This window comes from Colwellia sp. M166 (genome assembly GCF_024585285.1).
Classification (GTDB): domain Bacteria; phylum Pseudomonadota; class Gammaproteobacteria; order Enterobacterales; family Alteromonadaceae; genus Cognaticolwellia.
The window spans coordinates 4,613,716-4,671,386 of the sequence record NZ_CP040755.1 but is presented as its reverse complement, the minus strand read 5'-3'; the positions used below and the strand labels follow the sequence as shown (position 1 = coordinate 4,671,386).

The 57,671-nt window shown below is 39.0% G+C and carries 47 protein-coding genes, 1 tRNA gene and 2 pseudogenes (2 of these 50 only partly in view); 20 read left to right on the top strand and 30 right to left on the bottom strand.

Translation table 11 applies throughout. The features are described 5' to 3' along the window. From FGD67_RS20975 to rlmE, 11 genes are all read right to left on the bottom strand, one after another. Positions 1–2,631, bottom strand: the 5' portion of a protein-coding gene (locus tag FGD67_RS20975) for a type I restriction endonuclease subunit R (protein ID WP_257172956.1). Its footprint begins 594 nt before the window's first position; only the first 2,631 of its 3,225 coding nucleotides appear in the window; its start codon is at positions 2,629–2,631; its stop codon lies beyond the left edge, outside the window. Between the two features lie 8 nt (positions 2,632–2,639). After that, entirely contained in the window at positions 2,640–3,704 is a 1,065-nt protein-coding gene (locus FGD67_RS20970) for a virulence RhuM family protein (protein ID WP_257172955.1), read from the bottom strand. Then, positions 3,697–4,998: a restriction endonuclease subunit S gene (locus FGD67_RS20965; RefSeq protein WP_257172954.1), complete on the bottom strand. Its 1,302-nt coding sequence runs from the start codon at positions 4,996–4,998 to the stop codon at positions 3,697–3,699. The genes FGD67_RS20970 and FGD67_RS20965 overlap by 8 nt, the downstream gene beginning before the upstream one ends. Then, entirely contained in the window at positions 4,998–7,082 is a 2,085-nt protein-coding gene (locus tag FGD67_RS20960; protein WP_257172953.1) for a class I SAM-dependent DNA methyltransferase, read from the bottom strand. The genes FGD67_RS20965 and FGD67_RS20960 overlap by 1 nt, the downstream gene beginning before the upstream one ends. Positions 7,083–7,853: 771 nt before the next feature. Next, a tRNA-Leu gene (locus FGD67_RS20955) sits at positions 7,854–7,938 on the bottom strand. A 12-nt stretch (positions 7,939–7,950) separates the two neighbouring features. Continuing rightward, positions 7,951–8,346: a preprotein translocase subunit SecG gene (secG, locus tag FGD67_RS20950; RefSeq protein ID WP_257172952.1), complete on the bottom strand. Its 396-nt coding sequence runs from the start codon at positions 8,344–8,346 to the stop codon at positions 7,951–7,953. A gap of 4 nt (positions 8,347–8,350) precedes the next feature. Beyond that, positions 8,351–9,118 carry a triose-phosphate isomerase gene (gene tpiA, locus FGD67_RS20945; RefSeq protein WP_257172951.1) on the bottom strand — a complete coding sequence of 256 codons (768 nt, stop codon included), beginning with the start codon at positions 9,116–9,118 and terminating at the stop codon, positions 8,351–8,353. A gap of 127 nt (positions 9,119–9,245) precedes the next feature. Beyond that, a complete protein-coding gene (gene glmM / locus FGD67_RS20940) occupies positions 9,246–10,583 on the bottom strand; it encodes a phosphoglucosamine mutase (protein WP_257172950.1) in 1,338 nt (445 codons plus the stop codon). A gap of 53 nt (positions 10,584–10,636) precedes the next feature. After that, on the bottom strand, positions 10,637–11,476 hold the full coding sequence (gene folP, locus FGD67_RS20935; protein ID WP_257172949.1) for a dihydropteroate synthase: 840 nt from the start codon (positions 11,474–11,476) through the stop codon (positions 10,637–10,639). A 115-nt stretch (positions 11,477–11,591) separates the two neighbouring features. Then, positions 11,592–13,553, bottom strand: coding sequence for an ATP-dependent zinc metalloprotease FtsH (gene ftsH / locus FGD67_RS20930; RefSeq protein WP_306556775.1), 1,962 nt, complete (start codon positions 13,551–13,553; stop codon positions 11,592–11,594). A gap of 58 nt (positions 13,554–13,611) precedes the next feature. After that, a complete protein-coding gene (gene rlmE, locus FGD67_RS20925; RefSeq protein ID WP_257172947.1) occupies positions 13,612–14,241 on the bottom strand; it encodes a 23S rRNA (uridine(2552)-2'-O)-methyltransferase RlmE in 630 nt (209 codons plus the stop codon). 214 nt (positions 14,242–14,455) lie between these two features. Between rlmE and yhbY the strand changes: the two genes are divergently transcribed. Both yhbY and FGD67_RS20915 read left to right on the top strand, forming a co-directional pair. Next, positions 14,456–14,752, top strand: coding sequence for a ribosome assembly RNA-binding protein YhbY (gene yhbY / locus FGD67_RS20920; RefSeq protein ID WP_257172946.1), 297 nt, complete (start codon positions 14,456–14,458; stop codon positions 14,750–14,752). A 161-nt stretch (positions 14,753–14,913) separates the two neighbouring features. Beyond that, entirely contained in the window at positions 14,914–15,258 is a 345-nt protein-coding gene (locus FGD67_RS20915; RefSeq protein ID WP_257172945.1) for a rhodanese-like domain-containing protein, read from the top strand. 140 nt (positions 15,259–15,398) lie between these two features. Here the strand turns inward: FGD67_RS20915 and greA are convergent, their stop codons facing one another. From greA to FGD67_RS20880, 7 genes are all read right to left on the bottom strand, one after another. Continuing rightward, positions 15,399–15,875 carry a transcription elongation factor GreA gene (gene greA, locus FGD67_RS20910; RefSeq protein WP_257172944.1) on the bottom strand — a complete coding sequence of 159 codons (477 nt, stop codon included), beginning with the start codon at positions 15,873–15,875 and terminating at the stop codon, positions 15,399–15,401. A gap of 138 nt (positions 15,876–16,013) precedes the next feature. Continuing rightward, complete coding sequence (gene carB, locus FGD67_RS20905) at positions 16,014–19,232, bottom strand: carbamoyl-phosphate synthase large subunit (protein WP_257172943.1); 3,219 nt, start codon at positions 19,230–19,232, stop codon at positions 16,014–16,016. Between the two features lie 29 nt (positions 19,233–19,261). Further along, positions 19,262–20,407 carry a glutamine-hydrolyzing carbamoyl-phosphate synthase small subunit gene (carA, locus tag FGD67_RS20900; protein WP_257172942.1) on the bottom strand — a complete coding sequence of 382 codons (1,146 nt, stop codon included), beginning with the start codon at positions 20,405–20,407 and terminating at the stop codon, positions 19,262–19,264. Positions 20,408–20,749: 342 nt separating this feature from the next. Continuing rightward, positions 20,750–21,556, bottom strand: coding sequence for a 4-hydroxy-tetrahydrodipicolinate reductase (dapB, locus tag FGD67_RS20895; protein ID WP_257172941.1), 807 nt, complete (start codon positions 21,554–21,556; stop codon positions 20,750–20,752). A gap of 25 nt (positions 21,557–21,581) precedes the next feature. Next, on the bottom strand, positions 21,582–22,013 hold the full coding sequence (locus FGD67_RS20890; RefSeq protein WP_257172940.1) for a hypothetical protein: 432 nt from the start codon (positions 22,011–22,013) through the stop codon (positions 21,582–21,584). A gap of 89 nt (positions 22,014–22,102) precedes the next feature. Then, on the bottom strand, positions 22,103–22,726 hold the full coding sequence (locus FGD67_RS20885; RefSeq protein ID WP_257172939.1) for an FKBP-type peptidyl-prolyl cis-trans isomerase: 624 nt from the start codon (positions 22,724–22,726) through the stop codon (positions 22,103–22,105). Between the two features lie 151 nt (positions 22,727–22,877). Beyond that, positions 22,878–23,858: a ketopantoate reductase family protein gene (locus tag FGD67_RS20880; protein ID WP_257172938.1), complete on the bottom strand. Its 981-nt coding sequence runs from the start codon at positions 23,856–23,858 to the stop codon at positions 22,878–22,880. Between the two features lie 789 nt (positions 23,859–24,647). Between FGD67_RS20880 and FGD67_RS20875 the strand changes: the two are divergent. Continuing rightward, a pseudogene (locus FGD67_RS20875) lies at positions 24,648–25,529 on the top strand (hypothetical protein); the annotation flags it as partial. 26 nt (positions 25,530–25,555) lie between these two features. On the opposite strand, the gene FGD67_RS20870 reads toward FGD67_RS20875, so the two are convergent. Next, a protein-coding gene (locus tag FGD67_RS20870) for an IS3 family transposase (RefSeq protein WP_257172937.1) occupies positions 25,556–26,724 on the bottom strand; the annotation gives its coding sequence in 2 pieces (ribosomal slippage) (positions 25,556–26,481 and positions 26,481–26,724; 1,170 coding nt in all). A gap of 63 nt (positions 26,725–26,787) precedes the next feature. Between FGD67_RS20870 and FGD67_RS20865 the strand changes: the two are divergent. The 14 genes and pseudogenes from FGD67_RS20865 to FGD67_RS20800 all read left to right on the top strand — a co-directional run. Next, positions 26,788–27,390: pseudogene (locus FGD67_RS20865) on the top strand (hypothetical protein); the annotation flags it as partial. Between the two features lie 173 nt (positions 27,391–27,563). After that, positions 27,564–28,871, top strand: a complete 1,308-nt coding sequence (locus FGD67_RS20860; RefSeq protein ID WP_257172936.1) for a sugar ABC transporter substrate-binding protein — start codon at positions 27,564–27,566, stop codon at positions 28,869–28,871. A 67-nt stretch (positions 28,872–28,938) separates the two neighbouring features. Beyond that, positions 28,939–29,811, top strand: coding sequence for a carbohydrate ABC transporter permease (locus FGD67_RS20855; protein ID WP_257172935.1), 873 nt, complete (start codon positions 28,939–28,941; stop codon positions 29,809–29,811). Between the two features lie 3 nt (positions 29,812–29,814). Beyond that, positions 29,815–30,645: a carbohydrate ABC transporter permease gene (locus tag FGD67_RS20850; RefSeq protein ID WP_257172934.1), complete on the top strand. Its 831-nt coding sequence runs from the start codon at positions 29,815–29,817 to the stop codon at positions 30,643–30,645. An 11-nt stretch (positions 30,646–30,656) separates the two neighbouring features. Beyond that, positions 30,657–31,694, top strand: a complete 1,038-nt coding sequence (locus FGD67_RS20845) for an ABC transporter ATP-binding protein (protein ID WP_257172933.1) — start codon at positions 30,657–30,659, stop codon at positions 31,692–31,694. A 27-nt stretch (positions 31,695–31,721) separates the two neighbouring features. After that, entirely contained in the window at positions 31,722–33,188 is a 1,467-nt protein-coding gene (locus FGD67_RS20840) for a mannitol dehydrogenase family protein (protein WP_257172932.1), read from the top strand. A 23-nt stretch (positions 33,189–33,211) separates the two neighbouring features. Further along, on the top strand, positions 33,212–33,922 hold the full coding sequence (locus FGD67_RS20835) for an HAD family phosphatase (RefSeq protein WP_257172931.1): 711 nt from the start codon (positions 33,212–33,214) through the stop codon (positions 33,920–33,922). A gap of 3 nt (positions 33,923–33,925) precedes the next feature. Beyond that, a complete protein-coding gene (locus tag FGD67_RS20830; protein ID WP_257175180.1) occupies positions 33,926–34,885 on the top strand; it encodes a sugar-binding transcriptional regulator in 960 nt (319 codons plus the stop codon). 95 nt (positions 34,886–34,980) lie between these two features. Then, positions 34,981–35,919, top strand: a complete 939-nt coding sequence (locus FGD67_RS20825; protein WP_257172930.1) for a carbohydrate kinase — start codon at positions 34,981–34,983, stop codon at positions 35,917–35,919. A 120-nt stretch (positions 35,920–36,039) separates the two neighbouring features. Next, positions 36,040–37,680: a glucose-6-phosphate isomerase gene (pgi, locus tag FGD67_RS20820; RefSeq protein WP_257172929.1), complete on the top strand. Its 1,641-nt coding sequence runs from the start codon at positions 36,040–36,042 to the stop codon at positions 37,678–37,680. A 308-nt stretch (positions 37,681–37,988) separates the two neighbouring features. After that, entirely contained in the window at positions 37,989–38,303 is a 315-nt protein-coding gene (locus FGD67_RS20815; protein ID WP_257172928.1) for a hypothetical protein, read from the top strand. A gap of 360 nt (positions 38,304–38,663) precedes the next feature. After that, complete coding sequence (locus FGD67_RS20810) at positions 38,664–39,176, top strand: DUF305 domain-containing protein (protein WP_257172927.1); 513 nt, start codon at positions 38,664–38,666, stop codon at positions 39,174–39,176. A 43-nt stretch (positions 39,177–39,219) separates the two neighbouring features. Then, a complete protein-coding gene (locus FGD67_RS20805) occupies positions 39,220–39,957 on the top strand; it encodes a glutaredoxin (RefSeq protein ID WP_257172926.1) in 738 nt (245 codons plus the stop codon). Between the two features lie 525 nt (positions 39,958–40,482). Next, positions 40,483–41,862, top strand: coding sequence for a Na+/H+ antiporter NhaC family protein (locus tag FGD67_RS20800; protein WP_257172925.1), 1,380 nt, complete (start codon positions 40,483–40,485; stop codon positions 41,860–41,862). Between the two features lie 130 nt (positions 41,863–41,992). Here FGD67_RS20800 and FGD67_RS20795 read toward each other — a convergent pair whose 3' ends face one another. The 6 genes from FGD67_RS20795 to FGD67_RS20770 form a co-directional block, all read right to left on the bottom strand. Further along, positions 41,993–42,787 (bottom strand): M48 family metallopeptidase, encoded by a 795-nt coding sequence (locus tag FGD67_RS20795; protein WP_257172924.1) that lies wholly within the window; start codon positions 42,785–42,787, stop codon positions 41,993–41,995. Positions 42,788–42,880: 93 nt separating this feature from the next. Then, entirely contained in the window at positions 42,881–44,362 is a 1,482-nt protein-coding gene (locus tag FGD67_RS20790) for a cell wall metabolism sensor histidine kinase WalK (protein WP_257172923.1), read from the bottom strand. After that, the gene (locus tag FGD67_RS20785) at positions 44,359–45,084 is read right to left on the bottom strand and encodes a response regulator transcription factor (RefSeq protein ID WP_257172922.1); all 726 of its coding nucleotides are present in this window, start codon (positions 45,082–45,084) and stop codon (positions 44,359–44,361) included. Before FGD67_RS20785 ends, FGD67_RS20790 begins: the two co-directional genes overlap by 4 nt. 101 nt (positions 45,085–45,185) lie before the next feature. Beyond that, positions 45,186–45,920, bottom strand: a complete 735-nt coding sequence (locus FGD67_RS20780) for a spondin domain-containing protein (RefSeq protein WP_257172921.1) — start codon at positions 45,918–45,920, stop codon at positions 45,186–45,188. A 9-nt stretch (positions 45,921–45,929) separates the two neighbouring features. Next, on the bottom strand, positions 45,930–46,628 hold the full coding sequence (locus FGD67_RS20775) for a spondin domain-containing protein (protein ID WP_257172920.1): 699 nt from the start codon (positions 46,626–46,628) through the stop codon (positions 45,930–45,932). A 115-nt stretch (positions 46,629–46,743) separates the two neighbouring features. Beyond that, positions 46,744–47,394 (bottom strand): hypothetical protein, encoded by a 651-nt coding sequence (locus FGD67_RS20770; protein ID WP_257172919.1) that lies wholly within the window; start codon positions 47,392–47,394, stop codon positions 46,744–46,746. A 309-nt stretch (positions 47,395–47,703) separates the two neighbouring features. Here FGD67_RS20770 and FGD67_RS20765 point away from each other — a divergent pair, with 309 nt between their 5' ends. Next, on the top strand, positions 47,704–48,066 hold the full coding sequence (locus FGD67_RS20765; RefSeq protein ID WP_257172918.1) for a hypothetical protein: 363 nt from the start codon (positions 47,704–47,706) through the stop codon (positions 48,064–48,066). A 34-nt stretch (positions 48,067–48,100) separates the two neighbouring features. Here FGD67_RS20765 and FGD67_RS20760 read toward each other — a convergent pair whose 3' ends face one another. The 4 genes from FGD67_RS20760 to smc all read right to left on the bottom strand — a co-directional run bounded on the left by FGD67_RS20760 (position 48,101) and on the right by smc (position 55,345). Then, positions 48,101–48,424, bottom strand: a complete 324-nt coding sequence (locus FGD67_RS20760; RefSeq protein ID WP_257172917.1) for a DUF3392 domain-containing protein — start codon at positions 48,422–48,424, stop codon at positions 48,101–48,103. Between the two features lie 72 nt (positions 48,425–48,496). Beyond that, a complete protein-coding gene (gene ligA, locus FGD67_RS20755) occupies positions 48,497–50,536 on the bottom strand; it encodes an NAD-dependent DNA ligase LigA (protein ID WP_257172916.1) in 2,040 nt (679 codons plus the stop codon). A 148-nt stretch (positions 50,537–50,684) separates the two neighbouring features. After that, the gene (gene zipA / locus FGD67_RS20750; protein WP_257172915.1) at positions 50,685–51,830 is read right to left on the bottom strand and encodes a cell division protein ZipA; all 1,146 of its coding nucleotides are present in this window, start codon (positions 51,828–51,830) and stop codon (positions 50,685–50,687) included. Positions 51,831–51,844: 14 nt separating this feature from the next. Next, the gene (smc, locus tag FGD67_RS20745; RefSeq protein ID WP_257172914.1) at positions 51,845–55,345 is read right to left on the bottom strand and encodes a chromosome segregation protein SMC; all 3,501 of its coding nucleotides are present in this window, start codon (positions 55,343–55,345) and stop codon (positions 51,845–51,847) included. Positions 55,346–55,561: 216 nt separating this feature from the next. On the opposite strand from smc, the gene cysZ reads away from it, so the two are divergent. Both cysZ and FGD67_RS20735 read left to right on the top strand, forming a co-directional pair. Next, positions 55,562–56,317, top strand: coding sequence for a sulfate transporter CysZ (cysZ, locus tag FGD67_RS20740; protein WP_257172912.1), 756 nt, complete (start codon positions 55,562–55,564; stop codon positions 56,315–56,317). 200 nt (positions 56,318–56,517) lie between these two features. Continuing rightward, a complete protein-coding gene (locus FGD67_RS20735; protein WP_257172911.1) occupies positions 56,518–56,922 on the top strand; it encodes a hypothetical protein in 405 nt (134 codons plus the stop codon). A 160-nt stretch (positions 56,923–57,082) separates the two neighbouring features. On the opposite strand, the gene FGD67_RS20730 is transcribed toward FGD67_RS20735, so the two are convergent. Beyond that, positions 57,083–57,671, bottom strand: partial view of a helix-turn-helix domain-containing protein gene (locus FGD67_RS20730; RefSeq protein WP_257172910.1) — the 3' portion only. It continues 131 nt past the right edge of the window; 589 of the gene's 720 nt are visible here — the last part of the coding sequence; its start codon lies beyond the right edge, outside the window; its stop codon occupies positions 57,083–57,085.

Here is a 57,671-nt window from a genome sequence, read left to right as displayed (position 1 = left end):
CTCGTAATAACGGCAAAATGAAATTAAGTCCTTTTTAAATACTTCAATAATATCTCGTGCTTCTTTAGCGTTTTTAACACTATTTTCAGCAAATTTAATTTTCTTATCGTTGTTTTCTGCTTTAGCTTTTTCTAATTCAGCTCTAGCAATATCCATCACGTGCGTGGCTTCTTTATAACGCACAGAAAAACGCTCAACCGCAGGTTTACAAATATTGGCTAACTTTTCTTGTTTAGTGCGTTTGTTGTTATAAGCTTCAACAAAGTTTTCAACTTCAATCCATTGGTAAATACCAACAGCATTAAGTTTTTCCATAATGTCATAAACAATATTAGGATCTGACACGCCAGCTAACTCAGCCGTTTGAAAGTAGACCTTAAATTCTGCCAAAACCTCTTCAGGGTCATTAACAAAATCAAGTACAAAGGTTTTATCTTTCCCTTGGTACGTACGGTTTAACCTTGAAAGAGTTTGAATACATTCAACGCCTTTTAATGGTTTATCAACATACATAGCGACTAATTTAGGCTGATCAAAACCTGTTTGAAATTTATTGGCAACCAACATTACTTGATAATCAGTGGTATCAAACGCTTTACGCATGTCTCTACCGCGTAAATTGGGGTTCATATTTTTTTCAGTGAATGCTGAATCAGGAAAATCAGGATCATTCACTTCACCTGAAAATGCCACCATTGCATTAACATTGTCGTAGCCTTTGTTAGCAACGTACTTTTCAAACGCCAGCTTGTACCTTACTGCTTCTAATCTGCTTGATGTCACCACCATAGCTTTAGCTTCACCACCTAATAGGTGTTTAATCTTACTGTTGAAATGCTCAATAATAGTTTCAACTTTCTGCGCGATATTATGTGGGTGTAATCGTACCCATTTAGCCATTTTAGAAGCCGCTTTTTTACTATCTACTTCATGGTCGCTTTCAGGATTTTGATGTGCTAATTGATACGCTACGCGGTAACTGGTGTAGTTTTGCAATACATCTAATATAAAACCTTCTTCAATCGCCTGACGCATTGAATAAACATGAAATGCTTCTGGTTTATTGTCATCGGCTGCTGGTGAATCAGGATCAGGGCAACGACCGAATAACTCTAATGTTTTACCTTTAGGCGTAGCGGTAAAAGCAAAATAACTAATGTTTTTAGAGCCTTTTCTGGCTTCTAAACTTAGCCTTAATATATCTTCACTATCTAACTCTTCATCATCGCCTAGTTGTTCAGCCATCAATACTTCACGTAATTTACGTGCAGTGGTTCCCGTTTGGCTTGAATGTGCTTCATCAGCAATAACAGCAAAGCTTCTACCAGCTAACGTTAAGTCTTTACGAATAGCTTCTAATACGTGTGGAAAGGTTTGAATAGTTACAATAATAATTGAGGTACTAGCTTTTAATTCACCTGCTAATTGGCTTGATTTACTGCCTTGTGCTTCTTCGCGATTAACACGGGCGATCATGCCTTCGTTATGGTCAAACTGATAAATAGTATCTTGCAATTGGCTATCAAGTACCGTTCTATCAGTAATAACAATTACCGAATCAAAAACCTTATCACCCACTTGTTTTTTAAGGGCTTCATGATCAGAGTAATAGTGTAATGATGCTAATTGATGTGACAACCAAGCAATAGAGTTTGACTTACCAGATCCAGCACTGTGTTGAATTAAATACTTTTCACCTGTACCTTCTGTTTCAACAGTATTTAACAAAGTCGATACGGCAGACCACTGATGATAACGAGGAAATATTAACGTTTCTTTTTTAATTATTGTGCCATCAAGCTGTTCTTTATCTTCAACTTGCAGATGAATATATCGACCAAGAATAGTTAAGAGGTTATCTTTTTCAAAAATCTCATTCCACAAGTAATCTGTTGAATAGCCATTTGGATTAACCTCATTACCAGCAGCACCTTCGCTTGTACCTTGGTCAAAAGGTAAGAAAAATGTTTTTTTACCTGCTAAACGAGTAGTCATAGCTACGTTATATTGGCTAACAGCAAAATGAACTAATGCTCCACGTTTAAAGGTTAATAATGGCTCAGGCTTTTTAGTTTTAGGATCTTTAGGTTGACGATCCTTCATATATTGAATTTTGGCATTATCTAATGCCTGTTTAAATTCAGATTTTAGCTCTAAGGTGGCAACAGGAAGACCATTTACAAACAAAGTTAAATCAATTCGACCTTCATAATTATTAGGTGAATATACCAGCTCAGGTACAACGCGTAATATATTTTGATCGTAACGTTTAATAGCATCAGGATTTAAACCATGATCAGGTTTAAAAGTACATAAACTAAACTTGGCACCTCTGTCTTTAACTAAATTACGTAAAACCCAAAGTGCTCCTTTATTACTGGCAGATAAATCCCTAACAACCGTTTTTAATAATGCTTCTTCGGGATTCTTAGCATGTATCTTTAATTGCTTTTCCCATTGTTCTGGTTGAGTCGTTTGAACAAAGCTAATTAAATCTTCAGGGTATAACGCCAATTCTTTATTATATTTTTTAGACTCACCTAGCAACCATCCATGTGATTGCATTTGGTCTAAAATATCATTTTGAAAACTATTTTCTCTGGTTTTGGCTTCTTGTGATTTATTCGACATTTTATTAACTATTCCTTGTCTTTTTTAAGCATCGACCTTAAATATTCAATGTTCATTTTTGCGCCTTCGGCTTCTTTTAATCCGCGCCTTTTTGCTGAATATTTATCGAATTCTCGTTTAGCTTTATCATCAGCATCTGCTTTTGTTATGTGTCCTGCACCTTGTAAAACATCACGGTTGTTAAAAGCTAAAAATTGATCAAGTTTCTCAGTCCAGTTAGCGAGTAATATCTGTTTTCTTTGTAATGCTTGATCTTCAGCGTAATCAAGCCACATATTTACAATGCGATTAAGCCCTGTAATTTCATCTTGCGTTAAATAATTTTTAGCAATAGTAACATCGGTTTTTCTAACTTCGTCTCCTTTGAAGCTAGTTAAGCCTGCGTTAGGTTTATCTGCGCCTATACGCTGTGATATTAATTCAGCGGCCGTTAACCCTGTACTGGCAAAGTGCAATTTATTTTGTATCATTTGAAAAAACAAAGTGGTTTCTTTAGTGCTTGGCATATAATCAGATGCCATCGCAAAAATATCCGTTACACGTAAATATACTCGCCGTTCACTTGCCCGTATATCGCGAATACGTTCAAGCATTTCATCAAAGTAATCAGGCACTGCAGAATGACCCACGGGAGGGTTTTTAAGACGTTCATCGTCCATGACAAAACCTTTTACCAAATACTCTTCAATGGTTGTTGTCGCCCATTTTCTAAATTGAGTACCCTGTGCAGAACGTACCCGATAACCTACGGCAATAATTACAGGTAGACTGTAATGTAATTTATTACGTGTAACCTGCCGACTACCTTCTTGTCCAACTTGTAAGTAATACTTACAAGTTAAATTTTGTACAAGTTCTTCTTCATCATAAATCGCTTTAATATGTTGGGTGATAGCTTGTGGCGTAATTTGATATAAATCACTCATCGCTTGTTGTGTTAACCACAAAGTGTCTGACTCAAATCGACACTCAACCTTAGTTTTCCCGTTAGCACTTTGAAAAAGAATAAATTCTCCTTGCGGTGCATTGGGTGTTAATTCGTTGTTATTATTGACAGTAAAGTTATCAACCATGATTTACCTCCTCTTTTAAGGCAAAGTGACGCACATCTATTTTTCCAGTAACAGCAGCAGAGATAAGCGCTGTTTTACGTTCTTTTAATAAAGTTATTTGGGCTGTCGACTTTTCAGTTAAACGCTCAAATATTGATATTTTATTTTCTAAATATTTCGCAATTGTAATCTGCTCACTTAGAGGAGGAATGGCTATTTTTAATCCTTTAATTCTTTCAACAGAAATACCTGGTTGCGCTGCTGAAACTGAATACTGCCCTAAATTCATAAATCTTAAAAATTCAGAAATGAAAATCAGATTAAACTTAACGTATGGATAAACAACTACAGCATGTTCAGATGCAAAAAATTTATTTTTAGCAATGTTGATATTGCCACACAAAGCACCTTGTCTTCCTATTAAGACATATTCACCATCGCAGTTATAACTAGAAGTAAATCCTCTTTGTCCGTTTCCACCGAATACTGGATATTTACCTTCTTTCTCTATCAAACTAGAGGTAATCGTGTCACCACTTTGTAATTTCAAGAAATAGCTTAATTTAACTACTCGCCAATGCTCAGGCACTTCACCTAACCATTCAACGCCTGAGTCTTTCATTGGCGTAGCACGTCCGTTAAGTGAAGGCAGGCCACGGGTGACAGCATGGGAAATAACGGCTTGGCGTTTTTCTTTTAATAGCTCAATTAACTTTTCTTGCTTGGCAATTAAGGTGTCAATTTTTGCCGTTTCATGGTCGAGGAAATAGGCTATTTTTTGTTGTTCTTGGATACAAGGAAATGCAGCAGTGTATGTGTTTATTATTTCAGCAGGAACACGTTTCAAGCCACCTGCTCCCGACATAGCTGCAATTGCTATTTCCATAAAACTATCTTCTTGTAGGCGATAGAATAAAAACTGATTATTTAATTTTGCATTAGCCCTTAGCACGTAAATTTCAGATGAACCAAAACCTAAACCGTTATGCAGTTCTTTGGCTATTGCCATGTTTTTATTCTCAAAACATGGCGTTACTTTCGCTATAAGTAAATCTTCATTTTCGAAATAAGTATATCCGTCATAAACATCTGAAACGTTTTTCGTTTCATCAAGTTTTAAACTGTTTAACTTCAGCTTTTCCATCGGCAAGAAACTACATAGCTCAGAAAGTTTCTTTTCTTTAATACCTGATTTTTTAGGGTTTAGCTCTGCTAAATGCTTTAATGGAATCACATCCCAAGAAATAGGCACATCCCCCAACCACTTAACTCCTGAATCTCTGTATTCAGGATATTCCTGATAGCGACCTGTCATTATGAATGCACCTCTTGCAGTAACTTCATAATATCGGCTGAAACAGCATCTAAATCGGCATCAATTGCTTCCAATGCTCTTGGTGGTTGGTATACATAAAAATGGCGGTTAAATGGTATTTCATAACCGACAATGCCGACTTCACCATCCTTGCTATCAACCTTACTTTCATCAATCCAAGCATCGGGAACGTGCGGTAATACTTCACGTTCAAAGTAGTCTTGCACTGATTCGTTTAATGGTACGTTCTCATTATCTCGTAAGTCAGGGTTTGGCTCTGGTTGTCCTTTTTGTTTACCTGATTCAAAAAGACAAGTTTCAGCATTTTCATCTTGCTCACCAAAATGTTTACAAATAAGCTTTTTCTCACTTGCTGATAGCTTTTCAGAGAGTCTGTTAAAGAATGCTGATCGGCTTAATATTTTCTCACTACCAATCAACGACTGTAGTTCGGTGTAAGCAGCAGGTGCTTGAAGCAAAACATTTAATTCTGATTCACCTTTTTTAGCTTTAGGTGTGTTTTTCTTAATATATTCTTGATTATAACTTTCAAAATTCTCTTCAGTTACTTCAAACGCTAATTTTAATGGCCGTTCTACGGTAATGCGTCTGTAACCAAAATCTTGATAATCAAATATTTTACTAAAGTCGTTTTCAACAAACTGACCATAAGTTTTAACGATAGTTTCTATACTTTCTTCGGTGAGTTCTTTACGTTTACTACCTAGAGATTTACGCATTGCTTGGTAAAACACGTTTTCAACTGGTGCATCAGATTCACCACCGCCACTGCGACCTCTACCGCCTTTCTTAGCTCGTTCTTTAGAGGCATTAATCAGTTGAACTTTGCCTTTACGTTGTGCTGGTTTGTTATTCGATAAAACCCAGATATAGGTAGCAATACCTGTGTTGTAGAACATATCGGTAGGTAAAGCGATTATTGCTTCAAGTAAATCGTTCTCAAGCACGTAACGTCTTATTTCACTTTCACCTGAGCCTGCACCACCTGTAAATAAAGGCGAGCCATTTAAGATAATACCAATACGTGAACCGCTTTCTTTTGAATTAGGCGTAAGTGGGCGCATTTTGCTAATTAAGTGCATTAAGAATAATAATGAACCGTCTGACACTCTTGGTAAGCCTGCGCCAAAACGACCTTCAAAGCCTTTTTCTTTGTTCTCGTCATTAATTTTTTTTTGTACTTTTTTCCAATCTACACCAAAGGGTGGATTAGATAACATATAATCAAATTTTTCGGTTGGTAGCTGATCGTCAGATAAGGTATTACCCAATTTAATGTTATCGACCTTTTGCCCTTTAATGAGCATATCGGCTTTACAGATAGCGTATGACTCAGGGTTTAATTCTTGCCCAAATGCTGATAATGCGGCTTTGTCGTTAAGTTCATGTACGTATTCCATGCCTGATGATAAAAAGCCACCTGTACCAGCCGTTGGATCGTAAATGCTGCGAACTAAACCAGACTGAGTAAGAAGGTCATCATCATTACAAAATACTAATGAGGTGGTTAGACGGACAATATCTCGTGGAGTAAAGTGTTCCCCTGCGGTTTCGTTAGAGCTTTCAGCAAATCGTCTGATTAATTCTTCAAACACTAAACCCATATTATGGTTATCAACCACTTCAGGATGAAGGTCAGTTGTTGCAAAGCGTTTTGCTACTTTATAAAGTAAGTCAGCTTCTTCTAATTTGTCGATAGTATTGAAGAAATCAAAGTGTTCGAATATTTCACGGGCATTAGGGCTAAAAGATTGTACATAGCTTTCAAGGTTTTGCGCTACACCTGTTTCACCCAATTTGTTCAAATCCATTTTACTGGTGTTATAAAAGCTTAATTTGGCAGCGTGGGTAAGTATTTTATCTTGCGCTTCAATTGGTTTGTTTTTAACAGTTTCATACATTGTAAGTACGCTTGGCTTGGTGTTCTCAAGTACACATTCTAAACGTCTTAATAGCGTAAAAGGTAAGATAATACGCCCGTACTGGCTTTGTTTGAAATCACCACGGAGAAGATCAGCAACCGACCATAAAAATGCTGCTGTAGAAGAGAAATTGTCCGACATAAGAGTTTACCTTGAAAGTGTTTAAGTTTCCGTAACTTTTGGCTTGAGGCTAATAGTTGTTGTGGCGATAAACTTAAAGGGTTATTCATATTAAGGGTAATCTACCACATAACTATGTTTTATAAAGTAATTAGTGCGTTTTATGCTAGTTTAAAATGCTTAATATTTGTAGTTTTCGATACTGTTTCTAAGACTGAGTTTTCTATGTGCTAATTAGGAAAAACATGGTTTCAATATTACAGCAAAAGTTTCTTATAGTAGTTTCTGGTATTTTTGCTTTTTAATAGTGAACCACTCGTTAATAATACTTTCAAAAGTATTATTAACGACAAGTTGAATATCTTTTTGTTCTTTAGGGTCAATATCCTGGATCAATAAAGCTTTAGTCTCAGCACGTTTTTCTGGCTTGTGCCAAGGCTACTTCAGGCTAGCTTCCAAAACCCATTGAGTTACGCTTTTAGTGTTCGGATAGTCATAATTGAATAGTTAACGTTTAGTTCGCGTAGGTTTTACTCCGAGCATTAAACCGTAGTCATCTAACAAGTTATACTTCTTGTCTTTAGACTTTGCTTGTCTTACTTCTGTATTGGTTAATGGTTAGGACGTTTTAGCCATTTTAGTAACATTCTCTTATCAACAAATAATGAGTGTTAGCTTTATTGCTACTAAAATCATCAGATTTTACCAAAATGCTTCAGACATAAAAAAACCGCAACACCTAGTTTAAATAGGTTATTCCGGTTTTTTATGGGTTCTATTAGAACCTGTATTTGGTGCAGATAGAGAGACTCGAACTCTCACGCCCTAAGGCACCACCCCCTCAAGGTGGCGCGTCTACCAATTCCGCCATATCTGCAAATTTTTTAAACTAGCCTGGTACGTCGCTATCTTTTTCTGTTGCAACATCACTACTTGGCACATCAGTATTATTAGCTTTAGGCTCAACACTATCAGTTGGAATAGCATCAGTTGCAGGAGCAACTTGTCCCGCAGGAGTGTCAATATTATTCCACTCATCCGTCGCTTTAACACGATTAGCGGTTAAGTTACCTAACACTAAGCTAATAACAAAAAAAGCAATCGCTAAGTAAGTAGTCGCTTTAGTTAAGAAGTTACCTGAACCGCTTGAGCCAAAAATAGTTGCTGATGAACCAGCACCGAATGATGCGCCCATATCAGCACCTTTACCTTGTTGAATAAGCACTAAGCCAATTAAACATAAAGCAACGATCAAATACACTACAATTAACACTTGATACAACATTTTATTATCCCTTTGCTGCTGAGCAAATTACTTTGAATTCATCAGCTTTTAAACTAGCACCGCCGATTAATCCACCATCGATATCGGCTTGTGCAAATAATTCTTCACAGTTTGTCGCATTGACACTGCCACCATACAACAATGGCACTTTAACTGCGACGTTTTCATCAATTTTCGCGATAAATTCACGAATAAAGTGATGTGTTGCTTGTGCCATTTCTGGCGATGCTGTTTTTCCTGTACCTATTGCCCAAACTGGCTCATACGCAATAACAACATCTTTAAAATTTTCAATACCTATTTCATCAATCACCGGCTGTAATTGCGCGGCTAAAACGACTTCGGTTTGCTCTGCCATTCGCTCTTCTTCACTTTCACCTATACATAAAATAGGTTTCAAGTTTGCCGCTAGCGTAGCTTTAACTTTTTGTGCAACTAATGAACTTGATTCTTTATATATACTACGACGTTCTGAGTGTCCTAGTATGACATAATTGACACCAACTTCTTGTAACATTGAGGTGGATACTTCCCCCGTAAATGCACCTTTAGCATGCTCATTTAAATTTTGAGCGCCTAAGCTGAATACCTTCGGCAATTTCAGCTCAGTGCTGACTAAACTAAATGCCGCTAAGTAAGGAAAGCTAGGACAGACAACAACTTCAACATTTTCATTTAACGTTAAACTGTTTAACTCTGAAACCATTGAGTTGACTAATGCCAAACTGCCATTCATTTTCCAGTTTGCTGCAACTATTGCGCGTCTATTCATTTTTCATTCCTAAATCAAAGCGGCGAGATATTAACTAACCTGTCGACAAGATACAAGTTTTTCAAGCAATATCTTGTTCAATTGCTTAATATTTATTCGACATGATGAAATGGTCGAATAGTTACCCCTAACATGCAAGCTTAACGGCGTCAGCAATATTGTGAGCTAAGGCTGTTACTTCATCGTGTTCAGGGCCTTCAACCATAACTCTGATCAGTGGTTCAGTGCCTGATTTTCTCAACAACACACGGCCACGACCGGTCAATGTTTCATTCACTTTTTTAACAGCAGCAACAACTTCATCATTAACTAAAGGATCGCTATCACCCGAAAATCTAACATTGACTAAAACTTGTGGTAACTTGGTCATGCCTTGGCGTAATTCGAATAAGGCTTTACCGGTATTACAAATAGCCGTTAAAACATTCAATGCCGCAATAATACCATCACCTGTTGATGTATGGTTTAAGTTGATGACATGGCCAGAGTTTTCCGCACCTAATTGCCAGCCTTTTTGTTTGAGCATTTCCATCACGTATCGGTCACCGACTTTACTACGAACGAATGGAACCCCCATATCAGCTAGCGCTAGTTCTAGGCCCATATTACTCATTAATGTGCCAACAACACCACCATCGATATTGCCACTTTTCAAATCGTTACAAGCAATAACATAAACTGACTCATCACCATCAATAACATAGCCGGTATGATCTACCATCATTAAACGGTCACCATCACCATCTAAAGCAATACCAAGGTCCGCTTGATGTTCAACTACCGCAGCGCTAATTGCTGCCATAGATGTTGCGCCACATTCATGGTTAATATTGGTGCCGTTTGGTGAGGTACCAATTTCAATAACTTCAGCCCCCAGCTCTCGAAAAACATCAGGCGCAATATGGTAGGTTGCACCATGGGCACAGTCCACTACCATTTTCATACCTTTTAAAGAATATTGGCTTGGAAAGTTACTTTTACAAAATTCAATATAGCGCCCAGCCGCATCAGCAATACGATTGGCTTTACCTAAATGCGCAGATTCTACACAGCCCATATCTTTATCGAGCTCAGCTTCAATAGCTAATTCAACGTCATCTGGTAATTTCTGACCATCTTGTGAGAAAAATTTAATACCATTATCATAAAATGGATTATGCGACGCACTAATAACAATACCAGCTTCCGCACGAAAGGTTTTAGTTAAATAAGCAATGCCTGGCGTTGGCATTGGCCCAAGTAAACCAATGTCAATACCGGCAGCAGAGAACCCTGCTTCTAATGCTGATTCCAACATGTAGCCTGATATACGGGTATCTTTCCCAATAAGTACTTTTTTAGTGCCTTGTGCAGCTAAAACGCGGCCTGCGGCATAACCTAACTTCATAACAAATTCTGGGGTAATTGGGTATTGTCCGACTAAACCACGAATTCCATCGGTACCGAAATATCTTCTTTCTGACATGAGTTTCTCCATTGCGCTAATGGCTTTGCTATTAGCTTTTTAATCTTAGCTGTTTACTGATTATCAGTTACGGCTTGTAATACTGTTAATGCGTCCACGGTTGCAGCAACATCGTGCACACGAATAATATTGGCTCCTTGTTGGGCGGCAATAATGGCAGCACTTAAGCTACCGGCAAGACGTTGTTTAACATCTCGATTTAATAAATTTCCTATCATAGATTTACGCGAAACACCAATAAGTAAAGGTAGTTTTAGCTGAGAGAATGCAGATAAATTCGCTAATAAGTGATAATTTTGCGCAAGTGTTTTTCCAAAACCAAAACCCGGATCTAAAATTATGCGCTCACGCGCGATGCCTGCACTAAGGCAAGCCTCAATTCGTTGTTGAAAAAACGTTACTATATCGTTAATCACATGCTGGTAACTGGGATTGTTTTGCATGGTGCGAGGTAAACCTTGCATATGCATTAAACAAAGCGGAATATTACTTTGCGCCACCGCCGCTAAACAACCTTCATTTTGTAAGGCTGCAACATCATTAATCATATCAGCACCGGCAGTTATTGCCGCGTTCATTACCGCTGCTTTACTCGTATCAATCGACACTAAAATATTAAAGCGTTGCTTAATGGCAATAAGCACTGGAATAACACGCGCTAACTCATCGGCTTCACTGACCTCCGCAGCACCTGGTCGTGTTGACTCACCACCAATATCAATAATGCTAGCACCATCAGCAATCATACGTTCAACTTGTGCAAGCGCATGTTCAAGTTGCATGTACTTGCCACCATCTGAAAATGAATCTGGGGTAAGGTTAAGAATACCCATCACTTGCGGTGTCGATAAGTCGAGACTTGAGTTTGGACAATTAAGATAATTTACCTGCATATGCTCTTTATTAATTTTGTTGATAAATAATGTTCAAACTTTACATAAGTTAAAGCCTCAATAGCTGATAAATCGAATGATTTAACCATTGAGGCTTTTATGTCATATATGCTATTTATTTAGCAGGAATATCTGAAGGTTCAGTTGAGCTTGAAGATTCAGTTGATTCCTTTTTCTCATCATCTTTTTTTGCTGATGGTTTACTAGAGTCAGCATTGTTATCTGATTTATCATCAGAGTTCCTACCATCAAAGTCAGCCGGTGGGCGAACTTTAGTACGATTCATTAGATCATCTACTTGCAAGGCATCAATAGTTTCATATTCCATTAACGCATCTTTCATCGCATGCAAAATATCTTCATTTTCTTTTAAGATAGTCGCTGCACGTTCATAGTTACGATTAACAAAGTCTTTAATTTCTTCATCAATAGCGCGTGCTGTTTCGTCAGACATGTTCAGTGATTTAGACGATGTTCTGCCTAAAAATACTTCACCTTCTTCTTCAGCAAATAGCATAGGACCCATTTTTTGAGAAAAGCCCCATTGTGTTACCATTTTACGGGCAAGTTGCGTGGCACGTTCAATATCATTTGATGCACCTGTTGACACTTTTTCAAAACCGTAAATCATTTCTTCAGCAATACGGCCACCGTATAACGATGAAATATTACTTTCCAAGTGCTGTTTACTATGACTAAATCTGTCTTGTTCAGGTAAGTACATAGTGACACCTAACGCACGGCCACGTGGCATAATACTGACTTTGTAAACTGGATCATGATCAGGTACTAAGCGACCAACAATAGCGTGACCCGCTTCATGGTAAGCGGTCATTTCTTTTTCAGTTTCGCTCATTACCATTGAACGGCGCTCTGAACCCATCATGATTTTATCTTTCGCTTTTTCAAATTCAGCCATACCCACAACGCGTCGTGCTGAACGGGCTGCAAACAATGCCGCTTCGTTAACTAAGTTAGCTAAGTCAGCACCAGAAAAGCCTGGGGTACCACGAGCAATAACCGACGCTTTAACATCGTCACCTAATGGTACTTTACGCATATGTACTTTAAGAATTTGTTCACGGCCACGAATATCAGGCAAACCAACAGTGACTTGACGGTCAAAACGACCAGGACGAAGTAATGCCGGATCTAACACGTCTGGACGGTTAGTTGCAGCAATAACAATAACGCCTTCATTACCTTCAAAACCATCCATTTCAACTAGCATTTGGTTTAGTGTTTGCTCACGTTCATCATGACCACCACCCATACCTGCGCCACGTTGGCGACCAACAGCATCAATTTCATCGATGAAGATAATACAAGGCGCTGATTTTTTCGCTTGTTCGAACATGTCACGCACACGAGAGGCACCAACACCAACAAACATTTCAACAAAGTCTGAACCAGAAATAGTAAAAAACGGAACTTTAGCTTCACCGGCAATGGCTTTTGCTAATAAAGTTTTACCGGTACCGGGTTGACCCACCATCAATACGCCTGATGGAATACGGCCACCAAGTTTTTGAAAGCGTGATGGGTCTTTCAAATAATCGACTAATTCAGATACTTCTTCTTTTGCTTCGTCACAACCTGCAACATCAGCAAAGGTAGTTTTAATTTGATCTTCGCCTAATAAGCGCGCTTTCGATTTTCCGAAACTCATCGCGCCTTTACCGCCACCACCTTGCATTTGACGCATGAAGAAAATCCAGACACCAATAAGCAATATCATTGGGAACCAAGAAACAAAGATAGTCATTAAGAAACTAGGTTCTTCTGGTAATTCGCCGGATGCATTTACGCCTTGTTTAACTAAATCATTGATTAAATCACGATCATAGCCACCCGGGATAACTGTAACAAAGTTCTCACCGCTACGTTTAATACCATTAATAACGCCATTTCTATCAACGTCAACTTCTCTAATTTGCCCTTGACGTACGTCTTGGATAAATTGTGTGTAATCTACTTGTTGTTCATTGCCGCTTCCAGGAGTAAAACTCTGGAAAACAGACATAAGTACAACTGCAATAACTAACCATAAAATAAGATTTTTTGCCATATCGCTCAACTTAATGACCTCTTGCTAATGTTCAAAATGGTGCGATGAAATAATTCCATCTAATTTACTACAATTTAAAGCCGGTCGCCACTAGATAAACTTCACGTGAACGAGCACGCGATGATTCTGGCTTGCGAGTTTTAACGGTTTTAAATGCGGTTCGAGCATCTTTCATAAACTGCTCAAAGCCCTCTCCTTGAAACACTTTCACTACAAAAGCGCCATTTTTCTTTAAAACTTGGTTACACATATCAAGCGCTAACTCTACTAAATACATGCTTCGTGCCGCGTCTGCGGTATCATTACCGGTAAAGTTTGCTGCCATGTCAGACATAACAACATCGATATTTTTACCATTAATTCGGTTCAATAACGCATCAAGTACGGCTTCTTCACGAAAGTCACCTTGCAGAAAATCAACTCCTGCAATAGGATCCATAGCTAAAATATCACAGGCGATCACTTGTCCGCTATCACCAACAACTTTCGTTGCGTACTCAGACCAGCCGCCTGGAGCTGCACCTAAATCAACCACTTTCATGCCTGACTTAATCAGCTTGTCTTTTTTATTGATCTCTTCAAGTTTAAAAACAGCGCGTGAGCGAAGCCCTAACCTTTGCGCTTTTTTTACATATTCATCATCAAAATGCTCTTTCAACCACCGAGCACTACTGACACTGACCTTATTCTTACTCATTCAATCCACTTATCTATTATGCTATTAAACGTTACTTAACTTTCGAATATTCGTTAACTTTATTTACTGTCTAAATAAGGTCAGGTCTATATTAACCAAAAACAAAGCAGAAAAGTACGTTAAAAAGCTATCACTTTGTAAACAATATTAGTATTACAAACTAGATGGAGGTAAAATAGCGATAATTCAAGCTAACTTGTAACGAAAATTGTTAATGAACCTAAATAAAAAACAAATTCAGTATTTAAAAGGCCTAGCACATAGCCTTAAACCCGTGGTATTACTAGGTAACAACGGTCTTACCGAAGCGGTAGTTGCCGAAGTCGACTTCGCTTTAAACCATCACGAATTAATTAAGATTAAAATCCCTACCGATGATCGTGAAACAAAAGCACTTATTGTTGAAGCCATTTGTCGTGAAACAAAGGCAACTAAAGTGCAAGTGATCGGTAAAACCTTAGTTATTTATCGCCAATCTGAAGAAAAGAAAATTCGCATACCTAAAGTTTAATGATCATAACTGATTAATTAACTGGATATTTAAAAAAGGGCTTCTGCCCTTTTTTCATATTCTAACAACATCAAAACCTCTACATTAGAAAAAACTAATATACAAGCCTTTATCTTTATCATAGAATGAAATACAAACTCGATATTTCTATGGATTATAAAATGATTTTATCAGTACCGGAATTAGTTGCACTGGCTAAAAAATCAGTTAATTGTGTTAGCGCGGCACATGCTTTTACAAACAAAAATGCGACATTTATTGATGTCAGAGAACCGGCAGAATTTAACGCTTCACCAATTGATAACTCTATACATATCCCTCGTGGCATATTGGAAATGACTATTGCCAAACACTGTCCCGATCCAGAGATGAAAATTTATTTACATTGTGCTTCTGGTGGGCGTGCTGCCTTAGCTGCTGAACAACTACAGCGCATTGGCTATCAAAATGTTAGTGCTATTAGCTGTCAACACCACGATGTACTTCAGGCACAAAAAAAACAGTAGCATACATGAAATAAATAACCGGCTTAAATAAGACTAAACGCACTTACCTTACCATTAAGTGCGTCCAATTTTAAATATGACTGACAGTTATACCAAGTTTATTAAATTTTTTCCCACTCAGAAACTTAGTAAAATTGATATTAAATATGCTCTACTGCAACAATCTCATATTCAACCACGCCACCAGGGGTAATAATTTCAATTTCAGTGTCAACCTCTTTACCAATTAAACCACGAGCAATCGGTGAGTTTAACGAGATGCGTCCAGTTTTAAAATCGGCTTCATCATCACCAACAATTTTATAAGTCACTTCAACTTCAGTATCGATATTCAATAAGGTTACTGTGGCACCAAAAATAACTTTACCATTATTTGGTATTTTAGTTACGTCGATAACTTGTGCATTACATAAACGGCCTTCAATATCTTGAATACGTCCTTCACAGAAACCTTGCTCTTCTTTAGCCGCATGATACTCTGCATTTTCTTTTAAATCACCGTGCTCACGAGCATCGGCAATGTCTTTAACGATACGAGGACGTTTTTCTGTTTTTAAAATTCTTAATTCTTCTTTTAATTGCTCAGCGCCAAGCAATGTCATCGGATATTTTATCATTTTACTCTTCTTTTACTAACAAGAAAGGCGGCTAACCTATGTTAAAAACTAGGTAACCACCTTCAAAAAATACTTCGCTAAAATAAAAACTTGAGAAAACTAGCTCTTTATAAGAACAAATTTATCACTCAAATAGCTTTATTTACAACGCTTATGTAGCTCTTGTATTGACGTTACAATATTGCGGTCATCTGCCGAGTGTGATTGACAAGCAGCAAACGCAGCGTTCAATGTTGTAGTATATGCGACTTTGTAACGTAAAGCACCACCACGTAATACTTTAGAATCTTCAATCGCTTTACGACCTTCGGTAGTATTAATAATGTAGTTGTATTCACCATTCTTAATTCTATCAAGAATATGTGGACGACCTTCATGTACTTTATTCACTAATCGACAAGGAATGTTCGCTTCACCTAGGATGATAGCCGTTCCGTGCGTGGCATCAATTTCATAACCCAATGCCACCATTTGTCGAGCTAAATCAGCAACTCGGCCTTTATCACTATTACGTACAGAAATTAACGCGCGGCCATCTTTAGGTACTGAAACACCAGCACCTAAGTTAGCTTTGGCATAAGCTTCTTCAAAGGTATCCCCCACACCCATGACTTCACCAGTTGAACGCATTTCTGGTCCGACTAACGGATCACTGCCATGGAACTTATTAAATGGGATAACAACTTCTTTTACTGAAAAATACGGTGGAATAACTTCTTTTATAATACCTTGCTCTTTCAGCGATTTACCGGCCATTACACGCGCACCTACTTTAGCTAAAGGCACCGCTGTTGCTTTCGATACAAACGGTATAGTACGCGCAGCACGAGGGTTAACTTCAATGATGTACACTTCGCCATCTTTAACCGCCATTTGGGTATTCATTAAACCAATAACACCCAACTCAAAAGCAAGATCGGTCACTTGCTTGCGCATAACATCTTGTACTTCTTGGCTTAAACTGTATGCCGGTAATGAACATGCTGAATCACCTGAGTGAACACCGGCTTGTTCGATATGCTGCATAATACCGCCAACAACCACATCGACTCCATCACAAACCACATCAATATCTACTTCAATAGCATCATCAAGGAAATGATCAAGCAATACTGGCGAGTCATTCGATACACTTACCGCTTCAGTCATGTAACGGCGTAAATCATCGAGGTCGTAAACAATTTCCATGGCACGACCACCTAAAACATAAGACGGACGAACCACCAGTGGGAAACCAATAGCTTCTGCTTTTGCCATCGCCTCATCTATAGAGGTTACTGTCGCATTTTCCGGTTGTAACAAACCTAAACGATCAACGGCTTGTTGGAAGCGCTCTCTGTCTTCTGCGCGGTCAATGGCATCGGGTGAAGTACCAATAATTGGCACACCTGCAGCTTCTAACGCACGAGCTAATTTAAGGGGTGTTTGACCGCCATACTGCACGATGACACCTTTAGGTTTTTCAATCCGGACAATTTCTAATACATCTTCAAAAGTAATCGACTCAAAATATAAACGGTCTGAAGTGTCATAATCCGTTGAAACTGTTTCAGGGTTACAGTTAACCATAATGGTCTCATAACCATCTTCGCGTAAAGCAAGCGCAGCATGTACACAACAGTAATCGAACTCAATACCTTGACCAATACGGTTTGGACCGCCACCTAAGATCATGATCGACTCTTTATCTGTCGGGTTAGCTTCACATTCTTCATCATAAGTAGAATACATGTAAGCAGTGTCTGAGCTAAACTCAGCCGCACAGGTATCCACACGTTTATAGACGGGAAAAATATTTGCATTATGACGTTTTTTACGTATTTCAGCTTCAGCGACACCAATCAAATCAGCTAAACGTGAATCAGCAAAACCTTTACGTTTTAATTTACGTAGATAAGTTGGTGTTAATATTTTTAAGCCACCTTCGGTAACTTTCGCTTCTTCTAAAATAATGTCTTCAATTTGCACTAAGAACCAACGGTCAACTTTCGTTAAACGGAAAATATCGTCAACCGTTAAGCCTAGGCGAAAAGCATCGGCAATATACCAGATACGATCGGCACCCGCTTCTTGTAACTCATGCATTATTTTGGTTTTAGCACCGGGCTGCGTAACATCAACCATAGGGTCAAAACCATTTACGCCAACTTCTAAGCCTCGTAAAGCTTTCTGTAATGACTCTTGTTGGTTACGACCAATTGACATCACCTCACCGACAGATTTCATTTGCGTGGTTAGACGATCTTCTGAGCCAGCAAACTTTTCAAAGTTGAAACGAGGTATTTTAGTGACAACATAGTCGATAGTCGGCTCAAAGGATGCTGGAGTTTTACCACCAGTAATATCATTGGTTAATTCATCTAGCGTGTAGCCGACAGCTAGCTTTGCGGCAATTTTAGCAATGGGGAAGCCGGTTGCTTTTGAAGCAAGCGCTGATGAACGAGATACCCGTGGGTTCATCTCAATAATCACCATACGGCCAGTGTCAGGACAAATACCAAACTGTACGTTTGAACCACCGGTTTCAACACCAATTTCACGCAATACCGCAATCGAGGCATTTCGCATGATTTGGTATTCTTTATCGGTTAAGGTTTGTGCTGGTGCAACGGTGATTGAATCACCGGTATGAATACCCATAGGGTCGAAGTTTTCAATTGAACAAATAATGATACAGTTATCATTTTTGTCGCGTACCACTTCCATTTCATATTCTTTCCAACCGATTAATGATTCATCGATCAATAATTCTGATGTCGGTGAAAGATCTAAACCACGCGTACAAATTTCATCAAATTCTTCACGGTTATAAGCAATACCACCACCGCTGCCACCCATAGTAAATGATGGACGAATAATACAAGGAAAACCTAAATTTTTACTTGCCGCGTGTGCTTCTTCAAGGGTATGCACTATTTCAGCGCGTGGCGTTTCTAAACCAATCGCTTTCATTGCTTTGTCGAAACGACTACGGTCTTCAGCTTTATCAATTGCATCAGCTGTCGCGCCAATCATTTCAACGTTGAATTCTTTTAATACACCTTTTGCTTCAAGTTCAAGTGCACAGTTTAATGCTGTTTGACCGCCCATGGTCGGTAACACCGCACAAGGACGTTCTTTTTCAATAATTTTGCGCACAACTTCCCAGTGAATAGGTTCGATGTAGGTCGCATCAGCCATTTCTGGATCGGTCATTATCGTTGCTGGGTTTGAGTTAACCAATACAACTCGGTAACCTTCTTCACGCAGTGCTTTACAAGCTTGTGCGCCAGAGTAATCAAACTCACATGCTTGACCAATAACAATTGGGCCAGCGCCTAAGATCAAGATAGTTTTTAAATCAGTACGTTTTGCCATTTTATAATCTCTCTTCTCTTGTCTAGGTTCTAAGCTTTTTTAGCCGCAACGATTAAGTCGATAAAGTGATCGAACAAAGGTGCAGCATCTGCTGGTCCAGGGCTCGCTTCAGGATGGCCTTGAAAACTAAATGCCGGTTTATCTGTACGGTGAATACCTTGGATTGAACCATCAAATAGTGAGGTATGTGTCACTTTTAAGTTTTCAGGTAAATTGTTTTCATCTACAGCAAAGCCATGGTTTTGGGCTGTTATCATCACCACATTTCGTGCAAAATCTTTTACTGGATGGTTGCCGCCATGATGACCAAATTTCATTTTTATCGTTTTAGCACCACTAGCTAAACCTAGTAGCTGATGACCTAAACAAATACCAAATACCGGGATATCTGTAGTTAAGAATGTTTTAATTGCATTGATCGCATAATCACATGGTTCAGGGTCACCAGGGCCATTTGATAAGAAAATACCGTCAGGATTCATGGCTAGTACTTCTTCTGCTGAGGTTTGCGCAGGTACCACTGTTAGCTTACAACCACGGTCGACTAACATACGTAGAATATTACGTTTGGCACCGAAATCGTACGCAACCACATGAAAATCAGACTTTTCAGGTGTAACGTGCCCTTTACCTAGCTGCCAACTACCTTCAGTCCATGAGTATGCTTCTTTAGTCGAAACCACTTTCGCTAAGTCCATTCCTTTCAAGCCAGGAAAACTTTGTGCTTGTGCTAGCGCCTTTGCTTCTTCCGCACTTACGTCAGTAAAGTCACCGGCAATGATACAACCATTTTGAGCGCCTTTTTCACGCAATATACGGGTTAATTTACGGGTATCTATATCAGCAATACCTAAGATGTTTTTCGCTTTTAGGTAGTCGCTTAAACTTTGTTCACTTCGAAAATTACTCGCTAATAACGGTAAGTCACGAATAACTAAACCTTTAGCCCAAATAGTGCTAGATTCTTCATCTTCACTATTGGTACCTGTGTTACCTATATGAGGATATGTTAGGGTAACAATTTGCTCTGCATATGAGGGATCAGTCAGAATTTCTTGGTAACCCGTCATTGAAGTATTGAATACTACTTCACCAACAGCTGTCCCTTCTGCACCGATAGCGGTGCCCTTAAATACAGTGCCGTCTTCAAGCACTAACATGGCAGATTTAGTCAATTTAACCTCCGTTAAGAAGAAAGAATATTAATGGTAAACAACTAAGAATCTACCATTAACTGTAAAAGCGATACGTACAAAAAATGCCAAAAACCTTAACCAATTCATCATGAACTGTAAATTTTTGACAAAATCCACTTATTTTACGCTTGAAAGCTTCTTTCGTCTAGTAATAATTGTGAAAAACCTCTGCTTTTGACGATATTGCCGTAAAGACGCCAAAAACAATACTTATCTATAATAAAAGCCTTAAAATACTTACCAATTAGTCAGGTTTTAATTCACTTATCTGACTTAGAACATGTAAATTTAATGTGCTTATTAGCTACTAATGACTTGCGATTAATCTTTTAAACCTAAAACATCTTGCATATCGTAATAACCAGCATCAGCTTCGCTTAACCAAAATGCTGCTCGCATTGCCCCTAAAGCAAAAGTCATTCGTGAACTTGCTTTATGGGTTAATTCAATTCGCTCACCAATATCGGCAAAATAAGCCGTATGCTCACCAACAATATCGCCGGCACGCACGGTCGCGAAACCTATCGTTTCTCTGCTGCGTTCTTCTGTAATGCCTTCTCGACCGTAAACGGCAACTTTATTGAGATCACGACCTAAGGTATCGGCAATAACTTGACCCATTTTTACCGCAGTGCCCGATGGAGCATCTTTTTTAAATCTATGGTGCGCTTCAAAAATTTCTATATCAGTATAGTCACCAATAGCTTTTGCCGTGATTTCGAGTAATTTGAACAGTAGATTTACCCCAACACTGGTATTAGGTGCTAACACTAACGGGATATGCTCACCAGCCGCTTTAATGGTTTCAACTTGTAAATCCGAAAAACCCGTTGTACCAATAACTAAGGCTTTATTATGTTGCTTACACCATTGTATGTGCTCAAGTGTCGCTTCTATTGAAGTGAAATCAATCAACACATCAGCCGCTAACAAGGTTTGATAATCTGTGGTGGTTTTTTTATTAATGGCACCAATTCCGGCAATTTCACCTAAATCAAAATTTTCAAAAGATGAACCAACACGCACACTACCACCGACAAGCTCAACAGATTTATGCTCAATCGCCGCTTGTATTAAATTACGGCCCATGCGTCCGCTACATCCTAAAATAGCTACTTTTACTTTCATAGCAACGTTTTCCTACTGTGTAATGTTAATAAGGGGGAGTAATAATATCAAAAGTTTCATTTAACGCTATTGATTGACTAAGCTCTTGCGAGACCACATTAAAGATTTGCCATTGCTCATTATTTAATGCTAAATGATAAAAGGCTGAAAAGTCGGTGAAAACGTCACCTTTAGTGTCAATAAACTGCCAATCAATACAAGCGAGTATCAAGCTTTCGCTCAAGACGCTAAAGCTAGCTTTTAAAGCGACAAAACGCGTTATTTTTGCATGACTGAGCACGGTAAAGATATCTAAGAACTCTCGTTCGAATATACTTTCATTATCAATTAATACCACTTGATCTGGTGTGTGCAAAGTACAAGGCAATTGATAACACTTTCGGATATCGACCATGTTTTGTTGATGAAACGCTTTTAAATAACGTTGAAATAATTGTTCAATGGCTAATTGATGCATTGGCTTTATATTGCTCGGGCTTTATAAATTTTATTCAAATTAAACTTATAAAAAAACCCTCAAGTGAGGGTTTTTAAAAAATAAGCTAATTAGCTAACAATAGTTAATAGCTCAACGTCGAATATCAGCGTTGCGTACGGAGGAATTGCACCTTGAGAGCCGCGCTCACCGTAAGCTAAGTTGTATGGCACGTATAAACGCCATTTTGAACCTTCAGTCATTAACTGTAATGCTTCAGTCCAACCAGCAATAACGCCGCCAACAGGGAATTCTGCAGGCTGACCACGGTCAACAGAGCTATCAAAGATATCACCGCTAACAAATGTTCCGTGGTAATGCACTCGTACTGTGCTAGCAGCTGTTGGCTTTTCGCCTTCGCCTGTTGCAATGACTTCGTACTGTAAACCTGATTCAGTTATTGTTACTTCATCACGTTTAGCATTTTCCGCTAAGAAAGCCTCGCCTTCAGCTGACTTTTCTTTCGCTTCTGCTTGCTCTAGTTCTTGCATCTTTTGCGATACAATACCAAATGCTTCATTTAAGTCTTCATCAGAGACTTGGCTAGCAACATTGGCAATTGCATCAGCTAAACCAGCTTGTACCGCTGATACGTCAAAATCTTTAAAAGGATTATTACGTAGTTGATCACCTAATTGACGACCTACACCATAACTTACGCGTTGTTCGATTGTTTCGATTTTATTCTCAGACATATTTAATATTCACATTAATTGATACGATAAAAATTCGCGAAATAATAGCATAAAGTTAACCTCGTCTAAAGTGCTAGCAAAGCAAATTTTGTTATTTATTATAAGCTTTTTATTTTTGAGGATAATTGATAACTCATGACCCGCAGCCTGTTTAACTCTGTGAGCTTTCGACTATTTTTTTATAACATTGTGTTAACACCGGTGCCGATAAATTTAAAGCTTTTACTAGGGTCATTGGATAAGCAATCAACACATCAAACTCAGATTCACCGCCAGCAGTCAGATCTCGCTGCAGAGAGGTTTCACTATTATCAGGTAAACGCGATAAAAAACTTAAGGTCTCTTTAATGTGTTTATCTCCAAGCTTTACACCAACTTTACGGGCAATATCGGCGTATTCATTAACAATACGTTCGAGTAAAAACGTAACATGATTTTGTGAACGAATTTCACCTAAAGTGAGTTTTCTAGACGCAGCCAATGCTCCCCACGCAGCAACCAGAATAAACTTTCGCCAAAGTGCGAGATTAATATCACTGGTTACGCCAACACTAATGCCAGAGAGTTTCAAGCGTTTAGCGATAGCGCTGAGTTGCTCGGTTTCAACCACTTTCATTGCCAATATTTTTGTATTATTTTCACTTTGCCTTTCTTGCTCGGCAAAAATTCCTAAAGTAATATGGGGCTTAGCACCAGTATGATTGATAACACCATCAGCTGATTTTTCAGCAATGATTTTGGCTAAACCACCAATAATATTATCTCCAGCAACACCTTGCTCTTGCATAACTTCAGCGGCATTGACACCGTTTAATAGTGAGATAATGCGAGTTTGCTTTAGTATCAGTGGCTTTATTTGCGCGATTGCAGACGTTAGCTGGTAAGACTTTACGCAAAGAAAAATAACATCAGCCGGCATTGCTAAGCTATCACAGGTTAAGCTGCTCGCATCAAGTACATTAACGTTATCTAACTGTACATCGCCTTCAATACTTTTAATCGTTAGGCCAGATGTTTTTATACTTTCAAACTGCTGGCCTCGGGCGATAAAAGTAACATTTTCGCCGTGTTGCGCCAATCGACCACCAAAATAACCACCAACGGCACCACAACCCACGATGACAAAATGCATAACATTTCCTTTAAAGACAATTGATATGCTCGAGTTTATCATGAAGAAAGTTAAATGGTCAGGCGCTTAGCGGTTAAATCACGGGTAATATTGACATAACAGTGGTTTCGATCTCAACAGCCAAATGGTGGAGAACTAGCAAGTAAGTGATAAATTTTTGTTATTAGAAAGCGGATTAACAGTACATAATAACCAACTACCATTGCTCTACCATATTAGGCTCGACGAAATTATACTAAGGGCTGTTGAGCTTTCACTTTATAGCTCTGTTCTAAAGCTTTCATGACTTTATACGTTTATGTAATTTCACTTATTTAATAACACAAACATCGTATTAATCATGAGCTAACATGCTAGTTGTGAAGTTATAATTGACTAAATTTATTACGATAAATCCTTACTAAGGCAATAAGAATAATCTTTTATACATATTTGTAATTAATTCTCAAAACCTCCTATACTTTTATTAATTTCTACTCAGCCTTTTTTAAAATCATACGGAATTTTATCCTCCTTAAAAGGAACTAGTCATTAATTTTTGTACTAATCTCGCCAAAAATTAATTTTCTTCCCAAAAGCTTAATCACTTAACCATTTGAATTAAAATAAAATAAAATTTAAATGCAATATTTCGCATGTTTTTTGAACAAACTGGTTGACGACAAAAACTCACCGTGGGATTGTGACCACTGGTTGAGCAATTGCCCGAATAGTATTTTTTGCCAACCAATATAAATAATGTAAGCAAGATAAGTTTACTAATAATAGATAAAATATTAAGGGTTAATTATGTTCAAAAGCATACAACAAAATCTAACGTCATCAGACAAAATAAAAGAATTTAAAATTTCTAACTCAGCCATTAAAAATACTAAAAAAAATAAGCCATCAATATCTACTTTTGGCAAGCTGAGTACCCTAGCAGCAATTGTAGCTGCATCAGCACCTACATACGTACAAGCTGAAAAGCTAAGTGAATCAGCACCTGCGTACATACCAGCTAGTCAAGTTAACACTTGGTTAGATGGTCGAGCAGAAGTTAACTTCCTAGCACTGCAAAACTACCAATCAATTCAAGCAAAAGATGGAGCGTTCCGTCCAGCAGACGAAGAACAGTCTTCAGGTTTTGGTCGTCTAAGAGTCAATTTACAACTTAAGTTCCACATCACCGACAATATCCGAGCCGATATCGACATCGCTGAAGAGCCGAATGACTTCGGAAATAACGGTGACCGAGATTTCGCATTCCATCAGGACTTTGCCGGTATTGAGTTTGATCTCCTTGGCCTTTCTGATTCAGCACGCGATGACGCTAACCTCACGCTTCGCGTAGGTAATATCGGTGCGGCCCCATTCCAATTTAAAGGTTTCCAAGATGGCGCAGACAACCAAGGTAATGCACTGATTGGTAACGGCATGACAGACTATGCAACCGCAGAAAATGGTATCCAATTAAGCTACAGCAAGTCATTTAATAGCGGTGTAATTCGCGGCTACAATGTTGCTGGCCATATCACTACCTCAAGCTTTGGTGAAGCTTTCCAAGAAGATCGAGGCTGGAACTATCGACTTCAGGGTGCGCTCGAATTTGCTGGCGGATTTAAAGCCGGTTTAAATTTCTTCCAAGCTAATCAAGGCGATCAATTACGCTTTGAAAACGGCGTAGTGACATGGTCAACTAAATTCAGACACCCTAGTTAAGCAACCATTTTTAAATCCACATTCATTAACTCAAAATTATTAGGACTGTGGTAATCCAAGTAAGAATGAAGTCGATAGCTGTTGTACCACATCGTTATGTAATTCAATATATCTTGCTGTGCCTCTGAGCGCGTTTGGTAACTTTTCCAATGTACTCGTTCTTGCTTTAAGCTTCCGAAGAAGCTTTCGGCTACCGCATTATCCCAACAGCAGCCTTTTTTGCTCATACTACCAACCAACCCGTGAGACGTTAATAATCGACGATATTCATCACTGGCATACTGAACTCCCTGATCTGAATGAACGATCAGACCAGCTTTAGGCTGTCGCTGCCATAACGCCATCGTTAATGCATCACAAACAAGCTTAGCTTTCATTCTAGAGCCCATGCTCCAACCAACAACCTTGCGAGAATATAAATCAATTACAACGGCAAGGTATAGCCAACCTTCGGATGTCCAAACGTAGGTGATGTCCTGAACCCACCCTTGATTAGGCTTTTCTAGGTTGAAATTCTGTTCAAGTTTATTTTCATATACAGGCTTTTTATGTTTACTGTTCGTGGTCGCCTTGTACTTTTTTTTGTAACGAACCCAAACATCAGCTTCCTTCATCAACTGAGCAGCTTTTCTTCGACTCACAGGAAAGCTAAGCGCGTTCAATACCTTTTGCATGCGACGAGAGCCATACGTATTGTCACTATACTCAGCCGCACTTCTAATCCATTCAAGCATTTCTTCATGCTCAGGATCTACAACATTATCTTGATTCCGTTTTTGATAACTGTAGTAATTACTGCTGGTTACCCCCAGCAACGGACACATTACCGCCACTGGCCAGGTCTTCTTATATTGGGTGATAAACGAATATATTACTTCGTTTCGTTTGCAAAGAAGACCGTCGCTTTTTTTAATATATCGCGCTCCATTTTAAGGCGCTTATTTTCTTCTCGTAATTGACGAAGCTCTAACTGTTCAGGGGTTAACTTGCCATTACCACGAAAAGCTTGACCATCATCACTTTCTGATTCTTTGATCCAGCGACCAAGCATATTAGGGTTAAGTCCCAAATTTCTTGCTGCTTCTGCTTGGTTGTAACCTTGCTCTTTGACTAAAGCAATGGCATCTAATTTAAATTCTTTTGAATATTTTTTACGTTTTGTCATTTTCGATCTCCAGTTAAGTTCATTATCTCTTAACTGGGGTAGTCGAATCTATTAAACCACGTCATAGCAAGCCTTACTGGTGTAACAACCACTAATTATCGCTTTGGTGATGGTGAAAACTATAACTTCTCTGCTTCAGGTTCAAGTGAACGTGATACCCATATTGGCGTTATGCCCGGCCTTGAACAATCAATTATTCAGTTGAATTTAGCTTATCAGCCTAACCCTAATACCAGCCTAATTTTCATGTTAGGTAAGTCCACTGATGATTTTACTTTCGCAGACTCTGCGGGTAACGCAGTAGCTGGCATTACTTACTTTGGCGACCAAACTGGAGTTGCAGATCCTACAGGAACAACTTTCGACTCAAATAGTGTCATTGAAGGAGATACGGCAGTAGAGTACTGGGTCCTTGAAGCACAGCAATTCCTAATACCTAACAAGTTCTATATAGCCGCTCGTTACTCAGAAGCTGAAAATACCTCTGATTTAATCGCACAGAATGACAACACTGTCGAGCGACTTCAAGTGGCAGCAGGTTACTGGTTCAATGATAGAACACTTTTGAAATTCGAGTATGTTGATCAAGATGAAGGGGCTAACTCAGGCGGCCAAATTGGCGCAGGGTTTGACGGTTTTACTTCAGAAATATCGGTTAAATTTTAAGTGAACAGCCGAATGAATCGGCTCACAAAGCTAGGAATATGAAGCTCGATGGTGAGCAATGATGCATTGCAATCGGCTTTATTTTTTCTAAACTAAGATAAATTATAATTAAAATAATAGTCTCATTTAATACCGTTAGGTGGGACATTAACGTTGAATATGGGGAATGCCAGATGATGAACAAATTAATTCTGCTCGCGTGCAGCGTAATGACAATGAGCGCTGCAGTTGCAAACGAAACTATTACCATCGCCACGGTTAATAACGGTGACATGATCACCATGAAAGAGCTTAGCAGCGACTTTACTAAAAAGCATCCTAGCATCGAGTTAAAGTGGGTAACACTAGAAGAAAATATTCTTCGTCAACGTGTAACAACTGATGTGGCAACTCGTGGTGGTCAATATGATGTCATGACCATAGGTACTTATGAAGTGCCAATTTGGGGAAAACAAGGTTGGCTAACAGAGCTTGATAAGCTTGGCGCAAGCTACGACGCAGAAGATTTATTGCCTGCTATAAGAAGTGGCTTAACGGTTGAAAACAAACTTTATGCGGCACCATTTTATGGTGAAAGTTCTATGGTTATGTACCGCACTGACCTTATCGAAAAAGCCGGTCTAAAAATGCCTAAAAGCCCAACTTGGGATTTTATTCGCAAAGCAGCTAAGGCAATGACAGATAAAGCAGCCGGTGTTTATGGAATATGCTTACGCGGCAAAGCGGGCTGGGGGGAAAATATCGCACTTATTACCGCTATGTCTAACTCATTTGGTGCTCGCTGGTACGATGAAAACTGGCAACCACAATTTGACACGCAAGAATGGCATGACACTTTACAATACTATGTCGATATTATGGCAGAATCTGGCCCTCCAGGCTCATCAGCTAACGGTTTCAATGAAAATTTAGCTTTATTCCAAACAGGTAAGTGTGGTATCTGGATTGACGCAACCGTTGCTGGCGCATTTGTTACCAACAAAGAAAATTCTTTAGTCGCTGATAAAGTAGGTTTTGCTTTAGCACCACATAATAACCTTGGAAAGCGTGGTAATTGGCTATGGGCTTGGACTTTAGCAGTACCTGCAAGTAGTAAGAAGCCTGATGCAGCAATGAAGTTTATTAGCTGGGCAACATCAAAAGAATACACCGCATTAGTAGCAGATAAAAAAGGTTGGGTTAATGTTCCTCCAGGCACAAGAGCTTCACTCTATAACAACCCTAAATATATGGCTGCAGCGCCTTTTGCACAAATTACTTTAGATTCAATTCAATCAGCAGACCCTATTAACCCTACCGTAAAACCTGTTCCTTATGTGGGTATGCAGTTTGTTGCTATCCCTGAGTTTCAAGGTATAGGCACCGCAGTTGGGCAACAATTTTCTGCGGCATTAACCGGAACAATGACAGTGAAAGAAGCATTAGCAGCTTCTCAACGCTTAGTAAAACGTGCCATGAAAAAAGCGCGTTATCCTAAATAGTTCATTGGTTATTAATGGGCAAGTGACAATTGCTTGCCCAAATATTTACTTTTAAAAGGTCTTGGTGATGGCGACGACAAATTCACGTACACTCGCTCGATTAATGTTATTTCCTTCAGTAGTATTACTGTTGGCATGGATGTTAGTTCCGCTATGCATGACATTGTACTTTTCGTTTTTAGATTACAATCTGCTTACCCCCGGAAATAATGAATTCATCGGTTTTTTAAACTATGAGTTTTTCTTAACAGATCCGGCATTTATTACTTCTTTTTTCAATACGATATTACTCGTTAGTGGTGTTTTATTGATCACCTTAGGCGGTGGTATTGGTCTCGCTATTTTACTCGACCAAGCTATTTGGGGACGTAACTATGTCCGCATCATGGTATTAGCACCTTTCTTCGTAATGCCAACGGTTTCAGCGCTTGTTTGGAAAAATATGTTGATGAACCCGGTCAATGGTTTATTCGCTCATTTTGCCGATTGGATTGGCGTTACACCAATAGATTTTTTTGCTCAAATTCCATTATTGTCCATTATTATCATTGTTTCATGGCAGTGGTTGCCGTTTGCTGCGCTAATTTTACTCACCGCAATTCAATCACTAGACCGTGAACAACTTGAAGCAGCAGACTTAGATGGCGCAGGACCTTTCAGTAAATTCTTTTACATTGTCATGCCACATTTAGGGCGAGCAATTACTGCGGTAATTTTAATAGAGACAATCTTCTTACTGTCTATTTTCGCTGAAATATTAGTAACAACCGGCGGTGGACCTGGATATGAGTCAACTAACATTACTTATCTAATTTACACCCAGTCATTACTGCAATTCGATGTTGGTGGTGGTTCAGCCGGTGGTATTGTCGCCGTTATTATCGCGAATATAGTGGCAATTTTCTTAATGCGATTAATTGGCAAGAACTTGGAGGATTAAGTGATGGCGTTAAATAACAGTAATAAATCAAAACTAATTTATACCTTTTTAGCTTGGACGATCAGTAGCCTAATATTTTTCCCAATATTATGGACTTTGATCACCAGCTTTAAAACAGAAGCTGAAGCTATTTCGTCAAGTCCGAGTTTACTGATGTTTGACTGGACCTTAGAGAATTATGAAGACGTTTTAGCCCGCTCGTCGTACTTTAACCATTTTTGGAATTCTATCGTGATTTCACTGGGTTCAAGTATTTTAGGTTTATTGATTGCCGTTCCTGCTGCTTGGTCAATGGCATTTGTCCAAACTAAACGCACTAAAAGTTTATTAATGTGGATGCTTTCAACCAAAATGTTGCCACCAGTAGGCGTGCTTATTCCAATTTATTTGTTATTCCGTAATTTTGGCTTACTCGACACTAAATTAGGTTTGGTCATTGTCATGACACTGATTAACTTACCTATCATGGTGTGGATGCTCTACACCTACTTTAGAGAAATACCGAGTGAAGTACTGGAAGCATCAAGAATGGACGGGGCCAGTATCGGTGAAGAAATATTATATGTGCTATTACCTATTGCCTTACCAGGTATCGCTTCAACATTATTATTGAATGTGATTTTAGCGTGGAATGAAGCCTTTTGGACGCTCATTTTAACCGCCGCTGATGCCGCCCCGTTAACCGCATTTATAGCCAGTTACTCAAGCCCAGAAGGCTTGTTTTATGCCAAGTTGTCGGCAGCGTCTGCAATGGCCATTGTGCCAATTTTAATACTTGGTTGGTTTAGTCAAAAACAATTAGTGCGTGGATTAAGTTTCGGCGCAGTTAAATAGGAGATTTCAAAATGGGTAGTATTAATTTAAAACAAGTAACTAAAGATTTCGGCAATGTAAGCGTAATTAAACCCATCGACCTAGAAATAAAAGACGGTGAGTTTATCGTATTTGTTGGTCCATCAGGTTGTGGTAAATCTACATTATTAAGAATGATTGCCGGCTTAGAAGACACCACCAGTGGTAACATAGAAATTGATGGCGAAGATGCTACAGAAACCCCACCGGCTAAAAGAGGTTTAGCCATGGTGTTTCAATCTTATGCTTTATATCCTCATATGTCGGTGCGCAACAATATTGCATTTCCATTAAAGCGTGCAAAAATGAGCAAAGAAGAAATTGAGAACAAAATAGCGAATGTCGCTAAGATATTAAACTTATCTGATTATCTTGAGCGTAAGCCTGGGCAATTATCAGGTGGCCAACGCCAACGTGTCGCTATAGGTCGAGCCATTGTTCGTCAACCTTCTGCATTTTTATTTGATGAACCTTTATCTAATTTAGATGCTTCTTTGCGCGTTAATATGCGCCTAGAAATTTCTGAGCTGCATAAAACCTTAGCCACTACCATGATTTATGTAACCCATGATCAAGTAGAAGCCATGACAATGGCAGACCGTATTGCGGTATTTAATGCTGGCATAATCGAGCAAGTTGGTAGCCCTCTTGAGCTGTATAAAACCCCGGTAAATAAATTCGTCGCTGGCTTTATCGGTTCACCAAAAATGAATTTTGTTGATGTTGATCCTATCGCTGGTGATCCAACATCTTGCTTAGGTATAAGACCAGAGCATATCGAAATATCAACGGAAGCAGGTATGTGGACTGGAAAAGTAGGTGTCATTGAACATCTAGGTTCTGAAACCTTTTTACATGTGCATGTTGAAGGCAGTGGCACCTTTACCGTCAAAGCTGGTGGTGATTGTCCTTTTGTTTATGGCGACAAAATTTTTCTAACTGCCATGGAAAATAAACTACTACATTTTGATGCCAAAGGGGTCACTTTGCCTCAACAACTCCAACAACACGCTAGCATTGCTTCTATTTAGCCTATTGAAAACGAAGAGAAAATAACTATGCCAATTAAGCTAAACAATAAAGCCTTAGATACACTCCCTAGCAAGGTTGTAAAACCTAATTATAGTCGAGAGTCTTTGTCTCCAGGGATCATCCATATCGGTGTGGGTAATTTTCATCGTGCGCATCAAGCCATGTATATGCACAAATTATTTAACGCCGGCATTGCACAAGACTGGGCCATACGTGGTGCTGGTATTAAGTCATACGATGCGGTAATGCGAGATAAACTAAAACAACAAGACTGGTTAACAACAGTAGTTGAATTAGATGAAAATAACCTTACCGCCCAAGTTACTGCATCAATGATCGATTTCATTGAAAGTGATGCTGCGACGCTAATTACTGCGCTCAGTGAAAGTGAAATTAGAATTGTCTCTTTAACCATTACTGAAGGTGGTTATTTTATGGATGACAAAACCGGTGCTTTTAACCTTGCTCATCCAGAAATTCAAGCCGACATTGCTAATGTTGATTCACCCTCTACGGTATTTGGTTTAATTATCGCGGCACTTAAAACTCGTCGTGCGCAAAACATACCTCCTTTTACGGTCATGTCTTGTGACAACATTCCACATAACGGCAAAGTTGTACAACGAATTGTCAATGAAATGGCCAATGCCATTGATGCTGAATTAGCTCGTTGGATCGACACTAATGTCACGTTTCCAAATTCAATGGTTGACTGCATTACGCCAGCAACTTCGGCACAAGAACGTGAACGTTTAACAACATTATTTGGCATTGAAGACCTAGCTCCTGTTTTCTGCGAACCATTCAGACAGTGGGTATTAGAAGACAACTTTGTCAATGGTCGTCCGCCATTAGAGGAGGTAGGCGTAGAGTTCGTTGAAGATGTCGCACCATTTGAATTAATGAAGTTGCGTATTCTTAATGGTGGACATGCGGCTATTGCCTACCCTGCAGCGCTATTAAATATTGTTTTTGTGCATGACGTGATGGCAGATCCACTGATCAGTAAGTACCTTAAAAAGTTAGTCAGTGAAGAAATTATCCCAACACTCTCACCTGTACCAGGTGTCAGTTTTGATGATTACTTTTCAATTATAGAATCTAGATTTGCCAATCCAGAAATTCGCGATACAGTGCCTAGGCTTTGTCAGGATGCATCAAACCGTTTGCCTAAATTTATCTTACCGATAATAGCGGCCAACATAAAAAACAACAAAGACTGCAAAGGACTGGCTCTTGTTGTTGCTTTATGGTGCCGACTTTGTTTTGAAGGCGGCAATATCGCAAGTAACTTTACCCTTGATGACCCACAATCAGCGAGATTAATAACTCAAGCAAAGTTAGCGAAAGAAGATGCCTCAATATTTTTACAAATGAATGATATATTTGGCGATCTTAGTGATGATGTCAACTTTAGTAAAAACTTTAGCTTATGGTTGGAAATGCTTTGGGATGTCGGTACTCTTGCTACCCTAAAGCACTATTTAAAATAACCACACAATAGGAAACTACAAAGATGACGAAAGCTAAGGGTTTATCTAAGCATAACGCCATAAACTTGGTCATTTTTGATTGCGATGGCGTGTTAGTAGATAGTGAAATTTTAAGTCAACGTGTATTGCTTAGTATGCTTGAAGAAATAGGCGTAGTGGTATCAGAAGAATATTTTCTGAGCAATTTCTTAGGCTTTAATTTTGAACATGTTACCGCAAAAGTTTTTGCAGACTTTGCCATTACCTTAACGAGCGAATTTCGCCAGCGCTATCGAGGCGAATTAATAACCGTTTTTGCCGCTGAGTTACAAAAAACTCAGCAACTAGATTGGCTATTGTCAGAACTCAATGTCACCAGTTGTGTAGCGACCAGTGGTAGTCCTGAGAAAGTAAAACACTCGCTGCACTATACCAAGCTTGAACAGTATTTTAACGGTAGAGTATTTACTTCCTCTGAAGTCAAACATGGTAAACCAGCGCCTGACTTATTTTTACATGCCGCTAAAAAAATGGGTGTTGCCCCGCAAAACTGTTTAGTGCTTGAAGATTCAAACGCCGGTATTCGTGCCGGACTTGCGGCTAATATGCATGTTATTAGATATGTTGGTGCTAGTCATTTGAAAAATAGAGATATTGCTACTCAAATACTAGACGATGTAAGTACAATAGAACATTGGAAACAGTTATTTGAGCAAGTGCCTTCACTTAGTTCATCAGTTAAAATCGAGAGGTAAATGGTGTTAAAGCGATCTAATTCAGATATAAGAAAGTTGGACGATGCAGCAAAAGCAGGTTGGCTGTATTACGTTGCCGGCAATACGCAAGAAGAAATAGCGAAAAAACTTAATGTTTCTCGTCAATCAGCACAACGTATGGTGGCTTTATCTGTTAGCGAAGGCTTGATTAAAGTCAGGCTTGAACATCCCATCGCTAAGTGTATGGACCTGCAATTAAAAATTAAAAATCGTTTCGGGTTACAGTCTTGTATTGTTGTACCAAGTGATAAAAATGAGCCAACGTCAACTGTAGGGCTTGCCCAAGCCGGTGCTAAAGAAATAGAGCTACACTTAAAATCAACGGAGCCGAAAGTAATCGCAATGGGCACAGGCAGGGTTTTACGTGCTTGTGTGGAAGAGCTAGCCGTTCTAAATTGTGAGCAACACCAAATAGTAGCTTTGCTGGGTAACATGGCTTCAGATGGCTCAGCCTCATCATACGATGTTGTTATGCGTATGGCTGAACACATTAACGCTAAACATTACCCTATGCCGTTGCCGGTACTGCCCAGTAGTAAAGAAGAAAAAGAACAATTGCATGCGCAACCTTATATCACCAATAATTTAAAACTAGCTGCGCAAGCCGATGTTACCTTTATCGGCGTAGGTAATTTAACTATTAACTCTCCACTTCATATCGATGGTTTTGTCACGCCAAAAGAACTCAAAGAATTACAAACTAAGGGCGCTGTTGGAGAACTAATTAGTTGGGTGTTAGATATCAACGGTAATTTAATTGACTGCGCCGTTAACCAACGCGTTGCCAGTACCCCGTTAAAAGTAAACTCTGACAAAGCGGTATATGCCATTGCGGCAGGCGAAGAAAAGGTGTTTACCATATTAGGCGCGCTCAGATCTAAATTAATCAATGGCTTAATAACTAATGAATACACCGCCGAACGTATATTGAGCATAGATTAAGTTCTATCGCATTTTATAACACTAAGCGCGTTAAAAATTACAATCCACCTGGCTCGTTTTAATAAATTACAGACCGGTAAAATAGAGGAATTAAAATGACATTTAAAGTAGCTGTTTTCGGTGAAGCTCTTTTTGACATGATAGAGCAGGAAAATGGCGATTATCGGCCTTTTATTGGTGGCTCGCCATATAATGTAGCAAGAAGCTTTTCTAGACAAGGGCTCGACTGTAGTTACTTGTCACCTATTTCGAATGATATATTCGGCGATAAAATCTATAAATCTGCAGTCGAAGAAGGTATAGATATACCGGCTAATAACCGATCTTTTCAAGCCACTTCATTAGCATTAGTTTATAAAAACTCACAAGGTAATTCAGACTATAGATTGTATCGTAAGTCAGTTGCAGACTTAGATATTAACGCACAGAAGCTTTTAGACAACTTGCCAAAAGATTTAGATCTTTTTCATACCGGTTCGCTCGCACTTGTACCAGAAATGGTCGATGTATTAATTCCGGTAATGATAGCGCTTAAAGCTAACGGCGTAAAAATTAGCATTGATGTCAATGTACGTAAAGGTGTTGAAATTAATCACGCTAAATATATTGCTGCCATTGCCCAATTAGTTACCTATGCAGACATAGTAAAAGTGAGTGACGAGGACTTACTATTGCAAAACTTGGTCGGTGATCCTGAGCATCTAGCAAGTGCTATGCTCAAGAACATGACAAATGGCATGGTCGTACTGACATTAGGTGAAAACGGTGCGCACTTTATTACCGAAAACATGAATATTCAACAAGATGTATTTAGAGCAGTCCCGATGGGAGATACTGTCGGGGCTGGCGATACTTTCTTTTCAGCAATGCTAGCGCAATTACTTCGTGATAATGCGTTAACACCAGCAGCAAAGCCGGAAGACTTAGCTTACGCCTTAAAGTTTGGCGCTTTAGCAGCGGCAATAAATGTATCAAAAATTGGTTGTCACCCGCCGACGTTTGAAGAAGTTTTAAAAAATTTAGCGCCCAACTAATATTTAAGCAATTAGCACTAAAACAGAATAAAGAGTACTCGCCTGTTTATTCGAATGGTCATTTTGGCTAACTAATTTATTTTTTAAACAACATTAAATTTTATTCTAAGGCTTACAAACATGTTAACTAATTCTCTGGCATGGCAAAACTTACAAATTCATTATTTAGACAGTAAAACAATTCACCTAAAATCTTTATTTCGCATTGACCCAGATAGATTTGAAAAATTTACCATATCAGCATCAGGGTTAACCTTAGATTACTCAAAAAATCATTTAATCCCCGAAACAAAAAAATTGCTTGTTGATTTGGCGCAGCAATGTGGCGTTAAGGAAAAAATAGAGCAAATGTTTTCAGGTGCGCCGATAAATACCACTGAAAATCGCCCAGTATTGCATACTGCCCTGCGCAATTTTTCTGAGCAACCGGTTTATGTTGATGGCAAAAATATTATGCCCTTGGTCAAGTCGACTTTAGAGAAAATAAAAATCTTTGTTAACGATGTTTCATCAGGTGTTACAAAAGGTTATAGCGGCAAAGCTTTTACCGACATTGTTGCTATTGGTATTGGCGGCTCATTTTTAGGGCCTAAAATCATGTCTGAGGCTTTAAAGCCGTATCGTCAAAAGCACTTGAATGTACATTATGTTGCCAATGTTGATGGTTGTCATATTCATGATGTGTTGTCTGGTTTAGAGCCAGAAACCACGTTAGTGATCACTTCATCTAAAACCTTAACCACTCAAGAAACCCTGCGAAATACAGAGTCAGCTAAAGAATGGTTTTTAAAACAAGCAAACGTTGCTGACATTCAACATAACTTTGCCTGTGTTTCGAGTAATATCGAAGCAGCAAAAAGTTTTGGTATTAGTGAGAAAAATATATTTCCAATGTGGGATTGGGTCGGCGGACGCTACTCTATTTGGTCAGCCATTGGTTTACCACTTGCTATGGGTATTGGCTATGATAATTACTTGGCGTTTTTAAATGGCGCATTTGAAATGGATGAACATTTCAGACAAAGCCCTTTTGAAGAAAATATGCCGGTGATCATGGCATTGTTAGGCATTTGGTATCGAAACTTTCATGGCGCACAGTCACAAGTGCTATTACCTTATTATCATTATTTACGTGGTTTACCGGCTTATATCCAACAACTTGATATGGAAAGTAACGGTAAGTCCGTCAATTTAGATAATAAAGAAACCAACTACGATACTGGCCCAATTATTTGGGGTAGTGAAGGCACAAATGGACAACATTCGTTTCATCAATTGATCCATCAAAGTAAAACGCCTATCCCAGTCGACTTTATTCTACCGCTTAATCCGCATGCCGATATTTGTGATCATCATGACATGCTAATTGCCAACTGTTTGGGACAAAGCCAAGCATTAATGGAAGGCCAAACTGAAGAGCAAGTCATAGCGGCAATGACAAAAGCAAAATGCAGCACTGATGAAATAAGCTATTTGTCATCTCATAAAGTCATGAAAGGTAATAAACCCAGCAACACGCTATTAATGCCACAACTGACACCAAAGGCTTTAGGAAGTCTGATCGCTTTGTATGAGCATAAGGTATTCGTTCAGGGCGTTATCTGGCAAATAAACTCTTTTGATCAATGGGGTGTTGAGCTAGGTAAAGCCCTCGGTAATGATATTTTTAGCAAGCTTGCTAATACCGATATACCGCTTGATATGGATGGTTCGACTAAAGGTCTGATTAGCATTTGTCGAAAAAGACGCAGCATCAGTTAAAGTAACATCAGAAAATAAATTTTAGCCCAGTAAGTAAATTTTTACATGGGCTAATTTTATTTTCATATCACAGTCAAATTTTATCAATGCTATTGTCCGCGTAGCCTACTATATAACCTGTTATGTCTTACTGTTTTGATATATTTATTGTTCTCAATAACAGCTTGAAAAAATAGACTTATCTGCTAGTGTTTTATAGACACTCTAATGTTGCTTTAATGTTAAGCATCAAATGAGTGTTCTATGCAGTATTTACACACAAAAGTAAATTATTTAACACTTTTAACCTAAAAGCAGACGACTTTAACATGGCTAAATTTGGCAATCATCATTATACAATGACAGTGCTTTTAAAGCGCATAGTAATTATTTTACTGATTGCCTTTAGTCAATCTTCTCTTGCCTGTGAGGGCAATGCATCTTCAACAATAATTGCGATAAATCAAGCTGAGCAAGTTGTTCATCTGTCTCATTTTAATGCTCACGACTATCATCAAAGTTGTAAAGGTCAATGTTGTGAATTAGGTAATAGTGCCGATAAAGCCCGACTCGAAGGTGGCTCTGCTAGTGCAACCGGATTTGTAGCAATAGCTGCTGCTATTACTAGTCATTACTTGGTGTAAGGTCGGGTGCAGAAACGGGATAATAAAAAATGCTCTGTCGAAATACACCAGCATCTTAGCAGTGTTTTACGGGATAAGCCTTAACCAACTTTTATATGCACTTTGGTTTGCTATGGCATTCAAAATTTCCATATATTTAGGCTTAAGGCATTTTACCCCCCCGAGCATTGGCCTCATTGCCGTTTTTTGTTTTTCTTTAATCAACTTTACCAGCTTGGGACTGGCTCAAATTGAACCAGTCGGTTATAGCTATTATTAAAGGGATCAGAGGCGATAAGCGGATTTTTACTGCACAGTTGCACAGTATCTATGGTTTCAAAATCATGAATAATTCAAAATTGAGAAACAAAGGGAAATAATATGTCTAAATATACAAATTTTTTTATCATGATCCTTACGTCTACTGCAATTATGCTGCTCTTAATGTATTTCAATACTTACGCGTGGGAGCACATATTTTTCAGTGAAACTCGGCTTTACATGGCCATTTACATGGGCGCTATTATGGCAATCGTGATGTTGCTATTTATGCTCAATATGTACAAGGATAAATCCAAAAATCGGATGATCTTAATCGGCGCTGCAGTGGTTTTTGTCGTCTCGGTATATTTAGTTCGCTCTCAAGATACCATCGACGACAGTGCTTGGATGAGTGCCATGATCCCACATCATTCCATCGCTATATTGACCAGTGGCAGAGCAAATATTGAAGATAAGCGTGTTAAAGCATTAGCCAACGCGATAATAAAAGCCCAAGAGAGAGAGATAAAAGAAATGAAATGGTTATTGGAGGACATCAAAGCCAATGGCATTGCAGATACCGAGCAAAAATCGGACATGCGCCCTACGCCGGATTTCAGTCAAAAAAAATAGTAAAAACTTGACACTTTTATTCATTAACCTTTAGGAGAAAAGTATGAAAGATACCGCTAAACTGTATCGTATGCATACGGATCAACATATATGTCCTTATGGCTTGCGCTCAAAAGACTTACTTGAAAGAAAAGGCTTTGAAGTCGAAGATCACAAGTTAAACTCCCGTGCAGAAACGGACAAATTTAAGCAACAGCATAATGTTGACACTACCCCTCAAACTTTCATCGATGGCCAAATAGTGGGCGGATACGATGCACTAAGAGAACATTTTGATATGCCACCCGCCGTGAAAACAGGCACCACTTATACTCCGGTATTAGCTATTTTTGCCACCGCTTTTGTAATGGCATTGGCAGCCGTTTTTAGCTCTTCAGGTCATGTGCTTTCATTCAAGGTAATTGAGTTGTTTGTTGCTTTTAGTATGACTATTTTGGCAATTCAAAAACTACGTGATCTTTACGGGTTTTCAAACTCATTTATCACTTACGACTTATTAGCCATGAAGCACTTGCGTTATGCCTATGTTTATCCATTTGCAGAAGCATTCGCAGGCATCGGCATGATTGCAGGTTTGTCGGGTTTAATCGTTGGCCCAGTGTCATTATTTATTGGCTCTGTGGGTGCCATTTCGGTATACAAAGCCGTATATGTTGATAAGCGTGAACTTAAGTGTGCTTGTGTCGGAGGCGACAGTAATGTGCCCCTCGGGTTCGTGTCATTAACGGAGAATTTGTTTATGATCGGAGCTGGCATTTGGATGCTTTTTAAGTACTTGTAATCAATATTTGATTTTTACTTGGGAGTTTAACAAAGGTTCATTTGTCGAGCTCCCAATATTTTAGTTATGCTTAACTCACTTTGTATTAAAAATTTTATGCACATAGTGCCATTCCAAGTATCCTTGTTTGAAAATAAATTAATACAAGCATTATTATTTTTTCAAAGAATTTTAGGATTTTTTCTCATTTTTCAAAGCTCATGAGGACTTTAGGATAAAATGACTATTATGACTCTCGCAGAGCTTGTCAATTGATGAATGAACAACGACACAAATATGAGAATAAACCTAATGGCATGCTGCGGTTCAGATTATTATTCGAGTACAATAAAAGTCCATAACTAATAAACTAGATTTTCCTTCAATACATTACTTGAAACTAAATACATCAAAACAAACTTCTAGACGTCTAGATTGACATAAAGTATTAAGCCTCTATAATACAATTTAGCCTAGACATTCAAGAAAATAAGGTTATTGTTTGCTTAGAAATAATTAAAATAATAACTAAAAAAGAATCTATTAATGACCTCTAAAAATTCAGAAAGCACATCGAATAACCCACTAGAACATATAAAAGTCACTGGACATCATTCAGAGCAAAGCTTAAAAAGCTTATTACCATTCGGCGTTTTTCTCGGTTTATTTCTTGGCACTGGCATTGTGTTAACTTTGCAAGGTGTTGAGTTTGCGTTTTACCAATTACCGGCAAGCATTGCTATTATTCCAGCCATACTGTTAGCGGTTTATATGGGGCGAGATAGTGTTAATGATAAAATAAGTCAGTTTATACAAGGTGCTGGCCATCAAAACATTATCACTATGTGTATTATTTACCTCTTGGCAGGGGCTTTCGCAACAGTTGCAAAAGCCACTGGCAGTGTTGATGCTAGTGTGCAGCTTGGTCTATCAATATTTCCTGACTACCTTTTATTGCCCGGTCTTTTTTTAGTCGCGGCATTTCTTGCTACCGCCATGGGTACATCGATGGGCACCATTGCAGCAATAGCTCCGATTGCTTTGGGCTTTATTGAATCAGCCGATGTTGACGCTAGCCTTATTGCTGGCTGTATTATTTCTGGTGCTATCTTTGGCGATAACTTGTCGATAATTTCTGATACCACCATAGCGTCAACCCGCAGCCAAGGTGCTCATATGAAAGATAAGTTTCGAGTCAATTTTAAGTTTGCGGTGCCAGCGGCATTAATTTGTTTAGCAATTCTCGCCGTCAATGGCGTAACAATTAATCACGACGTTAACCAAGCACTCGATGTGATCGGCTTTTTGCCTTATATCGTTATTTTGGTGCTAGCACTTTCAGGGGTAAATGTGTTTTTGGTCTTGCTTATTGGTATTGTTTTAGCCGCAGCAATCGGCATGGTAAATAATGGTTATCAATTGGCGAGTTGGGTAAGTGATATTAATAAAGGTTTTGCCAGCATGCAGGATATCTTTATTTTGTCATTATTCATTGGTGGCTTAAGTGAATTGATTAAGCGTCAAGGTGGCCTAAGTGCGCTAACCAAAAGTATTGAGCGTTTGACCCGTAAAATCAGTCCAAATAATAAAAAGCGCGCCGCTGGCATTGGTATTGGCGCACTAGCCTTTTGCTGCAACTTTTTTACCGCTAACAATACCGTTTCTATTATTGTCACCGGTGAAACAGCAAAGGATTTAGCACAAGATGGCGAACTTAGTCCTGCGCATTCAGCAAGCTTATTAGATATTTTTGCCTGCATAAACCAAGGTTTGTTACCTTATGGCGCACAAGCTTTATTACTGGGTGCGACCTTAAAAATATCGCCGATAGAAGTGGTGGCAAATGCTTATTATCCGATGATTTTATTTGTAGTAGCCAGCTTTGCTTTTTGGCGTATCACCAAACAACAATCTACGAAAAAGTAGCTGTAGTTAATTCTAGTGAGTTATTGCCAGTAGGTTAATGGCCATATTTTCCATACGCATCGATGACTCATGATTAAACATAAAAAAGCCCGTATCAACGGGCTTAAATTTACGTAATACTCGCGTCACTCTACATAACGGGTTTAACGCATTTAGGCGCTGTTGCTTGTGTAAAAAATGGCGTTGATTTAGGCAAGTGTTCAGTTAACTGCTTAATACGCGTAGCGTTTGATGGATGGGTCGACATAAATTCAGCTGGTGCATCATTTGACAGTTTAGCCATGTTTTGCCAAAGCTTGATACTTGCTTTTGGATCAAAACCGGACTTTGCCATTAAGTCTTGGCCAACAATATCCGCTTCACTTTCATGACTACGACCATAAGGCATTAACACCCCATATTGCATACCTAAACCTAAGCCCGCCATCACGGTATTACGGCTTTCGATATTCTGACTTTCAAGTAAAACATTCACTAATGACAAACCCATTTGGCTGGCTTGATTCGATGATAAGCGCTCGTTCGAATGGCTCTCAATAACATGTCCTACTTCGTGACCAATAATAGCACCCAGTTGATCTTGGGTCTCAGCAACTTTTAATATACCGGTGTAAACCCCTATTTTACCTCCGGGTAAGGCAAAGGCATTCACTTGTTCAGAGTCAAAAACCACCACTTCCCACTCACCATCATGGGCAGATTTAGGCACATTTTCTGTAATAGCACTGGCGACACATTGCACATAACGATTAACTTCAGGTGATTGACTAATTTTTTCTTTTGTTTTCATTTCTTCAAATGAGGCCGCGCCCATTTTATTCAGCTCATCTGCAGACATCATCATTAACTGCGAACGACCTGTTGAAGAGGTTGTACAGCCCGCTAGTGTCATAACAGCAAGACAAACCGCTAATTTAATTTTCATTTGATTTCCTTAAATAATATCCTTGTTAGCTTATTCTAAATAATGAAAATATAAATATCTATGCTTATTAAATAAAAACTAATCCTAACTATTTTAATGCTTTACTCGTCTTAAGTTAAAATAAAACGAACTGCCGGCGCCTAAGGTACTTTGTACTTTGATATCAGATTTTAATAATTCCAATAATTTCTTGGTAATGGCTAAACCTAAACCAGTATGTTTATTTTTGTCTTGTATGGCATTACTAGCCCGATAGCGGGTATCAAAAATGTAAGACAACTCTTCTGCTTTTATCCCTGTGCCATTGTCTGTAATACTTAGCCGGCATTGATTGCTGTCGAATTCTTCAATAGCAAAAACAATTTTACCATTTTCACCCGTATGACGAATAGCGTTCTCGAGTAAATTACTGGTCACCCGTTCAAGTTTTGCAATATCACTGTGTACTTGAGTGTATGAGCATTTAGGTTCTACCAATATTTCAATATTTTTTTCACTTGCCGCTAAAGTAAACTTTGCCACTACATCGTAAAGTAGCTCGGCAAGATTAAAGGCTTCAAAATTTAGCGATACTTGTCCGCCTTCAAGGTGGGCCAGTTCAAATATTTGGTCAATAAGTAACTTCAACTGCAGCGTATTTTTCAACACGGTGTTGATATATTTTTCGCGTTCTTGTGTTGTTAACTTCTCGCCTTTGTGGGCGATCATTTCGAGGTAGCCTTGTAGTGAAGACAAAGGCGTACGCAAGTCATGAGAAATATCAGCGAGCAATTCTCGACGCTGGACATCACTTTGTTGTAATAGGCTTAGTTGAGCATTAATTTGGTTAACCATTTCTTCAAACGCACTGCCCAATTGATGTACTTCATTACTGCTGTTAGGCATCCACGGGGCTAAATTAAGTTGCGATTTATCGAAACCTACGGCTTTTAATTGTTGAATATCACAATTTAAACGACGAAGCGGTCGAGTAAAATAATAGAAAATACCGAGCATAACGATAAAAAGAAATAATAAGGCACCTACAAGTAACACCATAGAGAGCTCAGCTTGACGAGCAGACTCTAAGCGATTGTAAGCCGACTCATAGCGCTCGCCAGCAACAATAACGTATAAATAACCGCTTAATTTACTGCCATTAAATACCGGCGCTGCAGAGAATATTTTTTTGCGATCTAAGTGTTGAGGATCATCACCATAAATAGGCAAGCTTACTTTGTTTTGTGTTAATTGAATTAATGGCGTGAGATCAATGCGGTCTCGTTTTATCAACGTTGGAGAAATAGAGTGGGTTAAAATAACACCATTAGCATCTACAAAATAAAATTCGAATGCCGGTCCTAAAACCATCAAGGTATGAAAAAGATTTTTTAAGGCTTGGTGATCATAAGCCCCTTCTTGTAACAAAGGATTGTCACGAGCTAAATTAGCCGCCAGTGAAAGGTGTAAGTGTTGCTCAGACTCATAGCGTGTGGTCTGCTCTAAATGCTCTGCCCAAATAAAAAATACACTGATGATAACCACAAAAACTACGAATAACGATAATGATAGTCGGTGATAAAGCGAAAATTTCACGCCGACACACCTTGACGACAAAGCTTATAACCCACGCCCCAAACTGTTTGTACAATTTCAGGTTTAGTGGCATTACGTTCAATTTTATTACGTAAGCGATTGATGTGTGAATTTACCGTATGTTCATAGCCACTGTGGTGATATCCCCATACCGAGCTTAACAGTTGTTCACGGGAAAATACTTGTTCAGGGTGAGAGGCTAAATAGAATAACAAATCAAATTCAGTTGAGGTTAAATCAATATTTTTGCCATTGAGCGTAGCACTATGGGTAATGCTATCAATTTGTAAAGTCCCTACGGTCAGATAATGCTCCGGTGACTGCTGCGCTAACTGTTGCTGACTTATTTTTGATAATAAGTGCACACGTCTGAGCTGGCTGCGTACTCTAGCTTGTAATTCTCGAACGCTGAACGGCTTAGTCATATAGTCGTCAGCACCAAGCTCAAGGCCCAGCACACGATCAATTTCACTATTTCTTGAGGTTACCATTAGAATCACCTGCTCCGGCTTTTGCTCGCGTAATTGCCGACAAACATCTAAACCTGATATTCCTGGCAACATAACATCAAGCATCACTAAGTCGTATTGATTAATTTTTAACTTTTCTAAGGCGACTTCACCTGACAAACAATGATCAACCGTTAAGCCAATTTCTTGTAGAGTTAAGGCCACCAAGTCGGCAATGTCTTGCTCATCTTCAACCACCAGTATGGTATCCATGCTTTGCTCCATTATTATTATCTTTTATTGACAAGAACGAAGCACAGATACAAAAGTAGCGGCTAAACCATCATGTAAACATCATGACTTAGCGTTAATGATCACTCTACACGAGTAACCGATATCGCTAAGGTAGGGTTATCAAAACGATGCGCTTGGATTAATACTGACTGCATTAAGCCGTCGTCACTAGTGATCACGCCCGCGTGCATACCGATAAAACCGACATCGTCACGTTCAGCATTAAAGCCTTCCCCGCCAGCAGCAGGACCCGGTATTGTTGCCATTGTTTCGCTATTTTTCTCTGTGCCTGAATCATAAGAACTTGTTCGCAATGAAATACTTTCGCCAACAGCCATATTTTCCAACGACATAGCGTTGATGCCACTAAAAGCATCATTGGTATTTACTAGCATAGTGGCAGCAGATAACAGCATAGGTTTTGTATCAACCAGACTGACAGATACCGTTTCGCTCATCCCAGGCATAATAACACCAGCACCACTTGCGCCCGCTAACACCATGTCTTGTGCCAGAACTTGTGAGTTATCTCCGCTTTCGGCTAAATTTTCCAATGCCACTGTCGCGCTAGCACCGAGTTCAAATAAAGCCCCTTCATTATGTAAAACAACAGCCACAGGTGATAAAGGTTGTGCATGAGTTAAGTTAGTTACGCTAACTTCATAAGTATAGGTTACCGGTGTTGGCGGTGTAGGTGTTACTGGCTCAGGTGTTGAATTATTATCATTACCACCACAGGCTGACAGCAAAACCGTAAAACCTAGTGCCGACCAGATACCTTTACGGGCAAACTGATTTTTATAAAAAATAGTCATAATAGTCCCCTATTTTACTGTAACAGTGACACGTGCAACCGGATTTAACCAACGATGTACGGTATTATCTAAATCACTTTTACCGGCCGTTAAGTCATCATCACCTAAACTGCCACGATGAATATGCACAGTTTTGTTCACTTCTTCAGTCGTTACACCTGTACCGCCTGTGCCAGCATCCATACCCGGAGCAGCTGGAATACCTAGAGCACCAGGAGCACCACCACCATTAACCACTTCGTTGTTTGCTTCAGTACCGGCATCGTATGCATTAACATTAAAAGTATAATTACCTGCTTCAGTCGGTATTTTCCAACTACTTACACCAGCAAAACCGTCATTGGTTGGTAGTAACATGGTTACAATCGACAAATAAGTATTACTGTCATCAGTACTTAGCATCGCAGTTGTTGACTGACCTGGTGCAAGTAGGCCACTTGCAGGGTTTGCCGCATTATTAGCATTAACGCCATCGAGTAAAGTAACTAGACCTGAAATATCGCCGCCTTCAGCCATCATTTGTAATTCTGGTGTTGCAGCAGTGCCAGCACTAAATAGCGACATGCTGTCATTATGCGCTGACATTAAAATAGGCGTGTAATAAATACCTTGGGTGAGGTTAGTAAATTTTATTTCTAATTCTTGTGCCATTAACGCTGAGCTCGAAAGCGCTAATGCTATCGCTGATGCTGTTTTAATAAGTTTCATAAGTTTCCCTTGATGACGAAATGATTTCGCATTCAGTATGCAAAGCAAACATGGCTAAACTTTCACAGAGTTATCACAAATCTATCACAAGTTTATCAATGAAAAGTAATGAAATTTATTTCTTGATTAGCGTGTCTCGGCCTTTACTAACTCCAAATACATCCGCAGGAGAAAAGCCGAGTGTTATATGAAAGTCTTTATTATTTAACAATAATTTTTGACGAATAAATTGTCCATCTGCTGATGATACCACAACAAAATAACTACTCTTCTCAGCTTTCTCGGCCTTACCTAAACCATGTAAAGTGACACGAAATTTTTCTGATAAATTAAGTTTTTCTTTATCAATGGTTTGATATTCATATGGATTAATTAAGGTTACATGAAAAGATTGGTGATCTCGCGCCGCTTGATACTGTCTATAGATAGCATATTGCTCTTCACCTAACTCATCTTTTAATTGCTCTAAATATCGGCTAAGGTCGGCATCAGACACTTTGCCGCCAAAGTAAACTAATCCACTGCTGTCTTTGAGTTCACTAATTTCTAATAGCAAGTTTTTATCAACATTAATTTCATCAAGCGGCTCACTTGATGACTGCAACATGACTCTCGCTAAAGGTGTCGCTTTACTTACGTTAGTTACGGCTATATTTTTTGTAGTCATTGCTACATGATCGACTATATTCGCAGCCATGACAGAATGAGTCATGATAAATGTCATCACTGTGGTTACGCTAAAAATTCGGCTCATATTATTATTCATTCGGTTTCCTAATTGATGATAACTTTAAGATTAATGTTAACCACAGTGGTCAGCAAGTATGACAAATAACCTTGCCATCAGCCAAGCCATTTAGCAAAGGGCTAACAATTAAAATTGTCGATATCAAAAATCATCTTGGTTATAACGTAGCTTTATACTGGCAGTTGAAATTGTTTAATGTCATGCTATCACTGATATTTGCTCACATTAATCAATATAGCGTTATGATGAACAGTGTAAGAGCAATTGTTGCTGTGTTTTACTAGCGCCTTAGTCATTGAATCACCCGTTGGAGTTATTTTTCACTTAATGAAATTATCAATCAGTCCTGAGCTGTTTAATTATATTGCTATTACTTTCGCTCGTTTTAAATGGCAACTTTTAGCCTGGTGCGTCTTCTTTTTTGTACTTTTTATCGGCTTACAAGCACAAATTCAACTAAAAACGCCCAGCGTATTGGTCTGGTTAGCCATACTTATTTTATTTATGGCCATTGAGAGTTTAGTGGTTTCAGCATTTATGTTTTTCTTTCAAGTGTTGCCATCAACTCGCGAAGAAAACGCCTCTTGGTATCGTTTTTATCGCACGATTGAATGGTGTGAAACCATACTGTTTGCCATATTACTGCCTTTACCCATAGTACTATTTTTCTATGCCTTCATCCGTATATAAACAACTTATAAAGTAAGTTATCTACCTCATCAGCTTAAATATGCCGACGTTTTTGTGCATAAACACCTAAAACGCTAAAAATAGCCACAATCAAAGGTAAAACATAACTGTTAGGTACTTGTGATAATTGTTGAGATAGCAACCGAGTCAACCAAACCGTTAACAAGCCATAACCAAACGCACAAACCACAATAAAAGTGATACAGCGAATAATAAAATGTTGTTTAGCAACAAGCTTACGTACAGCGCTATTAATGTCATTACCAAAAATAACCAGTACTGTGGCGACAATCGCCATAGCTGTTTGATATTGATAACCACGAAACCACTGACCAACATTAATAACTAATTCCGTCATACTACCTCAACAATATTTTTCAAATCCAAACCATCACTTGACCAACATTACCGAGTAAAGTGCGGCGGCTATTTAACTATTTAACAGTGCAATCATTTCATCTTCAGTTAATACGCTGACGCCTAAGTCTTGCGCTTTAACTAATTTAGACCCGGCTTTTTCGCCTGCGACTAAATAATGCGTTTTTGCTGAAACACTACCCGACACCTTTGCACCTAAAGCTTGCAATGCCGCCTTGGCTTCATTTCGGTCCATTTTACTCAAGGTACCCGTTAATACAAAGGTTTGATCTTTAAGCGGTAATTCGTCGTCACTTTTCACTTCGATATCAGGCCAAGACATTATCGCTTCTAACTCTTCCACCACTTCCACGTTATGATCTTGCGCGAAAAAATTAACAATATTTTTTGCTACAATCACACCTACATCAGGCACTTGCTGTAATTGCTCTTCATTGGCTGACTTAATTGCTGAAAAAGTAAGAAAATACTGCGCTAAATTCGACGCCGTAGTTTCACCAACCTCTCGGATACCTAGAGCATAAATAAACTTCGTCAAGGTGGTATTTTTAGCAGCCTCAAGGCCCTTGATCAGATTGTCAGCTGATTTTTGTCCCATTCTTGCCATCGTACTGACATCAAGTGTGGTTAGTTTGAATAAATCGGCAGGGGTTTTTATTAAACCCTCATCAACGAGTTGTTCAACTAATTTGTCGCCTAAGCCATCAACGTCAAGTGCTTTACGCGAGGCAAAATGTTTAATCGCTTCTTTACGTTGCGCCTGACAATATAAACCGCCGGTACAACGCAGCACAGCTTCCCCCTCAGCTTTCATTGCCGCAGATCCACACACCGGACATACGGTTGGAAAGGTGATAACTTCAGCATTTGCGGGTCGGCGCTCAACGACAACACTGACGATCTGCGGGATCACATCCCCTGCACGTCGAATAATTACGGTATCGTTTATTTTTATACCTAGGCGGTCAATCTCATCTTGATTATGTAAGGTGGCATTACTAACCGTGACACCACCAACAAATATCGGTTTAAGGCGAGCCACGGGTGTTATTGCCCCTGTTCGCCCGACTTGAAAGTCAACGGCTTCCAATACCGTTAATTCTTCTTGTGCAGGGAATTTATAGGCGGTGGCCCAGCGTGGTGCTCGGGCGACAAAGCCAAGTTTTTGCTGTAAAGCAATATCATCAACTTTAAATACCGTGCCATCAATTTCGTAACTTAATTTTTCTCGCTGCTGCAAAATATCTTGATAGAAATCTTCAACCTGAGTGGCATTTTCCAGTAACTTAACTTCCGGACACATAGGTAAGCCCAGGTTTTTTATTTGGCAAAGGCGCTGATAATGTGAATCTGCCAGCCAGTGTTCATCAATACCATTACCGCCTTCGTTTGCGCCAACAAAACCGATGCCATAGGCATAAAAAGCGAGATTTCGTTTGGCGGTAATTTTAGAGTCTAATTGCCTTAAGCTACCCGCCGCGGCATTGCGTGGATTGGCAAAGCCTTTCTCCGCTTTTTTTATTGCTTGCTGATTTAAGGCATCAAAGCTCGCTTTTGGCATAAACACTTCACCACGAACTTCTAAAACATCAGGAAAATTGGTGCCTTGCAAGCGTAAAGGGATCGACTTTATTGTACGGACATTCTCGGTAATATTCTCACCAACAGTGCCATCACCACGCGTAGCTGCTTGAACAAAAACACCATTTTCATAACGTAAACTTACCGCTAAGCCATCGAGCTTGGGCTCGGCACAAATAGCAAAGTCTAACGATGATTTTAAACGGTCTTTTAATCGCTTAACAAAAGCTTGCCATTCTTGTGCTGAAAAAACGTTATCTAACGACAACATAGGAAGCTGATGAACAACTTGGCTGAATGATTTAAGCGCCACGCCACCAACCTTTTGGCTAGGTGAATCAAGGGTTTTGAATTGCGGGTGTTCAGTCTCTAACGTAGTTAATTCACGCATTAATCGGTCGTATTCAGCATCAGGCACAGTCGGTTCATCAAGCACATAATATTGATGATTGTAGTGGCTAATTAACTGACATATCTCAGCGATACGATTAATAATATTTTCTTCAGACATAGGTTTTGATTACTTTGAAAGTGAGTGTGCTATCGTCAATAAAGTACGGCTAATACTGATTAGCGTGGTCGTTACTGCACTTATTACAGCTCTAAAAAATACTACTGCACTTTATTAACGAAGCATTATGATTGTTGCAGGTGAGAGGTTAAAGCGAGCCGATACGGCTCTTACGTTCAAACTCACGAATAATACCCATATAATGTTGTTCGGTTTGCTTAGTCATAACACTGCGCTTGTCATCTAATAATTGTCCTTTAAATTCCACAGCAAGCTGTTTAGCGGCATTGAGCATTTGTTCAAATACTTCAAAGGCATCGCCAGCATTAGGTAAGGTCATAAATAGCGTAATACCTTGTGTGGTAAAATTTTCGATATCATCTAAATTAAATGTTCCAGGATTAAGCATATTAGCTAAGCTGAACGTTACCTTGCCGTTGCCGGCATTATCTTGATGACGATGAAATATGTTCATTTCACCGTATTTCATGCCTAAGGTAAGTAATATCGGCAATAACGCAGCACCTGAGATAGCCTGCCCTTCAGGCATCACCACAGAAAGCACAATAACTTGTGGTTCAATTTCATTAGCTATGGTTTTTTTACTTGACTCTGTCGCCGACAGGCTTGGCATATCCTTAACCGCTTCATCACCAAAGTTAATCTCCATTTGGTTACGTTTAACTTTAGGCTGACGGACATTTTTTTTACGTGCTAACGGCTTATTACGCAAAACTTCTGGTTTTGCTTGGGTTACAGGTTGTTGATAAACCGGTTCATATCGAACTGTTTCCTTCGTACTCATTTCATCCTCAACCGGCTCAGCAACAGCTGTTTCAGTATAGGCGTTTTCTTGATAGTTCTGTTCATCAGCGTAACTGTCAACATCTGATAAAGCTTGTTGTTTTAAATGCGCAGGAACTTCTTCAGTATCATTGAGCAAAGCACCAAAGTTTAGGCTTTGATCTAAGGGGTTTTCCTCAAAGTCAGCAGGCGGAATATGATTGGGCATAGGGACATCACTATGAAACTCATCATCATCTTCAAGTGTATGTGATTTAACTGCAACATCATCTCGAACCGGATTTGCGCCCACAACTTTAGGTTTACTGACTCCATCTTGATCAAAACCTGAACCATCGAAACCACGATATTTCGGAGCCACGGGTTCTTCTTTGGTTTTTAATTTATACGGGTTTTTTTGTTTCCTGATGGTCCAGTAACCATGAATGAAAATAGCTGCTATTACGAGAGCACTAATAATAATTAATGTATTTCTGAAATTATCTTCCATTACCTAGCCTATTCTTATACTTCTGCCATAGCGATTGCTTCGTCAATATCAACCGCTACCATACGTGAAACACCTGGTTCAAACATAGTAACACCGGTTAAATGTGACGCCATCTCCATAGCGATTTTATTATGACTTATATATATAAATTGCACTGTTTGCGACATTTCTCGCACTAGATTACAAAAACGACTGACATTTGCATCATCCAAAGGTGCATCCACTTCATCAAGTAAACAAAACGGCGCAGGGTTCAATCGAAAAATCGCGAACACTAATGATAATGCGGTCAGCGCTTTTTCTCCACCAGATAATAGATGAATTGTGCTATTTTTTTTACCTGGGGGTCTAGCCATGATAGTAACCCCGGTTTCTAATAGGTCTTCACCTGTTAATGACAAGTACGCTTGACCGCCACCAAACACCTTAGGAAACAGTAACTGTAAATCATTATTAACTTGATCAAAAGTTAACTTAAATTTATGGCGGCTTTCTTTATCAATTTTTGCTATTGCTGCTTCCAATGTCGTTATGGCATTATTAAGGTCTTGATCTTGTTGGTCAAGATAACTTTTACGCTCAAACTGTGTTTCATATTCTTCAATGGCTGCTAAATTTATCGCCCCTAGCAGTTGTATGTCTTTAGCCAGCTTAATTAAATGTGCTTGCCAGAATGTTTCTTTAGCATTTTCTGGCATAGCAGCAATAACATCATCAATATTCTGCTGCAACTCTGCTAGCACTTCTAATGCGCTTTCAGCTCTTAATTTAAAACCTTCACTGTCTAATTGTAAGCGGGCAAGCTGCTCATTAAGCACTGATATTTTATTTTGACTGGTTTTTTGACCTAATTCCACTTCTGCTAAGCGAGTTTGGCTGTCATTCAGGTTTTTTTGATTAAATTGCAGTTTTTCATTAATTTCGGCTAACTTGTCTAGCCATTGTGGAAGCTGCTGCTCAAACTCTTGCAATGGTTTACTGCTATCACTGAACACTTGGCTGTTATTGCTCAATCGTTGAGTCAATAAATTAATGTTTTCTTGATTAGCTCGAATACCTTGCTCGCGCTGTAGGCGTTGACTTTTAAGTTGTTCAACGACTAAACTCAGCTGATGTCGCTGTTGATGTAAGTCTTGACTACGACTTTGAATTTCTTCAATTGACTGCTGCAATAGCGTTTGCTGTTGAGCAAAGCCATCAAGATCATGTTCACTATCGTCAAGCAATGGCAGCAATTGTGTTTGAAAATCAGTTAACTTTTGTTTGGCAAGCTGCTCACTTTGTAGCAACTCAGCAATTTCTGCGGTTAACTTTTTGTGCTGAGCTTGTTGATAAAGCTTGTCTTGCTCACCCGATGAAATCGTTTTTTCTAGTGTATTCAGTTTATCTTGCTGTAATGCTAAATATTCACTTTGAGCCTTTTTTTCTATGGCGATAGACTTAAGTTGTTGATTATAATTATCCTGCTTCTGCTCGAGCTTTTGCTGCTGCAGTTGTAACTGCTGTAGTGCAGTTTGTTCATTTTCAAGCTCTCGCTGTAAACTTATATAATCATAACCTTGCTCAAGTTTGCCTTTACTGAGCCTATGATGATTTAACCAAGTACCATCCGGACAAATAATGCTTTCATCGGCACCTAACGTGGTTAACTGATGTTTAGCTTGCTGATAACTTTCAGTAATCAATATACTATTAAAATAGCTATTTAACGTCGTTAGACCCGAAACTTTACTGGCTAAAGTGTTTACTTTAACTGTGGCTATATTACCCTTAGCACTAGCCTGCTCTACTGCTTGATAGACAAAACATAAATTATCAGCAGGTAAATTACCGTCAATATCGGCCTCAGGTAAGGTGGCAATAACATGACCTGCTAGCCAATGCGATAACACAGCCTCAACGGCCAACTCCCAGCCATGCGCAACAGTTAGCTGACTTTGCAACGAAACAACATCAGTTATGCCTTGGGCACTAAACCATTTGGCTTGTTTTTCACTCCAGGGCGATTTATCAGCGAGTTTTATTTGTAGCTCATCAATCACTTGTTTTTTCACGGTCGACTGACCCGAAACTACGGCCAATTGTTGATGAAGTTGTTGAGCATGAATTTGCAAACCGCCGGCTTGATTATCGAGTAAAGTCAGCTGCTCTTGCATTTGCTGTAATGCATTTAATTCTGTATTTTTTTGTTGTTGAAGTTGTTGTTCAACGAGCGAATCAGCTAAAGGTAACAAGCTAACTTGTTCACGTAGCTTTATCATTTGCTGCTTAACCTGTTCAAGAATGGTCTGCTGCTGCGTGATATTATCATGCACCGTCTGTTTCTTTTGTTGCAGCTCAGTACGTCGCTGATGCTGTTGTTGCCACTGGCTTTGTAATTGCTTTTGCGCAACTTGTTGCTGTTTCAATTCTGTTTGACAAAACGCTAATTCAATTTCTATTTTTTGTAGTTGTGGCTGTTGCTCATTTAATTTTTGGTCACCTAATTGCAATTGTTCTTGCTCGGCTAAAATCAACTGTTGTGCATTGAGCAACTGCTGCTGAGTCAACTTATTATCACTCTGTGTTTTTTCTGTTTGTTCTTTTAAGTGCTTTACTTGTTGCTCCGCTCGGGCAATATCTTGCGTTAGATTGAGCTTTTCTTGCTGCAATATTTGGCTAGTATCATTGCAGCGCAATAGCGTATTTTTCAACTCGATAATCACTAAATCACTTTGACTGAGCTGGGTGTTCTGGCTCTCAATTTTATTTTCTAGTGCTAAGATACGAGTTTGATGTTGCTGACGTTGCTGATCAAATTTTTGCCAACGTAACACGGCTAATTCAGCTTTATATTTGCGCTCTTGTTGTTTTAAAGCACGAAAACGCTTAGCAGCTTCGGCCTGTTGATGAAGTTTGTCAATCTGGACATCAAGTTCGAGGCGAATATCACTTAATCTGGCTAAGTTTTCTCTGGTGTGGCGTATTCTGTTTTCGGTTTCTTTACGGCGTTCTTTATATTTTGAGATGCCGGCAGCTTCTTCAATAAACACCCGTAGCTCTTGCGGCTTTGATTCAATTAATCGAGAAATAGTACCTTGCTCAATGATCGCATAACTGCGAGGACCTAAGCCGGTGCCAAGAAAAATGTCGGTAATATCTCTACGTCGGCATTTTGTGCCATTTAAAAAGTAGTTATTTATCCCTTCACGGTTAACCACTCGACGTACCGAAACTTGACTTCTGTCGGCCATATTACCTTGAATACGCCCTTGAGTATTATCAAAGACTAGTTCAACACTGGCTTGACCAATAGGCTTTCGTGTTGCGGCACCATTAAATATAACGTCAGTCATGGCATCGCCACGTAGGTTCTTCGCTGAACTTTCACCTAGCACCCAACGAACAGCGTCAATTATATTTGATTTCCCACAGCCATTGGGACCAACAATAGCGGTCATCTGTTGTTCAAATGGCACAGTTGTTGGATCAACAAATGATTTAAAACCTGCCAATTTTATATGCTTGAGTCGCATTAAATCGAATAACCTAATTGTTGCTATCGATTGCCAAAACCTAAGTAAATGACTTACAAATTTTGCACAATTGAAAAAAATAAATTAAAACCCGTGTAATTGCCGCCACTGTACCAGAGATTGATGTATTTTGTAACATCACAATACTGTTCATATCATGCGAAGGATCCTATAATCGAGCTATGAATATCAATCAGTTAGGTTAATAAATCAGCAATGAACAATAACAGACCCCAGCCTTTAGCAAACGGCGGTGCCGGATATTTTATCAAAGGTTTTGAGTTAATTCGCACCCCAGGAATTCGCCGCTTTGTTTTTATCCCATTAACGGTAAATTTACTGCTTTTTAGTTATGCTTTTTATTATATGTTTCTACAACTAGAAAGCTACATGCTGACGCTGGAAACTTGGCTTGGTGAGTCTTTTGCTTGGCTAAGTAGTTTTATTTGGCCATTGGCAGTGCTGTTTATTTTAATTGTTTTTTCATTTATCTTCAGCTCAGTTGCCAATTGGTTAGCCGCTCCCTTTAATGGTTTATTATCAGAAAAAATAGAAGCTTTATTAACTAATCAACCATTAGATAGTGGTGGTGCTCTTGATGTGGTTAAGGATGTTCCACGAACGCTTTCCCGTGAGCTTAGTAAGCTTGGTTATTACCTACCTCGTGCTATGGGTTTCTTTTTACTTTATTGGATACTGCCCGTTATTGGCCAAGTACTGTGGTTTTTGTTTCTGGCCTGGATGATGGCAGTACAATATAAAGACTACCCATTTGATAACCATAAAATTAGTTTTACACACATGCGACAAGCTTTAAAGCAACGTCAAGGATTAAGCTATAGCTTTGGTATTACAACGGCAATATTCTCCATGATCCCTATCGTAAATTTAGTGGTTATGCCGGTCGCTATTTGTGGTGCTACAGCACTATGGGTCGATCATTATCGCGATGAATTTGTTGACCGTTCATAGAAATCAAATAACAATCAATATGTTATTAAGCTTTAAACAAATCGAACAAGCATCAAACAAATCTTGATGCTTGTTCGCACGCCTGATGAAATACTCATCAGTGTATAAAACAACCATCTTAGCTAAAGTTTGACAGCAAAAAAATCAAGGTGCACACTAAATACCTGTGTATTACATTAACAATTAATAAGGATCCAGTGATGCAAGCACTGCGTTTTATAGCTAAGAATGCAATTTCATCTAGCATGCTATTGCTGCTTACCATCAGTTTCACCTTTAATACAAACAGCGCTCGTGCAGAAACAATTAATGGCGGAAAAAGTGCATTGGCAAACGTTGATATTGCGATTGTGAAAGATGCACGCATCTTTGCAAAATTTGATGAAAACATGCCGGCGGTGGTTAATTATTTTACTCCATTAACGGAAGATGCTGTCATCAATTTTTATAACAAGAATTACGGTGAACCGGTTAAACGCGAACGTAAGCGCGGCCGTTTAACTCTAAATTACCAACAAACACAACAGCAAATACGTGTGATTATTTCTCAACAAAACAACTTACGCCAAGTTGACGTGCTTGTTGAAAAAAGTATGCAAAAGTAATAATTCAGCTTGGTAGCATTGAACCAAGCTGATGAGAAACCATGGGCTAGCTTGGTTATAAGACAATATCTTACCAGCATTAACATATCCCCCTAAAAAGCCCTCAATGTTTACCTATTCACGCTTCAAAAGCTTTATATCTATCGTACTAAATTATCACTTAACTAACGTGCCCTCTAACTTGTAATTGTTCATCACGTTTTTTTATATGTGCAACGCTGCTGCTACCTAACCACAATGCCGCGATATCGGTGTACTCTTTATTACCGCTAAGCTTTAGTGATTTATCTTTTATCGCAAGGTCAAAATCTTCCCAGCCCATCCAAATTTTGGTAAGTGTTTTAGCTGAGACCTCAATTTTGACATCAGCTGAAAAACCTCGGTTGATATAGCAGAGATCAATTTCATTATTTTCAAAGATCAACCAATGCTCACTTTTATTTTCAGCAACGTCAGTAAGGAAAAAATGGACGATAAATGGATCAGGCAATACGGGATGAATATTTATATTACGCCGAATGTCCCACATCAGAAAACTAGCATCAAGATTCTCAAGTGATGGTTCAGTTTCCAACCATTCTTGCCCCCAACATGCCATGCTATAAACAATCGGTTCAAGCGCTTGCCCTGCTTGAGTTAAAGCATACTCTATTTGACCCGTAGAGCGTTTTTCATGGCGAATGATCAAGCCGATGTGTGCTAACTCTTTTAGGCGAGTCGACAATAAGGTTCTCGACATTCGCGGGACA

Bases quoted from the DNA above. Each gene is read 5' to 3' on its own strand.
- FGD67_RS20815 (WP_257172928.1), top strand. From the start codon at position 37,989: ATGGCTAAATTTGGCAATCATCATTATACAATGACAGTGCTTTTAAAG.
- FGD67_RS20915 (WP_257172945.1), top strand. From the start codon at position 14,914: ATGATTTTATCAGTACCGGAATTAGTTGCACTGGCTAAAAAATCAGTT.
- greA (WP_257172944.1), bottom strand. From the start codon at position 15,875: ATGATAAAATATCCGATGACATTGCTTGGCGCTGAGCAATTAAAAGAA.
- FGD67_RS20765 (WP_257172918.1), top strand. From the start codon at position 47,704: ATGAAATTATCAATCAGTCCTGAGCTGTTTAATTATATTGCTATTACT.
- FGD67_RS20860 (WP_257172936.1), top strand. From the start codon at position 27,564: ATGATGAACAAATTAATTCTGCTCGCGTGCAGCGTAATGACAATGAGC.
- FGD67_RS20855 (WP_257172935.1), top strand. From the start codon at position 28,939: ATGGCGACGACAAATTCACGTACACTCGCTCGATTAATGTTATTTCCT.
- FGD67_RS20770 (WP_257172919.1), bottom strand. From the start codon at position 47,394: ATGAATAATAATATGAGCCGAATTTTTAGCGTAACCACAGTGATGACA.
- FGD67_RS20885 (WP_257172939.1), bottom strand. From the start codon at position 22,726: ATGTCTGAGAATAAAATCGAAACAATCGAACAACGCGTAAGTTATGGT.
- cysZ (WP_257172912.1), top strand. From the start codon at position 55,562: ATGAACAATAACAGACCCCAGCCTTTAGCAAACGGCGGTGCCGGATAT.
- FGD67_RS20760 (WP_257172917.1), bottom strand. From the start codon at position 48,424: ATGACGGAATTAGTTATTAATGTTGGTCAGTGGTTTCGTGGTTATCAA.
- FGD67_RS20845 (WP_257172933.1), top strand. From the start codon at position 30,657: ATGGGTAGTATTAATTTAAAACAAGTAACTAAAGATTTCGGCAATGTA.
- FGD67_RS20805 (WP_257172926.1), top strand. From the start codon at position 39,220: ATGAAAGATACCGCTAAACTGTATCGTATGCATACGGATCAACATATA.
- FGD67_RS20825 (WP_257172930.1), top strand. From the start codon at position 34,981: ATGACATTTAAAGTAGCTGTTTTCGGTGAAGCTCTTTTTGACATGATA.
- ligA (WP_257172916.1), bottom strand. From the start codon at position 50,536: ATGTCTGAAGAAAATATTATTAATCGTATCGCTGAGATATGTCAGTTA.
- FGD67_RS20970 (WP_257172955.1), bottom strand. From the start codon at position 3,704: ATGGTTGATAACTTTACTGTCAATAATAACAACGAATTAACACCCAAT.
- FGD67_RS20780 (WP_257172921.1), bottom strand. From the start codon at position 45,920: ATGACTATTTTTTATAAAAATCAGTTTGCCCGTAAAGGTATCTGGTCG.
- zipA (WP_257172915.1), bottom strand. From the start codon at position 51,830: ATGGAAGATAATTTCAGAAATACATTAATTATTATTAGTGCTCTCGTA.
- pgi (WP_257172929.1), top strand. From the start codon at position 36,040: ATGTTAACTAATTCTCTGGCATGGCAAAACTTACAAATTCATTATTTA.
- secG (WP_257172952.1), bottom strand. From the start codon at position 8,346: ATGTTGTATCAAGTGTTAATTGTAGTGTATTTGATCGTTGCTTTATGT.
- FGD67_RS20965 (WP_257172954.1), bottom strand. From the start codon at position 4,998: ATGACAGGTCGCTATCAGGAATATCCTGAATACAGAGATTCAGGAGTT.
- FGD67_RS20795 (WP_257172924.1), bottom strand. From the start codon at position 42,787: ATGAAAATTAAATTAGCGGTTTGTCTTGCTGTTATGACACTAGCGGGC.
- rlmE (WP_257172947.1), bottom strand. From the start codon at position 14,241: ATGAGTAAGAATAAGGTCAGTGTCAGTAGTGCTCGGTGGTTGAAAGAG.
- FGD67_RS20775 (WP_257172920.1), bottom strand. From the start codon at position 46,628: ATGAAACTTATTAAAACAGCATCAGCGATAGCATTAGCGCTTTCGAGC.
- folP (WP_257172949.1), bottom strand. From the start codon at position 11,476: ATGCAGGTAAATTATCTTAATTGTCCAAACTCAAGTCTCGACTTATCG.
- FGD67_RS20835 (WP_257172931.1), top strand. From the start codon at position 33,212: ATGACGAAAGCTAAGGGTTTATCTAAGCATAACGCCATAAACTTGGTC.
- glmM (WP_257172950.1), bottom strand. From the start codon at position 10,583: ATGTCAGAAAGAAGATATTTCGGTACCGATGGAATTCGTGGTTTAGTC.
- FGD67_RS20735 (WP_257172911.1), top strand. From the start codon at position 56,518: ATGCAAGCACTGCGTTTTATAGCTAAGAATGCAATTTCATCTAGCATG.
- yhbY (WP_257172946.1), top strand. From the start codon at position 14,456: ATGAACCTAAATAAAAAACAAATTCAGTATTTAAAAGGCCTAGCACAT.
- FGD67_RS20880 (WP_257172938.1), bottom strand. From the start codon at position 23,858: ATGCATTTTGTCATCGTGGGTTGTGGTGCCGTTGGTGGTTATTTTGGT.
- smc (WP_257172914.1), bottom strand. From the start codon at position 55,345: ATGCGACTCAAGCATATAAAATTGGCAGGTTTTAAATCATTTGTTGAT.
- FGD67_RS20800 (WP_257172925.1), top strand. From the start codon at position 40,483: ATGACCTCTAAAAATTCAGAAAGCACATCGAATAACCCACTAGAACAT.
- FGD67_RS20890 (WP_257172940.1), bottom strand. From the start codon at position 22,013: ATGCATCAATTAGCCATTGAACAATTATTTCAACGTTATTTAAAAGCG.
- FGD67_RS20810 (WP_257172927.1), top strand. From the start codon at position 38,664: ATGTCTAAATATACAAATTTTTTTATCATGATCCTTACGTCTACTGCA.
- carB (WP_257172943.1), bottom strand. From the start codon at position 19,232: ATGGCAAAACGTACTGATTTAAAAACTATCTTGATCTTAGGCGCTGGC.
- FGD67_RS20850 (WP_257172934.1), top strand. From the start codon at position 29,815: ATGGCGTTAAATAACAGTAATAAATCAAAACTAATTTATACCTTTTTA.
- tpiA (WP_257172951.1), bottom strand. From the start codon at position 9,118: ATGAATAGACGCGCAATAGTTGCAGCAAACTGGAAAATGAATGGCAGT.
- FGD67_RS20960 (WP_257172953.1), bottom strand. From the start codon at position 7,082: ATGTCGGACAATTTCTCTTCTACAGCAGCATTTTTATGGTCGGTTGCT.
- dapB (WP_257172941.1), bottom strand. From the start codon at position 21,556: ATGAAAGTAAAAGTAGCTATTTTAGGATGTAGCGGACGCATGGGCCGT.
- FGD67_RS20785 (WP_257172922.1), bottom strand. From the start codon at position 45,084: ATGGATACCATACTGGTGGTTGAAGATGAGCAAGACATTGCCGACTTG.
- FGD67_RS20840 (WP_257172932.1), top strand. From the start codon at position 31,722: ATGCCAATTAAGCTAAACAATAAAGCCTTAGATACACTCCCTAGCAAG.